Here is a 57,671-nt window from a genome sequence, read left to right on the forward strand (position 1 = left end):
GCTGTCGGAGCTGTCGGAGCTGTCGGAGCTGTCGGAGCTGTCGGAGCTGTCGGAGCTGTCGGAGCTGTCGGAGCTGTCGGAGCTGTCGGAGCTAAATTTAGCGGGTTCCAACGGAACTGACCATCATTCATTTCACTTATTTTACCAATACCCGGAAATGGTAAATGTGCAAATGCAACAAAGGTTTGCTCTTGAGCAAAACGTTTAAAAATTGCTAAACGAGTTTCACTGGCTTTGACCGGATCGACATCAAAATCGACAGATAATTTGGGTTGTTCAAACTGTAAATGATAGGAATGAACCACATCGCCGAGGATAGCAAAACTTTTAGCTTGCGATTTTAAGATAAAAGAATAATGTCCCGGTGTATGTCCAACACTCGGTAGTACTTCTAATCCATTAATCACAGAACCAACGCTAAAAGTCTTAAAACTCCGCATGGTTTGATAAGGCGCAATCGCAGCTTTAATTTTCGCAACGGTCGCTAAATAACCGTCACGCTTTTCAGCAGCTAAAGTATCGACGGTGCTTTCACTTAACCAATACTGACTTTCTTGTTCATTGACGTAGATCGTTGCATTCGGAAATACGGCCTTACCTTGTTTTGCAATACCACATGCATGATCTGGATGTAAATGGGTTAAGAAAACACTGCGTACACGATTAAGCTTATAGCCAGCCGCTTCAATATTTTGTGCAATAGAACCTAAGTTTGGTCCAAAACAACTGGCTGCACCACTATCAACAAGACTGATGCCGCCTTGTCCATCATCAATCAGATAGGCATTGACACTGGTTTGTATGCCTTTGCTCTGATCAACTGCAAGCTTCTGGAATAAAGCACTAACTTCTTCTGGAGTTAAATTTTGTTTAAACAAATCAGGACTTAATTCGAGTGTCCCATCTTTTAAAGCAATGACTTTATATGCACCCACTTGGAAAGGATAAAATCCCATGGGCTGTGTCACATTCGTTTTGATTTCCGTTTGAATAACTGCCGGCTCTGCACTGACAAACTGGCTGGTTAAAAGTGTTGCTGCAAGCACAGCAAAACTAAAGTTTTTCATTGTTGACCTATATCACTTTTATTATTTCATGCAATGAAGCAAAGGCTTCAAAATTAAAAATTTTAAACGCCTGTATTGTGCCTGAAATTCAGGCAAATTTTAAGTCTAATACTGGATAAACATAGCACTAACTTGATACAGGCTTATGTAAATCATCCTAAATTTTAATGCTCAATAAAATAAAAACTGAATGCAAGAAAACTTTAAGCTTGGCATGCTATATTTTCGCCAGTTTTTAAATCTATACGTCTGTACAGTGCTATGAGTGAAATTTCCCCGTTTAAAGGTAAATCTGGACTTAAACGAATATTAAATGCAACGCAATATTCCCTCGACGGATTCAAAGCTGCGTATCAAAATGAAGCTGCATTTCGACAAATTGTCTGGATGAATATGGTGCTTATTCCCACCAGTTGTTTTCTCGATGTCAGTCGTGCTGAACATGCCCTTATGGTGGTGGTGTGTTTATTTGCCTTGATTGTTGAATTATTCAACTCTGCCATTGAAGCCGTTGTCGACCGCGTATCTTTAGACAAGCATCCACTTTCTAAAATTGCTAAAGATATGGGAAGTGCCGCTCAATTCGTTGCATTAGCAATTATCTTTTTTACTTGGTTAATTATCCTGTTGCCTTAAATAAAGGCTGTCCCACTCTATTTGCAGGGTTATGCCCTGCTTTTTTATATCGATACATGTCAGTAAATGGATTTAACAAAATTTTAAAGCCATAAAAAAACCCAGCTTTCGCTGGGCTTTTTTTTGAATCAGTTCAGTGCTTAGTGAGCAGCGAATTGGTTCATTGTGTTTTTAGCATCATCGTGCGCTTTAAGAGCGTTGTCACCAGAGAAGATTTCTTTGTGATCATCACCGATGTCAGAACCAGCCATTGCTTGGTGTTTAACACAAGAGATCGTACCGCGGATTTCTTTACGTTGAACGCCAGCTACATAAGCAAGCATACCTTGGTCGCCGAAGTAACCTTGAGCAAGCTCATGAGTAGAAAGAGCAGCTGTATGGTAAGTCGGAAGTGTGATCAAGTGATGGAACACACCAGCTTCACGAGAAGCATCTGCTTGGAATGTACGTACTTTTTCGTCAGCATCAGCAGCTAATTCAGTAGCATCGTACTCAGCGCTCATTAGTTTAGCGCGGTCGTAAGCAGAAACGTCTTTACCTTCAGCAACCCAACGGTCGTAAGCTTGTTGACGGAAGTTTAAAGTCCAGTTGAATGAAGGCGAGTTGTTGTAAACAAGCTTAGCATTTGGAACTGTTTCTTTAACACGGTTAACCATGTGAGCGATTTCTTCAACGTTTGGAGTCGCAGTTTCGATCCAAAGAAGGTCAGCGCCGTTTTGAAGGCTAGATACACAGTCAAGTACAACGCGGTCGATTTGCGTGTCTGGACGGAATTGGTACAAACCAGAAGCAAGACGTTTTGGACGGTGAAGTTTACCGTTACGCTTGATTAGGATTTCGTCTTCTTGAGCTTCTGAAATGTCAATTTCAGTTGTGTCTAAGTAGCTGATGTATTGAGAAGCGATGTCGCCTGGCTCTTTAACCACTGGGATTTTTTGAGTCAAGTCAGCGCCTTCAGAGTCAGTACGAGCAACGATGATACCGTCGTCAAGACCCATTTCTAAGAATGCATAGCGAAGAGCGTGGATTTTCGCGATGAAGTCTTCGTGTGGAACTGTAACTTTACCAGCTTGGTGACCGCATTGTTTAGCGTCAGATACTTGGTTTTCGATTTGAAGTGCACAAGCACCCGCTTCGATCATTTTCTTAGCTAGTAAGTAAGTCGCTTCTTCGTTACCGAAACCAGCGTCGATGTCCGCAATAATTGGCACAACGTGAGTTTGGAAACCGTCGATTTGAGCAGTGATTTCAGCAGCTTTAGCAGTATCACCAGCTTCGTTTGCTTTTTTAAGCGCACGGAACAAGTCGTTTAATTCTTTCGCGTCAGCTTGACGTAGGAAAGTGTAGATTTCTTCGATCAATGCAGGTACTGAAGTTTTTTCGTGCATAGATTGGTCAGGAAGTGGACCGAATTCTGAACGAAGAGCTGCAACCATCCAACCTGAAAGGTAGATATAGCGACGTTCAGTTGTACCGAAGTATTTTTTGTTCGCAATCATTTTTTGTTGTGCGATGAAACCGTGCCAGCAACCTAATGATTGAGTGTATTTGCTAGAATCAGCATCATAAGCAGCCATATCACGACGCATAATAGCAGCTGTATATTTCGCAATGTCTAAACCAGTTTTGAAACGGTTTTGCATTTGCATACGTGCAGCATCTTCTGGGCTAATATCGCGCCAAGTGCTTCCGAATTTTGCTTTTAATTCACGGATTGCATCAATCGCTGTTAAGTATGTAGACATGATATGTTCCTGTAATAATATTAGGATTTTTCTGCAACGTAAGGCTAAAATCATACCCTCGAATGATTGTTCAGATTTAGAACACTTCGTTGCGATAGACACAGAGTAGATTGACTAAAAAAATTAATCCAATATTCTGCATTAATTTTCAGTATTTATTTAAAAAATATGTAGATTAAAGTCGTATTATAATAATTAACCAATATTTATAAGTATTTGTATTTAAATACTTTTATTAATATATTTTGCTAATTTTTTTGTCTATTTTTCAAACATTTTGATGAATTATTCTTCATTAGACTTAAGTCGACTGAGCATTCACTTTTAAAAAAAACAGCATTTTTTACGCCATTTTTGCCCAAATTTACCAAGCTAAATACTTGGTTATTCTGTCTTCAAATGATCATGCAAATGAGATATTTCATCTAATTTTTTTGTTTTATGAACATCGCATCACATAAACAAAATTGCTCCGTATTTTTATTTCATTCACTTTAAAAATATCGGTCTAAACAGGTAATAAGTATTTAAGAAGTATGTGCTACAACTTCAGCAAATTTGTCTTAAAACTGCTGAATTTTAGTACAAAAGTACACGTCATTTTTTCATCCATTTTTTACACAAGCCTTAGTAGTTATGGCATAATCAGATAAATTTCATGATTTTATTGTCGGTATTTATTTTATGAATCTGGAGCGGGTCGATCTCAATCTATTAATTTATCTTGATGTACTTCTTCGTGAAAAAAATGTGACTCGTGCTGCCGAGCAACTGGGTGTAACTCAGCCTGCGATGAGTAATATTTTACGTCGTCTACGCAACTTATTTAATGATCCACTTCTTATTCGTTCTTCAGAAGGTATGACACCTACAGAACGTGCGCTTGAATTACAGCCACGTATCCGTGATGCACTTTCTGACCTTTCGATGATTTTAGAACCCCGTACCGAGTTCCGACCTTACACTTCAAATCGTGTCTTCCGCATCATGACTTCAGATTATGCTGAAGCAACACTGGTGCCGCGCCTAGTAAAAGCTTTGCGCTCAGAAGCACCCAATGTGGTTCTCGATTTTTTAACGCCTAGTGATGTGTCTTATCGAGATATGGAACAAGGTAAAGTCGACTTGGCGATTAACCGCTTTAATGAAATTCCGCAAAGTTTCCACCAAGTTTTGGTCTGGCGTGACAGTTTTTCATGCCTTTTAAATGCCAAACACCCTGCTGCAAATAATTTAAACCTGAAAAGCTATCTAGATGCACAACACATTTGGGTATCTAAAACAGGTATGGGTGTGGGTTTTGGTGTCAATCCAGAAAAACAAGCGGGTTTAGGGTGGATTGATCAAGCCTTAGAACGTATTGGCCAAAAACGTAAAATTTCAGTTTTCACCCGTCATTATCAAATGCCAGGCTTATTGGCATCGAATGTTGACTTGGTTGCGACTCTGCCAAGCCGTATTGCTCGCCTTCAAGCCAAAAGTCAAAACCTATTACTTCGTGATCCACCATTCTATATTCCTGAATTTGAATTAAAAATGGCATGGTGTCCTTTACTTCATCATCACCCTGCTCATCGCTGGTTACGTCAACTTATTTTGTATGTTGCACGTCAAATGATTGAAGAAGAAAACCGCGAATACTTAATGAATAACTCTCAGTTTTCACAGTATCAGTAATTAATTCTTTAATTCCTTATTAATTCAAACGTATACTGTCACTATATAGGTAGTAGTTAAGACTACTACCTTGCCCATTTTTGTGTTAGAAATACAGAAAAATAGAATGAATCACAAACAGGTGTATTCGTGAGCCTTTTCCAAAATATAGTCATTATTATTCTCCTGATCGTCGGTGCGGGTTTTCTATCCTTAACAGAAATTGCCCTCGCGGGTGCACGAAAAGTAAAGCTTAAAATTTTGGCTGAATCTGGAGATTCACGTGCACAACGTGTGCTTGACTTACAAGCCAACTCAGCAGACTTTTTCGCCGCATCACAAATTGGCTTAAATGCCGTGGCAATTCTCGGCGGTATTTTGGGTGAAGGTGCATTTCGTCCTTATTTCATAACCTTAGTGACCCGTTTTTATCAGGGCCCGTGGACTGAAACCATTGGTTTCACCCTGTCGTTTACTTTAGTCACCTCCTTATTCATTCTATTTGCTGATTTGATGCCAAAACGTTTGGCGATGATCGCACCTGAAAAAATTGCCGTTGCTGTTGTTGACCCGATTCAAATCTTTATTAAAGTGTGTAAGCCAATGGCGTGGGTGATTAATGCCATTGCCAATTTGTTGTTTCGTTTATTCAAAGTGAATACAACACGTGATGACAATATTACCTTTGACGACATTTCAGCTGTGATGGATGCCGGTGCTCAAGCTGGTGTACTTCAAAAACAAGAACACCATTTTATTGAAAACGTATTTGAACTGGAAGAACGTAATGTCCCTTCAAGTATGACCACACGTGAAAATGTGGTGTACTTTACCCTCAAAGAATCAGAAGCCAGTATTCGTCAAAAACTCGCTGAATTTCCATATTCGAAGTTTTTGGTCTGTAGTGAAAATATTGATGACGTGATTGGCTATGTCGATGCCAAAGATATTTTGGTTCGTATCTTGAACAATCAGTCACTTTTACAACTCAACGAAAATACCATTCGTAATGTCCTCACGATTCCAGATACTTTAACACTGTCCGAATTACTCGATCGTTTCCGTTCAACCAAAGAAAAATTTGCCGTTGTAATTAACGAATATGCGTTGGTTGTCGGCGTTATTACCCTCTCCGACATTATGATTACCGTGATGGGCGACTGGGTAACACCGATTGAAGCAGAACAACAAATTATTAAACGTGATGCGGATTCTTGGCTCATCGATGGCAGTACACCAATCGAAGATCTAAAACATGCACTCGCTCTAGATGAAATGCCGGATGAAGAAAACTATGAAACCCTTGCGGGCTTTATGATGTTTAAACTACGTAAAATTCCACGTCCAGCGGACTTTGTTACCTATCATGGCTACAAATTTGAAGTTGTGGATGTAGACCACTTTAAAATTGACCAATTATTAGTGACCCGCTTACAACAGGCTGAAACTGAACTTGATACACCAGAAGAATCGGATTAATTCGATTCTTCTTTTTTCTAAAACAATAAAATATAAATACGATGGAATACGAAGATGTCTTTTTCACTTAAAGCGATTTTGACTTGCTTTAGTTTTTATACTGGGGCTTATCTGATCTATTATTTTTTCAAAGCTCATCCACAACCTTTATTTCTATTGCTCGGTGTTGCACTGATCGTCACTGCTTGGTTTTTAACGCCTTATCCCTATGAACGTGGCAGACAACAATATGACGAAACTATGCGTTTTGGTCTGTTTTTTTATAATCCGTTAATTTTTTGGTTTCGATTTTTTAGTTGGCCGATTCGGACGCTACTGTCTATTTTTGCTTAAGCGCATTTGTTGTGATCAAACTGGATCTGCACAGCACTTACAGTTCTCTACAGATGTTGAATAAATGTAAACAGACCACTTTTTTTGAATAAAAATTAAAATAAATCAAAAAATCCCTCTTCCCTAATACCTTCATTATTAATGACTATTTTTCATTAAAATAGTGATGTATTTCACATTTTCTCACCTTTGTTTTGACTGATGAAATTTCTCTTTATGCTCTGCCCTTGGATTTAAAAACAGCTTTATATTTCAAAGGAATGAACCATGTTAACCGTACTCGGTTTGGGCATGATCTTGTGCTTTATGTATTTGATCATGACGAAACGCTTAAGCCCACTTGTCGCACTGACTTTAATTCCCCTTCTTTTTGCCTTGATTGCGTGGTTACTTGGTTTTTATTTTGACAGCTTGTCATACATACAGATAAATGAAATTGGCGACATGATGATTGAAGGTGTAAAAAAACTTGCACCGACCGGCATCATGCTGCTTTTTGCAATTCTGTATTTTGCCATCATGATTGATACCGGATTGTTCGACCCTTCGGTGAAATTTATTTTAAAAATGGTCAAAGGTGATCCCTTAAAAGTCGTCCTTGGAACCATTACCCTGACGTTAATTGTCTCTTTAGATGGAGATGGTTCTACAACCTATATGATCTGTGTTGCTGCCATGCTGCCACTCTATAAGCGCTTAGGTATGAGCCCATTGATTATGGCATGTTTGATTATGCTCTCTAGCGGCATTATGAACCTTACGCCATGGGGTGGGCCTACAGCCCGCGCCGCCAGTGCACTTCATGTCGACCCAAGTGATGTTTTTGTTCCGATGGTTTTACCGATGCTATTTGCCATCGGCTGGTTGTACTTTTTGGGAACCATGTATGGTCGAATGGAAAGAAAGCGTCTGGGAATTGTCCAATTGGATATCAGCCATGGTGAAAACATTCAAATCTCAGACAATCCAGAAGCCAACCGCGCAGATCTACGTTGGTTCAATGCACTGTTAACCGTCATTTTGATGATTTGTCTGGTTTTCAGTATTTTACCTATGCCTATTTTATTCATGGTGGCTTTGTGTATTGCGCTAGTCGTCAACTACAAAAATGTCGACTTGCAGAAAAAGTTAATCGCACATCATGCAGGTAGTGCTTTAAATGTGGTCGGTATCATTTTTGCTGCAGGTATTTTTACCGGAATTTTAGCCGGAACAGGCATGGTAGAAGCCATGTCTAAAGAACTAGTGGCAATTATCCCTGAAAGTATGGGTCCCTATTTAGCACCGATTACTGCTGTCATTAGTATGCCAATGACTTTCTTTATGTCGAATGATGCTTTCTATTTTGGGGTATTGCCGATTCTTTCCGATGCTGCCGCTCATTATGGAATTGCACCTGTAGAAATGGCACGTGCCTCGATCGTAGGGCAACCTGTACACCTACTCTCACCGCTTGTCCCTTCGACCTATTTACTCTGTGGACTTGCGGGGATCGAGTTTGGACAACATCAAAAATTTACCATTATCTGGGCTGTAATCACGTGTTTTGTCATGTTAGCAGCAGGTCTGATCTTTGGAATGTTTCCGTTTTATTCGATCTTAACTTAAAAAGTTAAAGATAAAAAAAGCACCATCAGGTGCTTTTTTATGCTTAACAATACAGAACTAGCCAGTGCTTTACACTCACAGGTTCATTTGTAGTGATTAATGCTTTGAAATTAATGCTTCTAGAACTGCTTCATAATGAATGCGAATGTCATCTTCTAAAATTTTATAAACATTGTCGAATTGCACCATTGGCCAGCCTTCTTTCCAAAATGGGAAAATATTATGCAGGTCATGAGTCACCGTTGCGTCTTCACGTACAATTGCTTGTGCAACTTGTGACAATACTTGTGCAGTTTCAGCACCATCAATTGCTAAATAATCGATACCACGAACTTTCAAAATACGGATACGATCTTTTTTGTAGCGGATTTTTTTACTTTGGCCTTCATTTAAGCCTAAAGCTAAAGTCACAGCTTCAACAAATTTATCTTCAAATGCTTGATTTAATTTTACCAAAGCTTGTTTGTGTGCTTCTTGACGACCAGCTTTTCCCCCACTACGAATCACTTCATTTGCTTCAGTATTTAAAACATCTGATTTCATCGACTGAAGAATGTCTAGAATTTCGATATCGCTTAATGTTTCAGGAGAGTGATCAGTCATAAACTGCCTATAAAAACTTAATATTCAATAAGTATGTATTTTCGCATAAAAGCAGCATGAAAACTGCGACCTTCGCTATAGAAATTGCGTTTTCTCTTATAATGTTCAGATATACAACATAATTTAGAAAAAAATTATGTCAAAAATATCGAAATCAACTATATTACTTTCACGCTTTAATACTAACGTCACAATATGGCTCAAAAGAAACAGGCTGCTCTTTACCTTCAACAACTGAAACAGCAATATCCAGCAGCCTTTAAACATAATTATTTATTTTATAGCCAACTGAAAACTCAAGGCATTTTAGACGAACTCAAAGAGCTTATTCCTTGGGTTTTGGCGGCGATGATTTTTATTTCTTTGAGCATGAGTATTGGACATGCAGTGCAACTGTATTTTCCAGAAATGAGTGAGTTTCGAGCTCATGGTATTGCTGTACTAAGTATTATGTTGTTTTTCATGCTGGTTGTGCCCTTAGTCATCAAGCAAATTAAGCACAGTTCAATGTCCCTGTATCAAAGTTTGAAGAATACGCCGTTCAGACTTGCGATCGTGATTTTATTACAGTTACTCAATATCGCCTTTTTACAAAGCACCTTCGTTCAATCTGTATTGTTCTTTTTCGCCATGAGTTTCGGCTTCGTGCGTTTTTATAAAGAAAATCTATTCAAAGGTGGAAGTAACACGCAAGAATACTATTTTCTGCAAGAGACACGTCGTATTGCTTATTGGTCGTATAAACAAATGCTTAAAGCAAAATTACGTTTGACACTCAGTAATCCAAATCAAGCACATCATAAACAGTTATCTGAGCGCTTTACACAGTTCCAAAATTTGCACATACAAATGCTACATCAGGAAAATCAGCTGTGTAAAAAGCTAAAACACCAAAATGTTGAACATTATCTTGATGAGTTAATGAAATAAGTCAGCGTTAATGAAGTGCAATAAACTTTCAATTACAGCTTAAAAAGTCCTTCAATACATCAATATTTTTGAATATTTTCAACTTATATGCATGAATTGATTGATTTTAAAACAAACACCATCAAATACACTTGCCAAGCTCCATTTCGTCCTCTATTATTGCGCACATGCCCGAGTGGTGAAATCGGTAGACACAGGGGATTTAAAATCCCCCGCCCACAAAGCGTGCCAGTTCGAGTCTGGCCTCGGGCACCATTCTTATACTTCTAAGATTGGTGCAATAAAAGATCCAGCAATTTGCTGGTTTTTTTATGCCTAAAATTTATAAATCTATTATTATTCAATGCCAATACCTTCAGATTTTGATCTCCCTGCACTACAACTCAAGCATCCCGATGCTTTTTATCAACGGTTGCTGTTTGCGCATTTTAAAATTATCAATCTCACACCCACTGCACCTGTTTTAATCTTTAGCTTTTGCCTGATACTTTTTATCTCACTTGGCAGCGCTGTACTTGGGCATATGCTTTCAACGGCATTTTCAATACACGACCCCAAAATGGCGTTCAATCTTGGTGTATTGATTATTCTTCCTTTGATCTATTGCTATGTCTGGTATGCACATTATCAAACACGTTTTAGCAGTAAGTCCGCAGTTCAACGTCTGCAAATACAACTGTATCTCCTTGGGGGATTCACACTTATCCTCGCTATAAACTTTAAGTATCTACAAACAGATGTATTAAACCTCATCAGTCTCTGCGGACTTTTTTTCAGTCTGTTTTTATGTGTATTTACTGAATTATTTTATAAACCTGAAAGCAGCGCCATTGAACGAGTAAAACTACAAAAGCTTCGCCAACTGGCATTTTGGTCTTATCAACAATCTTTAAAACAAACAGAGCATCAAACGTATTACTGCACCCTTCACCTACAAGCCATGCAAGAAGAACAGAAACTTTCAGTATCGATCAAATCATCGTTTAAAGATTTTATAGACAATTCTGAATAATTTTATAAATCCCTAGACACAAAAAAGCCCTGTCACTACAGGGCTTTTTTTTAAAGTTCAATTACCATTCTCGGTTAGCAACCAACTCTTCCATTTCAATATCCATATGGCCTTCATCTTGCAGCACCATCATCATGGCTTCTGCAATATAATCTGCAGCTGTATCATCCAAAGACGAATCTAAATCTTCAAATTGAGGTTTCATCTTATTGAGCTGTGCAACCGTTTCATTGGCAAAATGGTAGATATCAGTTGAACTTAAATCTGCTTTTGCAATTTTCTTCGCAAATTGAACAACCAATAACTTCACCTCTGCAACCAACACATCTGGGTAATATTCATCATCAAACATGGGTAGCAGTAAATCTGCAAACATACGAAACTCTATCACAAAACATTCAGGGCGCTTATATAACACAAATACTACAATTCACCAAATTTATTGGGATTTAGTATTTTTCAAATTACACCGCATTCTGCATGGCTTGCCAAACACGTATCGCATCTACCGTCGCTTTGACGTCATGTGCGCGAACCATACATGCACCTTGTTGAATGCTGAGTAAATGCGCTACAACCGATCCTACAGCGCGATTTTGTGCATCTGCACCGCCAAGTGCCTCACCGATAAAACGCTTACGAGATAATGCAGACAGGATCGGATAGCCCATGTCACTCAATTGATAGAATTGCTGTAAAAGCTTTAAGTTTTGCTGCGCATTTTTAGCAAAGCCGAAACCCGGATCAATCATAATGTTTTCTGCACGGACACCTGCGTCTAATGCATCTTGCACACGTTGCTTTAATTCATCGATGACATCAGCCACGACATCTTGATACTGATCTAGATTATTCATCGTGGTGGGTTCGCCACGCATATGCATAATGATCACTGGAATATTCAGTTTTGCAGCGGTTTCTAAGGCATTCGGCCGAGTTAATGCACGTACATCATTCCAGATATGCGCACCTGCCTGAACCGCTGCCTCAATCACCTCAGGTTGCGAGGTATCGATAGAAATCACCACATTGTGTTTGGATAAGGCCTCAACGACGGGTACCACCCGTCGAATTTCTTCTTCAACCTCAACAATAGATGCGCCTGGACGTGTTGACTCACCACCGACATCGATCACTGTCGCGCCATCCGCAATCATTTGTAAGGCATGTGCTATAGCTTGGTCTTTACCATTATGTTTGCCACCATCACTGAAAGAGTCCGGTGTGACATTTAAAATCCCCATCACATGTGGCTGAGACAAATCTAATTGCAAATTACCACAATTTAAAATTTTATTAGGCAAAGACACCAACTTCATATTACACATCCCAGATTTTGCAGTGCTTATTTTAACGCTAAGTTTGCTCTGCATTTCGCTCACATGCATTTATTTTCATATAAAAAAACCACCCGAAGGTGGTTTTAAAATTTTATGCTTTTGGCAATGACGGCAATGGTGGTGGAACATCTGGACCATCCGTTGGTGTTACATCAATCACTGGATTTTCAGCAATGTACACTTTTGGTGGTTGAGGTTCGCGACCTTCCATAATGTCACGGATTTGATCACGATCAATGGTTTCCCATTCAAGCAATGCTTTCACCATGGCATGAGCGATATCTTTGTTATTTTCAAGAATATCACGAGCAACTTTATATTGCTCATCTAAAATACGGCGAACTTCACGGTCAACTTCAAGCTGAGTTGCTTCAGAAATCACACGACTTCCTAAACCACCCATGAATGACTGCTGTGAATCATCTTCGTAAACCATGACGCCCATTTTATCGGACATACCGTATTTAGTAACCATTGCACGTGCCATTTTCGTTGCACGTTCAAAGTCATTTGAAGCACCAGTCGACATTTGGTTAATGAAGACTTCTTCTGCAATACGACCACCAAACAAAATTGAAAGTTCATTCAACATTTTGTCTTTGTAATGGCTAGTTTGGTCATGTTCAGGCAACTGCCAAGTCACACCCAGTGCCCAACCACGCGGCATAATTGTCACTTTATGCACAGGGTCTGTACCCGGCAAGATTTCAGCAACAATCGCATGACCTGCTTCATGATAAGCCGTCGCACGACGTTCTTCTTCACGAATCACCATCGATTTACGTTCAGGACCCATGTAAAGCTTGTCTTTTGCATCTTCAAAGTCATGCATATCGACCGTGTTCTTGTTACGACGTGCAGCAAACAGTGCCGCTTCGTTTACAAGGTTAGCCAACTGAGCACCCGAGAAGCCCGGTGTACCACGTGCCAAGACTTTAACATCCACACCAGTCACAGAAGGTAATTTTTTCAAATGTACATTCAGGATTTGCTCACGACCTTTAATATCCGGTAGAGATACCATCACTTGACGGTCAAAACGACCCGGACGAAGTAAAGCTTTATCCAATACGTCAGCACGGTTTGTTGCAGCAATGACGATAATACCTTCGTTGCCTTCAAAGCCATCCATTTCAACCAACATTTGGTTTAATGTTTGCTCACGCTCATCATTACCACCGCCTGTACCTGAACCACGGTGACGACCAACGGCATCGATCTCATCGATGAAAATGATACATGGCGCATGACGCTTTGCTTGTTCAAACATGTCACGGACACGAGACGCACCCACACCCACGAACATTTCAACAAAGTCAGAACCCGAAATACTAAAGAAAGGTACTTTCGCTTCACCCGCAATCGCTTTAGCAAGTAAAGTTTTACCCGTACCCGGAGGACCAACCATAAGCACGCCTTTCGGAATGCTTGCACCAAGTCGTTTGAACTTAGATGGATCTTTTAGGAAGTCAACGATTTCAACAACTTCTTGTTTAGCTTCATCACAGCCCGCAACATCAGTAAATGTCACTTTGATTTGGTCTTCAGACAGCATTTTTGCTTTTGACTTACCAAAACTCATTGGGCCATTCTTACCACCAGCTCCACCACCCATGTTGCGCATAAAGAACATGAATAACAGAATGATTAAAAGAACAGGGAAACTTGCAATCAGAAGTTGCATCAAAATACTTTGACGCTGTGGCGCTGTACCTTCAACAACAACATTGTTCTTGATCAGGTTCGGCATAAGTTCAGGATCTTGAACCGCAGGACGGATACTTTCAAACTCTGAACCGTTTGATTTTTCGCCACGAATTCTTTCGCCATCAATGGTGACTTGTTTAATCTGACCCGCATTTACGGCTGCCACGAACTCAGAATAGTTCATCGCGGTCGGTTGATTGCGGTCACTGACGTTGCTGAAGATTAAAACCAGCACGCCTAGGATAACCAGCCACAACACGGCATTCTTAAAAAGATCGCTCAAAGCTTTATTCCCATTTCTATCTAATTCGTTCAATCCCACTTACATGGGTGACTCTAATACTTACGCTGCAGAGTAGCTTCGCAATAATTTAAAAACGTACAAAATGCACAATTTTTAACGAGTTGGCAAGTAAACTTTACTTGAAAGCTTTCTTACGTCCCTGCCCGATTAAAAACACTTCTTTAGATCGAGCACGTGAAGCCGCCGGTTTTGCTGTTTTCAGCACATCAAATGTGTCTACAACTTGCTTACGGTATTCATCAAATCCAATACCTTGGAACACTTTAACAACAAACTGTCCATTTGGTCCAAGAACCTTTTGAGCAAAGTCGATTGCTAATTCACAAAGATAGATCTGACGCGGTTGATCTACAGCCTTATTACCTGATGTATTGGGGGCCATATCTGAAATTACAACGTCTACAGTACGTCCATCTAAAATTTTTAACAATTCATCGAACACTTCTTGTTCACGAAAGTCACCTTGCAAGAAGGTCACATCGGGTAAAGCATCCATTGGTAGAATATCAGAAGCAATAACCAAACCTTTGTCGCCAACAAGTTTACCGGCAATTTGCGACCAACTACCTGGTGCAGCACCTAAGTCGACAACAGTCATGCCTGGCTTGATCAATTTGTATTTTTCTTGAATTTCAAGCAATTTATAAGCGGCACGCGCACGATATCCTTCCTTTTGTGCTTTTTTCACAAAGGGGTCATCAAGATGCTCACGCATCCAGTCACGACTACTTTTGGATAATTTCTGGTTAGTAATGCGGGTAGCCATAACTCTCTAAATAAAAAAAACTTCTCAGTCTTGATTGTACGTGAAATTCAGCACTTTTGCAGTAGACATGTGTATCTAAAAAGCATCTTAAATCATGTTTTTTTCAATAATCTTCATCGAGAAAATGCCGATTAAATACAGCGCTTCAACTTTGATTTTGCTATACTAGGTCGTTTTTAAAATTAGGTTATATTTATGGCGGCTTTATCTATTCAAGAACGTAAACGCTTACGTCAAATTGGTCACACCCTAAACCCAGTTGTAATGGTTGCGGACAAAGGCTTATCAGAAAGCGTTGTTGAAGAATTAAACCGTGCGTTAAACGACCATGAGTTAATTAAAGTGAAAGTTGTGGCAGAAGACCGTGAAGCTCGTGCTGCAATGATTACTGAAATTGCGACTGTTTCAGGTTCTGAAGTTGTTCAAACGATTGGTAAGATTGCTTTGATTTACCGCAAAGCGGCAAAACAAAATGCAAAACTGTCTAACCTTGTTCGCTACGCACACCTGTCTAACTAAACATTTATGGCAAGTTTCGAACTCAGCGCTTTTGATCGTCGCTTTCAGGCTGTATCAGTCGTTGGTGCTATCGAACAACAAAGCCCATATACTTTAAATGTGGGTTATTGGATTCGAGACCCAAATCAACTGATTCAATGGCCAGAATTGGTATCAGCTCATCCACGAATCGATTTTTTGTGGGAACAGACCTGCTTAGAAGTTTTTATTGGTGTACGCAACGAAGACTTTTATCGTGAAATCAACCTCTCCCCTTCACAAGCTTGGCAGGCTTACCAGTTTGAAGAATATCGCTATCCAGAAGATATGCCGCCACAAGCTGCTTACGATATTGAACTGAATCAGTTGAAACGGACGCACTATGGCTTAAATGTCAGTCTTGATCTGACAGAATTTATGCTGAAGTACAAACTTAAATGGGAAGATCTCTATATCGGTCTAACTGCAGTACTGAAAACCCCTCAAGGTGAACAGTACTATGCCATGCAGCATAGTAGTCCAAATGCTGACTTTCACAACAAGCGTGATTGGCTACATCAGTTCTAAACTATTTGATGTTTTGATCTTCGATAAAAAGCAAAAGTACGATCTTTTGCTTTTTTATTGCCTGTTTATTTTAAATAAGTATTTTGGACTTAAATGTACTATTCACAATAAGGGAGCCATTAATGACTCCCTTATGCATATATAGCGTTAACTTGAAGTTTAATTCGCTCTCACCCAATCCAACTCCCTGGAATGACTAGACTTAGCTTAAGCGTTTTAAAATTCATGTCATTCACAATTAACTTTTAAGATCTGTGGTTTGATCCGTAACTTCAGCTTTCACTGGTGAAACTTTTTTCCACGCTTCTAAAGTATGTTCCTTAGAACGCTTAAATGTTTCTGTTAAATGATCTTTGTGTTTTCCTGAAATTTGGGTCACATCTTCTTTCAGCTCTTTTCCAAGTTTTGAAAGATCATCAATAACCGTATTAAACTCAGTTTTCACAAACTCTTTGAGTTCAGTGAAATCTTTTTGCGATGAACCAAACTGAACTTTTAACTGATCAAGTTTATTCAATACATCTTGCTTCAACTGACGCAATTGATCTTGCACACTGGCATTCAACTGCTTTGCCTCTGCTCCGATCTTTTCTTTGCTTTCAGTGACCGCTTCTGTGGCTTGAACACTCGCCTCTTTTGCAACTTGTTCAAGCTTTTCAGCACCTTCGATAACGACTTCTTTCAGGGAGGATTTAGTCGCTGTTTGTTTTTGTTGTGTTGCCATGACTTTGTACCTATAGTTTTTGCTGACCAACCCACATTAGCGCTTTTTGATAAATTTTAATTTATGATTTGTCTGACAATAATTAATTGCTTACATTTTTCTACGATTTTGCAAAAACAAACTTTATTCTAAAATGCAAGCGCTTTATCTGCTTTATTCCTGATATTTGCGATGGACTTTCAGTGGCTTTCTGCGTATAATGCCGTGTTAAGTTCAAGCGAGCAGATGTAAGGAGGGTAGGTTTTTAAGCAGCCTTCCTTTTTTTTCGTCTTCTCGCTTTTTTACAGCCTAAATTTCAGGAGCTTTGGTTTGAGCACCCCAGCAATTTTAGCCCTTGCCGATGGTACTATTTTTAAAGGTACTTCAATTGGCGCATCGGGTAGTACGACTGGTGAAGTCGTTTTCAACACTGCCATGACTGGCTATCAAGAAATTTTGACTGACCCAAGTTATGCACAACAACTTGTGACCCTAACTTACCCACATATCGGTAACACAGGTTGTAATGATGAAGACGCTGAGTCAGGTCGAATTCATAAAGTATGGGCCAACGGATTGATCATTCGTGACCTACCTTTATTGCATAGCAACTTCCGTGCTGAGCAATCACTAAGTGATTACCTTAAACAACACAATGTTGTTGCTATCGCAGATATTGATACTCGTAAATTAACGCGTATTCTGCGATCAAAAGGTGCGCAAAACGGTTGTATCCTTGCTGGTGAAAACGCGACTGCAGAAGAAGCGTTAGCTAAAGCACGTGCTTTTGGTGGTCTTAATGGTTTAGACCTTGCAAAAGAATGCTGTGATCCTGCCGGTTTCGAATGGACTGAAGGCTCTTGGGCGCTTGGTAAAGGTTTCGCTCAACCAGAACTTAAATTCCATGTTGTAGCATACGACTACGGTGTCAAAACCAACATCTTACGTATGCTCGCAGACCGCGGTTGTAAATTGACTGTTGTGCCTGCGCAAACTCCTGCTGCTGATGTACTTGCTCTTAATCCAGATGGCGTGTTCTTGTCGAACGGCCCCGGCGATCCAGCAGCATGTGATTATGCAATTGAAGCTGTAAAAACAATTGTAGAAGACGCACGCAATGTACCTGTATTCGGTATTTGCTTAGGTCACCAAATTCTTGCACTTGCAAGCGGTGCTAAGACTGTGAAAATGCCTCACGGTCACCACGGTGCCAACCATCCTGTACAGAACATTGAAACTGGTACAGTGATGATTACTTCGCAAAACCACGGCTTCGCAGTGGATGCAGAAACTCTTCCTGCAAACCTTAAAGCTACGCACAAATCACTGTTCGACCAAACTCTTCAAGGGATTCATCGTACAGACAAACCTGCGTTCAGTTTCCAAGGTCACCCTGAAGCAAGCCCTGGTCCACATGACTGCGCACCATTGTTCGATCATTTCATCGAACTTATCGAAGCATCTAAGAAGTAATTAAGGAAGCATCATGGCTAAACGTACAGACATTAAAAGCATCTTAATTATTGGTGCTGGTCCGATTGTCATCGGTCAGGCATGTGAGTTTGACTACTCAGGTGCTCAAGCGTGTAAAGCGCTTCGTGAAGAAGGTTACCGAGTTATTCTTGTAAACTCTAACCCAGCGACCATTATGACTGACCCTGCGATGGCAGACGCAACTTACATCGAGCCGATTACTTGGCAAACTGTAGCTGCAATCATTGAGAAAGAACGCCCAGACGCAGTTCTTCCTACAATGGGTGGTCAAACAGCATTGAACTGTGCCCTTGCACTCGATGCCAACGGTATTTTAGAAAAATACAATGTTGAATTGATTGGCGCGACAAAAGAAGCAATCGAAAAAGCGGAAGACCGTAAACTTTTCGATATCGCAATGCGTAAAATCGGTTTGGAATGCCCTCGCGCTGACGTTGCAGAAAGCATGGAACACGCACTTGAAATTCAAGCACGTTTCGGCTTCCCTGTGATTATCCGTCCATCATTCACTATGGGTGGTTCAGGCGGCGGTATCGCATACAACCGTGAAGAATTCATTGAAATCTGTGAACGCGGTTTCGATCTTTCTCCAACGAAACAATTATTGATCGATGAATCTTTAATTGGTTGGAAAGAGTACGAAATGGAAGTTGTTCGTGACAAAAACGACAACTGTATCATTGTATGTACCATTGAAAACTTTGATCCAATGGGCGTGCACACAGGTGACTCAATCACTGTTGCTCCTGCGCAAACATTGACAGACAAAGAATTCCAACTTTTACGTAATGCATCTTTAGCTGTACTTCGTGAAATTGGTGTAGAAACTGGCGGTTCGAACGTTCAGTTCGGTATCAACCCGAAAGACGGCCGTATGGTTGTAATCGAGATGAACCCGCGTGTTTCTCGTTCATCTGCTCTTGCGTCTAAAGCAACTGGTTTCCCAATTGCAAAAATTGCTGCGAAACTGGCTGTTGGTTATACCCTTGATGAATTGAAAAATGACATCACTGGCGGTACAACCCCTGCATCTTTCGAACCTGCGATCGACTATGTTGTAACGAAAATTCCTCGTTTCAACTTCGAGAAATTCCCGCAAGCTGACGCAACTTTGACGACTCAGATGAAATCTGTAGGTGAAGTGATGGCGATTGGCCGTAACTTCCAAGAGTCTGTGTCTAAAGCGCTTCGCGGTCTTGAAGTGGGCGCATGCGGTTTTGACGAAAAAATCGCTGTGAGCACTGAAGGCGCACGCGAGAAAATTCTTGTTGAATTGAAAGTTCCTGGTCCAGAGCGTATTTGGTACGTAGGCGATGCATTCCGTCACGGTTTCACTCTTGATGAAGTATTTGAAGCAACCAAAATTGACCGTTGGTTCTTGATTCAAATCGAAGACATCATCAAAACTGAAAACCAAATCAAAACTTTAGGTTTTGGTGATTTGAATGCAGATAACATCCGTTCATTCAAACGCAAAGGTTTATCAGATCTTCGCATTGCGGACTTGATGGGCATTTCACAAAAACAATTCCGTAAACACCGTTGGAACTTGGGTGTAACTCCGGTGTACAAACGTGTGGATACATGTGCTGCAGAATTCGAATCTGACACAGCTTACATGTACTCAACTTACGATGAAGAATGTGAAGCGAACCCATCGAACCGTGACAAAATCATGGTTATCGGTGGTGGTCCTAACCGTATTGGTCAAGGTATCGAGTTCGATTACTGCTGTGTACACGCTGCCCTTGCAATGCGTGAAGACGGTTACGAAACCATTATGGTGAACTGTAACCCTGAAACGGTTTCTACAGATTACGACACATCAGATCGTTTGTACTTCGAACCAATCACTTTGGAAGATGTACTTGAAATCGTGCGTATCGAGAAGCCTAAAGGCATTATCGTTCAGTACGGCGGTCAAACTCCGCTTAAATTGGCTCGTGCTTTGGAAGAAGCTGGTGCACCAATCATCGGTACATCACCAGACGCAATTGACCGTGCAGAAGACCGTGAACGTTTCCAACAAATGATTCAACGTCTGCAACTTCGCCAACCAAACAACAGCATTGTAAAATCTGCTGAAGAAGGTATGGCAGAAGCTGCTAAAGTTGGCTACCCACTTGTAGTACGTCCTTCGTATGTACTTGGTGGTCGTGCGATGGAAATCGTATACAACGATGACGAATTGAAACGCTACCTACGTGATGCAGTTCAAGCATCGAATGAAGCGCCAGTTCTGCTTGACCACTTCCTAGACGATGCAATCGAAGTTGACGTGGACTGCGTATCTGACGGTAAAGACGTTGTGATCGGCGGTATCATGCAGCACATCGAACAAGCGGGTATTCACTCAGGTGACTCAGCATGTTCTATTCCACCTTACTCTTTATCTAAAGAAGTACAGGACGAAATGCGCCGTCAAACGATTGCAATGGCGAAAGAGCTTGGCGTAATCGGTTTGATGAACGTACAGTTTGCGGTTAAAGGTACTGACGTATACATCTTAGAAGTGAACCCACGTGCATCACGTACGGTTCCATTCGTATCTAAATGTATCGGCGAATCTTTAGCGAAAGTGGCTGCGCGTTGTATGGCAGGTCAATCTCTAGAATCTCAAGGATTCACGACTGAGATTATTCCTGAACACTTCTCTGTAAAAGAAGCGGTGTTCCCATTCAACAAATTCCCTGGTGTTGATCCAATTCTTGGCCCTGAGATGAAATCTACAGGCGAAGTGATGGGTGTAGGTAAAACATTTGGTGAAGCGTTCTATAAAGCTGTGTTAGGCTCTAATGATCGTTTACCAGGCCTACCAACGGAAGGCGAAGTAAAACATGCATTCTTATCTGTTCGTCATTCTGACAAGCCTCGTGCTGTTGGTATTGCGAAACAGTTGACAGATCTTGGCTTCAAAGTCATCGCTACTGGCGGTACTTATGATGTGATTAAAGATGCTGGTATTGAATGTGAACGTGTGAACAAAGTAACTGAAGGCCGTCCTAATATCGTAGACCGCTTGAAAAATGGCGAAGTTCACCTCATTATCAATACAACTGAAGGCAAACAGGCTCAAGAAGATTCATTCTCGATCCGCCGCTCTGCATTACAAGGTAAAGTGTATTACACAACTACCCTTAACGGTGCTGATGCAGTATGCCAAGCTTTAGCAATCAAATTGCCAATGGATGTATACCGCTTACAAGACCTTACTAAAGGTTAATTAAGTTACCGAGAAGTCCCGCCACCTCTCGGTGGCGGGCTTTTTTTCATTTCTAGGTCAGTAAAAATTTTACTGATTTTTTCTTTTTACAAACATGAGGGACAACAATGCAACGTTATCCTATGACTCCCGAAGGCAAAATTGCCCTAGAGAAAGAATTACAGCAACTTAAAAGTGTTGATCGTCCACGTATTACTGCAGCAATTGCTGAAGCGCGTGAACATGGGGATTTGAAAGAAAACGCAGAATACCACGCTGCTCGCGAGCAACAAGGTTTCTGTGAAGGCCGTATCCAAGATATCGAAGGTAAATTGGGTGCTTGCCAAGTGATTGATGTTAAATCACTTGAGCAAAATGGCCGTGTGGTTTTCGGTGTGACTGTGACCATTGAAAACTTAGATACTGAAGAACAAAAGACTTATAAAATCGTTGGTGATGACGAAGCAGATTTTAAAATCAACAAAATCTCTGTGAACTCTCCAATTGCTCGTGGTCTTTTGGGTAAAAACGAAGGCGACGATGTAAAAATCAACACACCACAAGGTGAAGTTGAGTACGAAGTTTCTAAAGTTGAATATCTTTAATTCATTAAGATAAGCAATTTTAAGCCCCTCTTTTGAGGGGTTTTTTATTATTCTATGTTTTTCGCTTAAGCCAATGCATCCTATCGAGTGACCAAAATGTACGTTCAGCAACAATAGTCGACTGAATACGTCATTGTTCAAATGGCTTATTTCATTAAAGTGTTATCTAAAACAAAAGAGTCATAACACACGATGAAATTTGGACATGCAAGCCGAACAGCACAAGCTGCCGCTGCCATTCGCGCAAATCATTATTTATATGCGAACGAACCTGTTTTTTCCGACCCTTATGCCTTTCATTTCACCAGTCCAATTTGGCGTCGACTGCTTTCAAATCGTGCATGTATAAAAGTGTTAAATAGTAAAATTCCTAACCAAACATTTGGATTACTCACCGCACAGGTGGTAGCACGTTCACGCTACGCCGAAGATCAATTAGAAATGGCAGTAAAACAAGGGATTAAACAATATGTGCTGATTGGTGCAGGCCTAGATTCTTTTGTCCTCCGATTAGCTCAGAAATACTCAGATATTAAAATCTATGAAGTTGATCACCCGGATACTCAGATATTGAAAATACAAAGTCTACAGAAACTCGGGCATGTTCCAGACCATGTTGAGTTTGTTTCGATTGATTTTGAGAAAGAAAATTTAGCGCAGGCCTTAAAACGCAGTTCTTATGATACAAAGCATCCTGCTTTCTTTTCTTGGCTTGGTACAACGCATTATTTAAAACCAGAAACTACTATGAGCACCTTGCAAACCATTGCCGAATTTGCAGCCGCGGGCAGCGAATTAGTTTTAGACTATTCCATTCCCTATCAAGATTTAACTGGTATAGATCGTGTCGGAACATTTGCTGTTTCCAAATTTACCTATTTTTTAAGTGAACCCATTATTGGGACATTTCACAGTGATGAGTTACACCGTGCCGTGACAAAGCTGGGTTATGTGGTATTAGAGGATTTATCTGCACATGAGATTACTCAGCGTTATTTTGCAAATCGTAAAGATGGAATACGACATACTCAAGCCACGCATTTGCTGCATTTAAAACGGGCTTAAGCATTTATCTATAGTCGACATTTATAATGAGTCAGCTAAAATAGTCGCGCGAATCATTATTGCTATTAAACCTTATGTCTGAAAAATTGATTAATTCACCTGTCAATCATTGGTGTGAATTTGAGTTCATCTCTAAAACAGTGAAGAACCCTAATATTCACATCAAAGGTAATTATTCATATTATTCTGCATATTGGGATCAGGGTTTTGAGCGCTGTGTGGTGCGTTATCTACATGATAAACCTGCAACACTAGAGAAGCCGATAGACCAGCTACATATCGGTAATTTTGTCTGTTTTGGCGCAGAATGCGTGATTATGATGGGTGGTAACCAACTCCACCGCACCGACTGGATTTCGGCATTTCCGTTTGATACACGGAGTTTTGTCCCTGCGGGTGACACAATCATTGGTGATGGCTGCTGGATCGGCTCACGTGCCATGATTATGCAAGGTGTTACACTCGGTGAAGGTGCTGTGGTGGCTACTGGTGCTGTGGTAACTAAAGATGTGCCACCTTATGCTGTTGTCGGCGGCGTGCCTGCTAAAATTATTAAATATCGCTTTCCTGAAGAAGATATCAAAAAACTGCTTTCACTAAAGCTCTATGATTTAGATGAAAAGCAGTTTTTAAAGATGCGGGAGCAGTTTCAGACGGATGATGTTGAACAAATAACAATCACATTAAATAACTAAATTAAGTATCCCTAACCTAGTATTTAAATATATCTGCTGTGTATCACAATCCAATACACTCTCAACTTCACAGGTAATTTGATTTCTGTAACGCTTGCCATATACATTTTGATACGTAACCTCAAATAAGATAGTCAAAGAACTTTCTTGTTCAGTTAGCTCCACGGCACATTGACTATCTATATTAAACTCAATATTTAAATTTTCAGTATGTTTGAAATTTGGTTTATTTTTTCTGAGATATGGATAGGTAGTCGATTTGATCTGTAAGTTTCTAGCTATCTCACCTAAATTTTCAACAACCAATTTCAATTCAATAATTTTTTCTTCATACGTATCAATGATTTTTTCCTCATCGTCAGTAATATAGTCTTCTCTAAAACCTACCCGAACCAATTGAAAACTATAGTCAAGATTTGGCTGTGCCTGAAAATGTTTTTGCTGAAGTTCATCTTCATACACCTTTACTAAACGTGATTGTTGTTCTACAGAAGCCCTCATTTCTTGGACTTGTAATTCCAAAGCTTTAGTCGTTTTCTCTAGCTCTGTAGCTTGCATTTTTAAAGCTTCAGAATTTTGCTCAAGCCCTTTACTTTGTTGATAAAACCCTCTCACTAACCAAAAAAATGCTAATGGAGCAAATGCACCAGCAATAAAATCACCAAACTCATTTAAATCATTCGGTAGAACCCCATTATGAATTTTAAAATAAATAAAAATTAACCACGCAATTGTTATAGCCCATGATACGCAACTACTAGCATTCCCCATAAAGCAGGTTAAATATTTTTTCATTTCGATTCTAATCAAGTTTAATCTTTAATCAGTATACTGATTTTTATAAATTTCTCATTCCTATGAATCAACTACTGTATAAAGCCATAGCCTTTTACCCAAATACAGACTATAAAGAACACATAAAATAAAAAGACCCCACTTTTCAGGATGAATGATGACGAGAACCACTCAATTCTCAGGCATATTTATACTTGCCCTGCTGGCAGCAGTCATCGCAACTTTTTGCGATGCAATTCATGTCTATACTCAGGCGCTTAGTTATCCCAACCCATTATTTTTTCATCAGGCTTGGTGGGTATTCCCAGGCTTTTTTATTGCCTTTGCTTTCATGGCATTTAGCTATATTCAACTTACACAACGACTTAAACACTATGTGATGACTCAGCTCAGTTGCCATCATGACGGCACTGCGCCCCTCGTCGAGAGCCTAATACTATTTGCCATAGTCTATATACTCAGCGGATTTGGTAATTTTCATCCCGAAGTACTTTGTTGGATTTTTTACCTGAGTTTTTTTATTCGCTGGTTATTTAGCTATGAGCGTACATGGCTACTGATATTAGCCATCATGCTTGCCATTGGCGGTATGTTCTTTGAAGGACTATTGGCTGAGTTTGCATTAGTCAAATATCGCCATGAAGATATTTACAATGTGCCGTATTGGCTCGGTGGCATATATATGCATGGCGCATTTGCCTTACGTGCAGGTATGCGTCGTTTTGTCTATCGATGATATTTAAGAAAAAAACTTTAGACTTTAAAATGTAGAGATAAAAAAAAGACCACTCAATCGGAGTGGTCTTTTTTTGAATATGGTGGCTATGACGAGACTTGAACTTGTGACCCCCGCATTATGAGTGCGGTGCTCTAACCAACTGAGCTACATAGCCTTAAACTGTGCGCGCATTATGGAGGGATATTTAAATATCGTCAAGCCCATAATGCGCGTATTTGATCAAAATTTGTTGAAGTGAACCGATAAGCCGGGTTCTGTCGAGGACGATCATTCCTCTAGGCGTACAATCACTCATACGCTCAAGCGACCTACCCGGATCCAGCATGGGCCATGCCTAAAGGATCCCTATTTGGTCTTGCTTCCGGTGGGGTTTACCATGCCGTGAACTGTTACCAGACACGCGGTGCGCTCTTACCGCACCCTTTCACCCTTACCTCCGATTTCGATTGCTCGAAACCATAATGAAGGCGGTCTACTCTCTGCTGCACTTTCCGTCGGCTCACACCGCCCAGGCGTTACCTGGCACCTTGCCCTATGAAGCCCGGACTTTCCTCCCCTGCTTTAGTCACGGAGACCTATACACAGCAGCGATCGTCTGGTTCACTTCGGGGCGCATTCTAACAAATCTGACAACTAATTGCTTGATGTTTTTTGAGCAGTTAGTTTTTCGTACTTTTGTTGAAGCTGTTCCTGAGTTTCAGGATGTGCCGGATCCAATGGAATACAATCCACCGGACAGAACAACTGACATTGCGGTTTATCGTGATGCCCAACGCATTCCGTACACAAATCAGGGTTAATCTCATAAATGAGTTCCCCCATGAAAATCGCCTCATTGGGGCATACAGGTTCACAGACATCGCAGTTGATGCATTCATCAGTGATATATAAAGACACTCTACCAACCTTGCTGTTGTTTACGCTTAAAGGCTTCCACGACAGCTTGTGGTACAAACTGAGTGACATCACCATTTAAACGTGCAATTTCACGCACGAGCGTAGATGAAATAAACGAATATTGCTCTGATGGGGTTAAGAACACCGCTTCAAATTTACTGTCCAATCGGCGATTCATATTTGCCAATTGAAATTCATATTCAAAATCTGAAACTGCACGTAAACCACGTAATACGGCTGTTGCTTTTTGCTCGTTAAAGAAATTGACCAACAGCCCATCAAAACCTACAAACTCAACATTTGACAAATGACTTAAAGACTCTTGCGCTAGTGCAACACGTTCTTCCAGACTAAACACAGGGTTTTTGTGATGTCCAATTGCAATTGCCACGACAACTTCGTCAAACATGCGTGATGCACGTGTCACTAAGTCGATATGACCATTAGTAATTGGATCGAATGTGCCCGGATAAATTACACGAGTTTTAGACATCCAGTTGTACTCTGTTATTTTGTAGATGGGTATTTTAACAAAATCTTGATTTATAGGTGAAGTCAGCTTGTAAATTTAAAAACTTCATCTTATTCAAAGTTCGGGTACAATAGTGCTAAGTTTGGAAGTTTTTGATTATGACGAAAGCAGTAGTTAAAAAAAATAGTAGCAGTACGATTGCCCTTAATAAACGTGCGCGTCACGATTATTTCATTGAAGAAAAATTTGAAGCGGGTCTTTCATTACAAGGCTGGGAAGTCAAATCAATGCGCGCGGGTCGTATGACCATCGTAGAAAGCTATATTACGTTTAAAAATGGCGAAGCATTTTTATTCGGCGCTCAAGTGCAACCTTTACTGAGTGCTTCGACGCATGTGGTGCCTGAAGCGACTCGTACTCGTAAATTATTGCTGAACCGCCGTGAAATTGAAAAACTACAAGGTGCGATTAACCAAAAAGGTTATTCATGTGTGCCTTTGGCATGTTACTGGAAAGGTCCTCATGCCAAACTTGAAATCGCCCTAGTAAAAGGTAAGCAGCTTCACGACAAGCGTGCAACGGAAAAAGATCGTGATTGGCAGCGCGATAAAGCCCGTATTTTTCATAAGTAAGTTGTATAAAAAAACCTCCATTTTGGAGGTTTTTTTGTTTGATTCATTGCAAAGTTAGCAGAATTTCAACCCACCAAAACAGTTGGTCCGAACTTCCTGATTCCCCAAGACCTGATTTTTTAAAGTTAAATTGGCCGCACCGGCATTACTGAGGTTAATTGAACCGACATTTTTATAAATCGGTAAACCAAATGCTGCACCGACAGCAGAACCTAAGGGAATATAAATCGGTTCATTGGTTAAAATTTGCGATACTTTTTGTGCAACTTGTGGCAAGACGCCTGAAATATCCACTTCAGATGTTGGATTTAATTTGCCAATATTGATCGGGTCTTTAAATGACATCCACCAACCTGTACGTGCAATATCATCTGCATTGGCATCTGGCCAACTAATATCTTGAGATTGAAGCGATAAATAACCGGCTGTGCCATTTAATGGAATGTTATGAATCATATTTAAGGCTTGCTCAAAGGTAATGTTCATTTTCAAACCATCAATTGATGAACCCGAATCCATAAAGAACTGCGCCCCTTCTACCCATAACAAATTACGGTCAAGTTTGACCTGCAAACTACCACTATCACGGTTGAGTTGAATCGACGGTACAGTCGCACTGATATTTTTGGCAACGGCTTGAGTTTGTCGTTTTCCGTTAATGGTAATTTCAGGGACGGTGAATGGCACATTCATTGAAGGAATTTTTAAACCCTTACTATTTTCAGGTTGGCTGACAAAGCTACGATCATTGTTCCAAATCGTATTAATCACCAAGTTCCCCGATAAAGTCTCACTGCTGCTATCCCCAAAGATCGCTGCTTGGGTCTTTGCTGTCCCTGTAGTCGGTGCAATTTTCATATAACCGCTCAGTGACTTAATCCCGTCTGTCGGCGCACCCGTGTTTTGAATACCTGTGGTCAATAAACCTGTAATTGATTCAGCACTGACACGGAAGCCTTTAACTTCACGTAAAGCGGCTTGTTTTGGGTTTTTAATGGCAAATTCAATAAACGGATTTTTCAGTTCGGCACTTGTCGACGCTCGATCACCATTAAAGACGGGATTACCATTGGCATCGGTCGATGTTGCATTACCACTTAGCGCAAGATGACGAATATCAATATCACAGCCATTTGACCCATTTACTCCACCACAGCCGAGTTGCAAACTTTTGACATTGACGTTCAGATCCATGACGGCATCTAAACTGAGTTTGTAGAAACCAATATTTTCATCGACCATTTGTTGGTTGACTAAAACAGGATCGGTATAGGACATATTCATCAATGCAGCACCATTGATGGCAGACAATTCTTCATCCGCTAATCCCACCAAGCCTTCTGCTGCAAAAACAACGTCAGAAACACATAAGGTCAATGCCATTGCGACTATTGTTTTTTTCACGATTATTTAATCCTTTTTAATATTCGTCACTCATCCCGAGTGAAATTTATGAGAAGATTAAATCAATAGCATTGGCGTAAATGAATGGCAATTTGTGACACACATCACAACTAGATTATACAAAATGCCAATTTTCACGAATTTTAGGCCAATAAAAACCCCAGCAACATTTCCATCACTAGGGTTTTCAAAGATTTATAAATGATAGTTCAAACGATTTATTTACAAATTAATTAAATTTATTTAACAACAGCCCCAGATATTCTCCGAACCAAATGGCGGTTTCTAAATCGCCCGCAGGTGGCGTGACTTCAACAGGTGCATTATCCGATTGTGTCATTAAACCTAAAAAGCTCGACATCCGATTTAAATCTGTTGTGCTGCGTCCAGTTGGCATCAATGGAAGACCGCTCCACAACATACCGTGCTGCATGGCGAATAAATTGATTTGCTGTAATACCGCCAATTTATCTCCACTTAAGCCGCCACCATTAGTAAAACCTGCGGCTAACTTGCCTTGCCATGTCCGTGCTAACCAGCGTTTAGATGATTGCTCCATAAACAATTTCATTGCCGCACTCATACTGCCCATATAGGTTGGGCATCCAAAAACGATGGCATCAGCGCTGTCCAAAACATCCCAATCCACATGTTCTACATTCATGAGATGGACTTTTACACCGGCTTTTTCTGCACCTTGTACAATGAAATTCGCCACTTTGGCAGTGTGTCCATAGGGACTGTGGTAAACAACAGCAAGAGATTTAGCAGTCAAAGACATAACATTTAAAAGTCGATAGATTCAGTCAAGTTTAGCATTTTCAAAGCATAAAGACGAATGTTGCCATACGTCCTGTTTTCGCTTCGCGGCGATAAGAAAAATATTCTTCAGCTTGCAAAAAGGTACATTGGTCGCCACCTGTTACAGCTTTAACCCCATGTAATGCAAGAATATAACGCGCTATCGCATAAAGATCAGCATAATATTTGCCTTCCTTTACACCAGCTTTAAATGCACTTTCAAGTTCTGGGTATTTGGAACAAAAGGCAGCTTTGACTTCTGCGCCAATTTCAAAACTCTCTTGGCAAATAGCTGCCCCCAACCAAGCCCATGTTGGCTGAGTGTGCATAGCTGCAATGGTGTTTTCCACAATACCATTAGCCAGACCCTTCCAACCTGCATGCAGATTGGCAACCTCAGTCCCGTCAGCATTACCCAAAACCACGGGTAAGCAGTCTGCGGTCATCATCATCAGGGCATGGTGTTTAGACTGCGTGACCATGCCATCGCCTTCAGGTGCAACAAAGTTGATCTGTTCATCAATGCGATGGCATAGCGTACTGTGCGTTTGGTTCATCCAACTGATTTTATTCACGCCATATTCAGCAAAGTCGTTCAGCAACTGCATTCGGTGCTTTTGCACACGTGCTGCATCATCGCCTACATGCAATGCTAGATTAAATCCCGCCAGCTCAGGTTGTTCAGCGGGTTGCGTCTGATCATGATGAACTCGAGTTTGTCCTACAAAAACACCCTGTGGAAGTCCCTGAACAAATTGCATGTTGCCGTCCTTTTCTATCTATGGCGTGTAAATCAGTTTAAAACTTAATAGGCTTTGTTTTCGCTACGTAAAACTTCAACCAATTGATTAAAGTCTTCAGGCCATGGTGCTTCAAACATCATGTCTTCACCTGTACGTGGATGAACAAGACCCAATTTAACCGCATGTAAAGCCTGACGTTTAAAGCCACGTAAAGTGTCATCTAATAACATCGACGCGCCTGCAGGCATACGTACACGTGGTACATACACTTGATCGCCCACAAGACCATGACCGATATAAGTGAAATGCACACGAATTTGATGGGTACGACCCGTTTCTAGACGTGCTTGAACGCGGGTAAAGTTTTGGAAACGTTCTTTCACATTATAGTGAGTCACCGCATCTTTACCGCCCGGCAAGACTGCCATTTTAATGCGATCAACAGGATGACGTTTAATTGGTTCATCGACTGTACCGCCGGCAATAATGTTGCCATATACAATCAAATCGTAAATACGGTAAACCGATTTCTTCGCCAATTGCTTACTTAAAGAAAATTGGGATTCGAGGTTTTTCGCAACGACCAACAGACCTGAGGTGTCTTTATCAATACGATGCACCAAACCTGCACGGGTCAACTCTGAAGATTTTGGATAGTGATGCAAAATTGCATTCACCAATGTGCCTGTACTGTTACCAGCGCCCGGATGAACAACCATACCGACAGGTTTATTAATCACCATAATATCGTCATCTTCATAGACAATATTGAGTGGAATATCTTCAGGTAAGCTACGTGTTTGTGCTTCTAACTCGACGTCTAAAGTCAGTAACTCTGTGCCTTCGCATTTGTACTTTGGTTTCACAGTGTTACCATTGACCAACAAATGGCCCTCTTTGAGCCACTGTTTTAGCTTTTCACGAGAAAAATCAGTCCAAACCAGTGCTGAAACCTGATCAATACGTTGTCCTAAATAGCTTTCATCCAATTGAAATTGCAACGATAAACGTGTTGCAGTTGAGTCTGAAGTATGGTTATCTGCATCCTCAGAATCTTCAAGTAAATTGAAATCAGTTTCAGGGAAATTAGAATTGGAAGATTGTGCTTGACTCATTTGCTCATTCAGACAAAAGTGGTTTAATAGTTCAATTGTAGCTCATTGCCCGTATTAACAGAGGAATTTTTATGTCGCTACCAAAATATAAAATGACAATGCTTGCTCTAACAATAGGCATTGCATCGGCAATGGTAGGCTGTAGCAGTAATCCAAAGAAAGAAGTGGTCGACACAGGTCCACAATCAAGCGAACAGATTTATATCGAAAAAGCACAAAAAGCGCTTGAACGTAACCAATATACAGATGCAGCAAAACACCTTGAAGCTCTAGAGACCTATTACCCTACAGGTAACTATGCGCAGCAAGCACAACTTGAATTATTGTATGTAAAGTTTCAGCAAAAAGACTATGAAGGTGCAATTGCACTTGCAGACCGTTTTATTCGTATGAACCCGCAGCATCCGCAAGTTGATTATGCGTACTATGTGCGTGGTGTTTCAAATATGGAGCAAAATTACAATGGTTTGCTTCGCTATACCTCTTTAAAGCAATCGCATCGTGATGTGAGCTATCTCAAAGTGGCTTATCAAAACTTTGTCGACTTTATTCGTCGCTATCCATCGAGTGAATATGCAGTCGATGCCGCACAACGTATGAAGTTCATCAGTCAAGAATTGGCTGAAAGCGAAATGAATGCGGCGCGTTTTAATGTGAAACGTAAAGCATGGCTAGCTGCTGTTGAACGTTCACTTTGGGTGATCGAACATTATCCTCAAGCACCACAAGTTCCAGAAGCCTTAGCGACTGTAGCCTATGGTTATGACAAACTTGGTGATAAAACCACGTCTCAGCAATACATTGACGTGCTTAAACTGAACTATCCAAAACTTGTGAAGTCAGACGGTACGGTCAATATGCGTGCTGCACGTAGTGAAGGCAGCTTCCTTAACCGTGCAACGTTGGGTATTTTCGGTAAAGAAGCACAAACGATGTCTGAGCAAACCTCTACAGACGCAGTTGAAACTGATGAAGAAAAACGCAGCTTAACCAATCGTTTAAGCTTTGGCTTATTGGATCGCCCTCATAGCGAAAAAACTGAGTCGTCAGAATCAGCTGAATAATATAGTCGCAACGAAGGTCGATTTTTCACAAAGGGCAAGTTAGAATACTTGCCCTTTTATCTTTTCAGGATCTACAGATTCGGTTAGATTAAAAGGTATACAATAGTTCGATGGACAATGCTGTACTGCATCTCCCCTGAACTTACAGCATTGCTGATTTCAACATATTTCACGAACTGCCCAAATTCAATAGATAGACAGATAAAACAGCATGGCCATTCCTCAACATACAATTGATCAAATTTTAGATCGCACCGATATTGTCGATGTGATTGGTCAATTTGTGAAATTGAAAAAGACTGGACGCACCTACTCAGGATGCTGCCCATTCCATCAGGAAAAATCGCCATCTTTCCATGTCTATCGTGATAAACAATATTTTCACTGCTTTGGTTGTCAGGCCAATGGTAATGCCATCCGTTTTTTAATGGATATTGGTAGCCGTAACTTCATTGAAGTAATGAAGGATTTATCAAGCCAAACAGGTATTGAACTACCGAAAGACAATAACGATTCCAATAAACTCAAATATAAGCGCGAATCTAAACCCAAACCTGTACAAAAACCTGCAATCGAAGCAAAAGCTCTGCCGCCCAAAACAGGCGAAACACACACCGCTCCTGCTGCAGTAAATTTCGAACACGACCCATTTGCTGAGTTTCAAAATAACGAAGACGCCTTTTATGGGAACGATCCGTTTGCTCACTTTGACCAAGTTGCAAATGCTTTTGAAGATGTGCCGCAAGATGGAAATTTATATGACTTGCTGGAAAATGTCGCACAGTTTTATGAGCAACAACTTCCGCTCAGTCCAATTGGGCAAGCTTATTTTAAACAACGGGGTCTCAGTGCAGACACCATCGCCTATTGGCGCTTAGGCTATGCCCCTGAAGATTGGCAACATCTAGAAAAAGCCTTTCCACAAGATATCGAAGGACTCAAACTCCTCGGTTTGATTCGAACCAGTGACAGTGGTCGTGACTTTGACCTTCTGCGCGAGCGGGTGATTTTCCCTATTCGAGATGCGAAAGGTCGTGTGGTCGGTTTTGGTGGTCGTGCCTTAAATGATGAAATCAAACCGAAATACATCAACTCCCCTGACTCCGAAGTTTTCCATAAAAACCAGTTACTTTATGGTTTATATGAAGGCCGTAAACAAAAAGCCAATGACTGGATGATGGTGGAAGGTTACATGGATGTGATTGCCCTACAGCAGTATGGCGTAACTGGTGCAGTTGCAACCTTAGGAACCGCGAGTAATTCAGAACATTTAAATATTTTATATAATCAAAATGACAAGAAAAACAACCGAATTACTTTAGCTTTTGATGGTGATGCCGCAGGTCAAAAAGCAGCTCGTCGTACGCTTGAAATTGCCCTTCCATTACTGAATGATGGACGTGAACTTAAATTCTTTGTTTTGCCGAATGACCACGACCCAGATTCATTGATCCGTCGTGAAGGTATCGAAAATTTTCGACGGTTACTGGACACATCACCGCTACTTTCTGAGTTTGTTTTTGCACATTTAACGCAAAATCATAATGTTGCTTCGCCTGAAGGTAAAAGTCAGGTGATGGGTGAACTGAGACAACTGACTGAACTGTTACCGAAAGGTGGTTCATATCGTTATTTGCTACAACAATATTTCCGTGAAAAATTAGGGTTTAGCCGAAAGTGGCAGCCTCAAGTCAATAATGATGCGTCTCTGAGCTTTAGTACAAAAATTGATGCTGAAGAATATGTGATTGCGATTTTAATCAATCATCCTTATCTCTACATTCACTTTGAACCTTTACGCGCCTTAGTTTCGCAAGATCTCTTGCTTTATCACGTTTTAAATATTTTCAATGTGATTTTTGATGAATTGCCTGATGACCCAGAGTTATCGACCTATTATGTACTCGGTGCTTGCGCAGCACATCATCATGAATTACAACATATTTTAGAGCATGCCAATATCAGTGACTATACGTCATCACCTGAACAAGCAGATAAACTCGCAGCAGATTTATCGACAAAATTGCAATATCAATTCTTACAACTCAAGATCAAGTCGAATAAGTTTTCTAGCCTTGCAGAAATGCGTAATTTAAAACAACGTATTTATGATATTGATAAAAAAAGATCGCTCACACTCCTTGAAGATTAAGTTTTAACTTCAAGTTCAAGCTGTGAACGACATACTATTCAATGAATCAGCTTATTTATTTCTTTGGTTTACGGCGATTTTCAGCCACGTTAACTAAATCTTGTTCTATCATTTCAAAATAAGCAGGGTCTTCCGCCATCGCTGCATTGCGCAGCACGATAGAGGTTGGATGCAACAGCTTTTGGGTTAAACGATGTGACATTTCTTGCATAATCTTCGCAGCATCTTCGCCCTTTTGTAGACGATTCAGGGCTAAAGCCAGTTCTTCTTGACGCAATGACTCACCATGTTCACGGTATGCATGAATCGTCGAGCCAGCCAAATTCACTTTTTGCTGTGTGATTAAATCTGTCGCAAGCTGATTGACCATCACTTCAGCTTCAACTGCCGCCTGACGACGCTGAGCCAAATTTTCTTCAATGACAGTTTGCAGGTCATCTACACCATATAAGTAAACGCCATCTAGACTTTCAACTTTGGCTTCAATATCTCGTGGTACAGCCAAATCAACCAATAGCATTTGTTTATAACGACGTTTTTTCAGTGCTGCTTTGACATCCGCAAAATAAATCACTTGATGCAAGCTTCCAGTACAACTTGAAATTACATCTGCACGATGTAAATTGTCAGCCAAATCTGCAAAATCAATAATTTCAACTTCTACACGATGAGCAATCTCTTGCGATAAAGCTTCGGCACGGGCACGTGTACGGTTACAGATAATAATTCTGCCCACACCCATTTCAGCCAAATGCTTCGCAACCAAGCTATTCATTTCACCTGCAGCAACAATCATCACCGTTAATTTTTCAGGCTGACTAAAAACCTGTAAAGCGAGCTGAGCAACGGCATAGCCCATCGACACCGCATGACTTCCGACTGCTGTTTCAGAACGCACTCGTTTTGCCGCATAAAAGGCATATTCAAAAATACGGTTTAAATTTGGGGAAACGGTTTCAGCATCTTTGGCTAAGGACAAAGCCGTTTTGACCTGACCTAAAATTTGAGGCTCACCAAGCATGAGCGAATCTAAGCCGCTGGCCACACGCATGAGGTGTGTCACCGCCTGTGCATTTTCATAACGATACACATGATTTGACAATTGCTTTACATCGATACCATTTGATTGGGCGAGCCAATTCAATACCATGTCTGCATTTTCAGACATCGCATAGACTTCGGTACGATTACATGTAGACACCACCACCATGTCATTGAGTTCAGGCGTATGGCTTTGCTGTTCAAGCAGTGCAGTTAACTTTTCAGGGTTAAATGCAATCTGTTCACGCAGCTCTACAGAGGCGGTTTGATGGTTGACACCCAATGCAAAGAAAGACATATCAGATCATCATTTCGCTAAATTTATGCTATTGTGCAACATCGGTGTCATAAAAAGCATTACTTGGATCAAGAAAAATTGCGTCTAACAAATAGCCGACTGAACGGCCAGACAATAAAGCAGTATTCTACCACATTCTTACTTGTCGGTAGCATGGCTTCTACTGCCCCAATTCGGGCCGTGGGAGAAGTTTACCATGCAAATTCAGGATATGATGCAATTAAACAAAGTATGATTGCGGAATTTGCCTTAGCTTATAACGACATTCCAACCGCGCTTCATAACTACACCGTGCTTGCTATCAAAAGTAAATCCACCATGGTCAAACAACGTGCTTTAAACGTTGCTATTGAGCAAAATGATCTACAAGCAGCCTTAGACATTGCCACACATTGGGTCGTCCAAGAACCTGAAGATGTCCCGGCATTATTTTATTTATCACATATTGCCCTGAAAGCCCATGAATATGAGCTTGCTGCAGAAACACTTGATAAAATTTTAACCATTGACCCGAATGCAGATTTAGAACAAATTTTGGCGGGTATTTCCCCTGAATCAGAGGAAGATCGTGCTTATCTGATTCAAGCATTGACCGCCAGCAAAGAAAAAACCAATCCCTCTATTTTGGTTTTAGTCGCAGGTTTACAAGCTCAAAATGGCGCCTTTGCCGATGCCTTAGACACCATTAATTTAGCACTGAAAAAACGCCCCAAAGTGACTGGCTATATTTTAATGAAAGCCAATTTACTCATGTCGTTGGGTGATGAAGACGAAACCTTAAAATGGTTCGAAAAATCGAGCCGCAAACATCGTAACAATATGGAAGTTCGCTTAGCCGAAGCGAAATATTTAATTAAAATCAATCAGTCAGAATTAGGTCTAAAAAAACTCGAAGATATACTAAAGAAGTGGCCATCTGCTGAAGAACCGCTATTTATGGCAGGTTTGACCAGTATTGACTTAGAACTTTATGAAAAAGCCGAAAAGTATTTGGTGGAGTTGCGCTATTCAAGCAAATACCAAAATGAGGCGTATTACTATCTCGCAGTAAATGCTGAACGTAAACAGCATTATGAAACAGCGAAGGCCTATTATCGCCTTGTAGATGGCAGTCTTTATACGGTTTCACGGCGCAATATGATCAGCATTTTTAGCCAGCAAAATAAGCTGCATGATGCGCTGCGTTTTTTAACCCAAGAGCGGGTTAATTATCCTCAACATGCCAGTTTTTTATATCTTGCTCAGGCAGATATTTTAAAACGCATGAACAATAAAAAAGCAGCAGTTCGTTTGCTTGATGAAGCGGTAAAGAACTTACCTGAAGATCCAGAGCTCATTTATGCCGAAGTTCTATTGCTCGACGCCCATCAAGATAAAGATAGACTCGATCAATTATTGAAACAATTACTTGAAATTGAGCCCAATAGCCCGACTTATTTAAACGCATATGCCTATACCTTGGCGGTACAAAATAGACGCTTAGATGAGGCTCGAAAGTACGTCGAACATGCCTTGGAATATGCTCCTGAGCAAGCCTCAATTTTAGATACGTTCGGTTATATTTGTTATTTGCAAAATGATTTTAGCACGTCTGCATCGGTTTTGGCCAAAGCATATGAACTGAGTAATAGTTTAAAAATTGGCATTCGCTATGCACGATCAGTCTTCATGCAAGGTGATATGAATAAATTTGACGCGTTGTTACAACAACTCCAACAAAAACATCCGAATGATCCGCAATTAGAGCAACTACATTCGTTATTGTTACCCCAACCCCTGAAAAAGAGTTAATACGAATTTATGCAAGTATCTTCAAAATTTGGGGTATCTGCCCTGACCTGCTGCGCTTTATTTTTTACCGGTTGTCAGCAATACGTTAAAACGCCCGCTCAACCGAGCCCTGAAGAAGTCGCTGCAAATCAATTCAACTTACAAGGTAAGATTGGTGTGCGCACGCCACAACAGTCAGGAAGTGCTTTTTTTACTTGGGTTCAAGACCGCAATGAATATGACATCGAACTGAGTGGTATTTTAGGTGTTGGAAAAACTCAAATCAGCGGTAAACCCGGTCAAGTTCAGCTCAATAGTGCAAAAACCGGTTTAATTGAAGCAGAAACACCTGAAGAATTACTGGAACGTGCTACTGGTTGGCAAGCTCCCATTACCCACCTCGTCGACTGGGTACAGGCGCGCCCTGCAACCACACAAGCAAAAATTCAACGCGATACTGCACAGCGCCCACAACAGATTATTGAAGATGGTTGGACGGTTGACCTAAGCTATAACGAGACTGCGACGGTACCGAACAAGTTAATTTTAAAACAAGCACTTGAATCCGGTCAGGAAAACCGTATTACAATGGTGATTCAAAATCGTTAATTTGCCTAAAAGCTGAGCTATGACTTCTGTGATTCGTGTACCTTCTCCTGCAAAACTTAATTTGTTTTTGCACATTACTGGCCAACGTCCTAATGGATATCACGAATTACAGACGATTTTTCAGCTCATCGATTTATCTGATTGGATGGAATTTCACCCACTTGCAAATTCTGCTGATGAAGATTTTATTCAAATTGAGGGCTTAAACAGCGTCAATCTAGAGCAAAATTTAATTTATCGTGCTGCTCAAATACTCAAACCATTTGCTAAAGCACTGACTGCACAAAAAATCCACATTGAAAAAAATATTCCGATGGGTGCAGGGCTCGGTGGTGGTTCATCCAATGCAGCCACCACCCTAATCGTGCTCAATCAACTATGGAAATGTGGCCTAAATACCGAACAACTTGCAGAACTCGGTTTACAACTTGGGGCAGATGTTCCCGTGTTTGTACATGGTCTAAATGCGTGGGCTGAAGGCATCGGTGAACACTTAACATTCATAGATTTAGCTCAAAAACAGTACATTGTGCTGAAACCTGACTGTTTTATCAGCACTCAACTGCTTTTTTCACAAAAAACGTTGACAAGAGACTCAAAGCCCACTAAATTTTGCGGCTATCAGGAAACGCCATCTGATTTTGGAAATAACTTTGAGCCTGTGGCACGAAGCTTATATCCCGAAGTCGATGAAGCAATGCAGTACTTAGATCAGTTCGGTGCAGCAAAGCTTACAGGTACAGGTGCTTGTGTATTTGCTGAAGTAACTGAAAATATGAATATTGATGACATATTGAAAAATGCGCCATGTAAATCTTACTTGGTTCGCAGTTTACAAGAATCACCATTACGTCATTTTGAAGTTTGATATAGGGGCGTCGCCAAGTGGTAAGGCACCGGGTTTTGATCTCGGCATCCGTTGGTTCGAATCCAGCCGCCCCTGCCATCATTTTTCACCTGTAGATGTAATTGCTGTAAAGTATTAGGGGCGTCGCCAAGTGGTAAGGCACCGGGTTTTGATCTCGGCATCCGTTGGTTCGAATCCAGCCGCCCCTGCCATTTACTTTATTCGCTATTTCATCAATTTAGGGGCGTCGCCAAGTGGTAAGGCACCGGGTTTTGATCTCGGCATCCGTTGGTTCGAATCCAGCCGCCCCTGCCATTTACTTCAAAAAAGACAGAGCATAATTTGCAGTATCTTTGTTGTTTCAACTTGACAAAATACCGCAAAAATATTAAAGTTCTGCCGCATTAGGGGCGTCGCCAAGTGGTAAGGCACCGGGTTTTGATCTCGGCATCCGTTGGTTCGAATCCAGCCGCCCCTGCCATCTAATTCCCTAATTTGCCAACCGCCAAGGGTGCTTCATGCCCAATCTTGTCGTTTTTAGTGGATCTGCACATCCACAATTCGCCCAAAAAGTCGTTAGCCACCTTCACATCCCTCTAGGTGCTGCATCTGTAGGTCAATTTTCTGACGGTGAAATCGCTGTCGAAATTACTGAAAATGTTCGTGGTAAAGACGTATTCATCGTACAACCAACTTGTGCCCCAACTAACGATAACCTTATGGAAATCTTAGTTATGGCTGATGCTTTGCGTCGTGCAAGTGCTGGTCGTATCACTGCTGTCATTCCTTACTTTGGTTATGCTCGTCAAGACCGTCGTCCACGTTCAAGCCGTGTGCCAATTACAGCAAAAGTTGTTGCAGATATGCTCACAACTGTTGGTATTGACCGCGTTGTCATGATCGACCTTCATGCTGACCAAATCCAAGGTTTCTTCGATATTCCTGTAGACAACATCTACGGTACTCCTGCGCTTTTAGCAGATCTTCGTCAACAGTCACACGACAACTTAATGGTTGTTTCTCCTGACGTTGGTGGTGTAGTACGTGCGCGTGCTGTTGCTAAGCAAATGGGTGATATCGATCTTGCGATCATCGACAAACGCCGTCAAAAAGCGAATGAATCTCAAGTAATGCACTTGATCGGTGACGTTAAAGGCCGTGACTGTGTCATCGTTGATGATATGGTGGATACAGCAGGTACATTGTGTAAAGCTGCTGACGCACTAAAAACTTTTGGTGCTCGCAAAGTTGTTGCTTACGCAACTCACCCAGTACTTTCTGGTAAAGCTTTAGAAAACTTGAAAAACTCTGTGATTGACGAATTGGTTGTAACAGACACCATTCCGCTTTCAGAAGAAGCTCAAGCTCTTGGTAAGATTCGCCAAGTTTCAGTTGCAAGTATGGTTGCTGAAACTATTCGTCGTATTAACAACGAAGAATCTATTAGCGCAATGTTCGATTCTTATCTATAATATAGCGCTAAATTTAAAAGCCCTGCCTTTTGGTGGGGCTTTCTATCACTAGACTGGTCGAAGGTCTAGTCAATTAAACTTAAATAGGAATGTCTATCATGGCAAACTTCGTATTAAATGCAGTAGCACGTGAAGAAGCAGTACAAGGGAAAGGTTCGAGCCGCCGCCTTCGTCTTCAAAATAAAGTACCAGCAATCATCTACGGTGGTGCAGCTGAACCTGTAGCAGTTACTTTAGAACTTCGAGAACTTGTTAAAGCTTTAGAAAACAATGCTTTCTTTGAAGAAGTTATTGAAATCAACATCGACGGTAAAGCTGAAAGCGTTAAAATCCAAGCTTTACAACGTCACCCAGCTAAAAACACTCCTATGCACGCTGACTTCAAACGCGCATAAGTGTTAAATGGTGTAAATGAGTGAGTAAACTTTCACTGATTGTTGGTTTGGGTAACCCAGGTTCTGAGTATGCCCAAACCCGCCATAATGCAGGCTTCTGGTTTGTAGAACGCCTTGCAGAACAATATGGCATCCAACTCAAAGCTGATCCTAAATATAAAGGTATCAGTGGTCGTGGTAATATCGAAGGTCAAGACGTTCGTCTGCTGTTACCCACAACCTTTATGAACCTCTCTGGTCAAAGTGTTGTTCCCTTCGCCAAATTCTATCAAATTGCTCCTGAAGCAATGCTTATCGCACATGATGAACTTGATATGAACCCTGGTGTCATTCGCCTGAAAACTGGCGGTGGTCATGGTGGTCATAATGGTTTACGCGATATCGTCCCGCATATTGGTCCAAATTTCCATCGTTTACGTATTGGTATTGGTCATCCTGGTTCTAAAGAACGTGTCTCAGGCCATGTTTTAGGTAAAGCACCAAGTAGTGAACAAGGCTTAATGGATGATGCTATTGCATATGCCTTATCACGTACTAAATTGTTGGTAAGTGGTGAGATTCAGCAAGCCATGAACCAGATCAACGCTTACAAATAGAACTGACAATTCCACAAATTGTTGAACAATACTTATTGCCATCTGAATGATTTCAGAGCAAAATGCGCTTGCATTTGACTGCTCACCCAGCATTCAAGAGATTGTTCCACCATAAGATACGATCTTAGGTCTACCAAGGAGACGCTAGCCATGCTATCTCGTTTATTAAAAGCTAAAATCCACCGTTGCGTCGTTACACAAGCAGAATTACATTATGAAGGTTCTTGTGCAATTGACGGTATTCTTCTAGATTTAGCCGGTATCCGTGAATATGAAGAAATTCATATGTGGAACGTGACTAATGGTAAGCGTTTTACCACTTATGCCATTCGTGGTGAAGAAGGTTCTGGCATTATCTCTGTAAACGGCGGTGCTGCTCACCAAGCAGATATTGGCGACTTGTTGATTATCGCAACTTTTGGTGATTTCACAGAAGCTGAAGCAAATGCACATAAGCCACGCTTAGTCTATGCGAACCCAAACAACACTGTGAACCACACAGCGAACTGTATTCCAGTTCAAGTTGCTTAATTCAAGTATTTAAAAATTCTAAAAAGCCCGCAAAATTTGCGGGCTTTTTTATGGCTGAAATATGCATTATTGATTACGAAAATTCAGTATTAGACGCATATCACTACATACAACTCAACAGCTCAATTTATCTACCCTGCTCTAGGGCCCTTCCACCATGCTTGGTTTTGTTTACAATCAAAGGGCTGTAAATGCTCTCCGACCAACCCCACCAACAAAGGCTGACCATTTTCTTGTACCTTTAGCTCTGCATATTGCGCATCGCGATAGCACGCTTCCAAGCCTTCTGCAAATAAAAAGCTGCTCGCAGCGGGATATAAACCCTCAAATCTATTGTCAGGATTTTTGAGCACCAGTTTTGTAGATGAGCTTGGATACTGCGCTAATAACTTTGGATTGAAACTGGTCCGAATCACTCTACGCTGTGCATCAAGCTGCACATAACTCACAATACTTTTTTGATCGACAAAATCGTCACGGTGTACATTTTCTTCTTTGTTCGCTTTGCCAGCCTGCCCATTGGCAGATTGCTCTTCAGAAGGCTGACCACCAAAGTAGAGCTGATAATTCAAGGCCATATAATCCCCTTGAATCAACGAGCGAGGATCGACAGGTTGCAGCTTTACATAAATACTCTGACTGTTTGCCAAATGCCATTCATGACGTGCAATCATCAGCACAAATAAAAGAATACTGAGTACAGCCAAACCAATAGGAAGCATTTTTTTATTGAGTATGTTCATCATGCTCCTCCCCCTTGTTTAAGCTGTATCGCAGTTAACATTCTGGTGATGCCAAGCAGCAAAAGGCCAGAGATCAAAATCGTTAAACTTTTCAATAAAAAACTCAGACCCAAATTGTAGTACAGCATCCATAAGCTAAAAATGATCAACACGATGCAAAGGGCTTTAACCAAAGATTGCTGATAGACCTGCGCCCATGCCAATAAAACCAAAAACAAGAAAATTCCAAAATAGCCCATCGCAATCAGCACAAGGCCCAATAGCAGTAACGGCCATTTTTCGCTCCCCACCTGTTTTTGCTGATTTGCGATGTAAAGGCCAAGCCAAACCGCAGGCAGTAAATAACCGATAAACAGGTCAAGAACGCCATGTTGGGTCTGTTCAAACTGTAGAACGTTATTTGACAGCGTCTGCAACACCACAACCGCCAATACGATGCATAACATCCACAACACAATGCTTTTTCGATACATCGTGTGCAACCAAGCTGTTGCACTCCCGAGCAAGAAAATGAGTAGAATATAATTCAATCCAATCACAGCTAAGATGACATGTTCATCGCTTATAAAAAGATCGGCATCAAATAGTGTGGCCACCGCAAGGCCATATCCTGCAATGAGTTGAATAAAAACAATAAACCAATGCATTCGACTAAACAAACAGAGCAAGATAACGCCAATTTGTAATACTAAAATAAACCCAATGCTATCGGTCAAGCTCTCTGTATGAATGAAGACCGCAGATTGGCCACATACCCATAAGCAGTAAGCAAATTGGCGACTAAAGATACTTTTAGCTCGTCGAATCAACCACCAAGCCATAGCCACAAAAACTAAGCCTATGACGATCGAAAACGCCTTCCAATAGGTCAGCAATAAGCTCGATAAAATAATGCCTGCGAACCATGCCCCAATCGCTAAAGGAATAACCGCAAATTTAGTCTGTGGCAGAAATTTCATCAGTGCCCAACTGATCACCGCAAACCAAGCAAATATCAGCAAGGCAAAAACCAACAATCCTGCACTCGAGTCAGATAAAATATGTTCTGCCCATTGGAAAATCAAAATACTGAAACTCGCGGCGAGACCTGCAGCTTGTATACTTGTTTCTAATGCACGATGTTGTCGATAAAAATAGATAATCAGATAAATTGGAAGCAACAAGGCAAAAATTAAATATTGCCATTGATACTGCTCTGCCCCATTTCCACAGTATAAAAACATGCAATACATCGACATTAGTGTAATGAATGCAATAAATACAAAGCGCAGTGCAGCATAATATTTCAAACACAAAGTCACACATATTGCCGTCAATACATTCATACAGAGTAAATACCACCATGAATGATCAACGATTAAATAGCTTTGTTTAAAATATAAAAATAATGCCAATTGACTGATCAAACACAGTAACGCAAATACTCCGATATTCGGTCGATATAACCAAGGTAAAAGCAGCAAAGCCCAGACCAAAAATAACAGATAACTGTCTGCACCTGTTTGATAGACCTGACCAATCACAGCCATACTCAATCCGAGCAACAAAGCACTTAAAGCATCTAAACTTTGCTGAATCCAAGCATGCCTGGCAAAATATACACTCGTCACAGCACTCAGTACCAACAGCAACATTGGAATTGCTAATTGAATGAATTTTGGCAACATCAACCAGTTTGCCGCGATCAAATACACGAAACTGGCTGCTATCAGTGCAACACCGATCACTTGCAGATACCGAATGACCTGTACATCTTGGAACAGATTTGTTGAAAACTCTTGATCTAACTGTGAACGATGCAGCTTTATATTCTGCTGCTGAGAATGCTGAGGAAGCGTCATTTTTTATCATTATGCAATCATGGTTAATTTATCGGCACGATAGCATGCTTTGGCACACTTTATAAAAATGCTTACAAATCCAATCTTATAACTTTACTTATCTAAAATTTTGCAAATGATTCTAGGCAATAATCCCCCATCACCACACAAACAGGTCTATACTCAAGACACATCGCTTCAGGGCGGGGTGAAATTCCCCACCGGTGGTAAATTTGCTGGGTTGAACGCCCTGCAAAAAGCCCACGAGCCAATCGTTTAAACGCGATTCGCAGATCAGGTGCAATACCTGAGCCGACGGTATAGTCCGGATGAAAGAAGACGACGTCACATCTCTATATCATTGATCATTTTCAATATATATCGTAACGCCACTATTTCACATGTCCTGAAATGTTCAACCGTATCTAAAATTTACGCGAGCGTTTCAATGTCTAGTTTAATTCAACCCGAAATTTTCTTTTCTGCCCTTCCACCAGCAGAACAGCGCATGCTGCAAGCCTTAGAAGACATTCGTCAAGGTAAACCAGTTTTAGTCATGGACGATTTTGACCGTGAAAATGAAGCCGACCTGATTGTTGCAGCAGAAACACTCACTGTAGAAACCATGGCACGTATGATTCGTGACGGTTCAGGGATTGTCTGCCTGTGTTTAACCGATGCGCAGGCCAATCATTTGGAACTTCCACCCATGGTGTCTGATAACTCTAGCCATTTTAAAACCGCCTTTACCGTCACCATTGAAGCTGCGGAAGGTGTTACGACTGGAGTTTCAGCAAAAGACCGAACAACTACAGTCAAAGCCGCAATTAAAGATGGTGCTGTTGCTAGTGACTTAAACCGTCCGGGTCATGTTTTTCCTTTACGTGCGCGTGAAGGCGGCGTATTGACCCGTCGTGGACATACTGAAGGGACTATTGATTTGGCACGTCTGGCCGGTTTAAAACCTGCAGGTGTTTTGTGTGAATTAACCAACCCAGACGGTACGATGGCGAATGGCGTACAAGTTTTAGCGTATGCACAAACCCATCATTTGACTGTACTCACCATTGAAGAAATTGTGCAATATCGTTTACAGCACAATCTCTAGTGCGAATTAATTAAAGCTCTACACGTTCATAAAAAAGGCTGATTCAATCAGCCTTTTTTATTTTTTACTGCACATTTCAAGTTAAGAATTAAGCCGTGAATGTGCTATAGATCCCGTAAATTGCTACCACCACTAAAATCAACCCACACAGTGCCAACAATTTTTTATACCAGCGAGATTTCGACAATCGATGAAAAGACAAATACACCAAAGACAAAGTTGCGAAATCTAAAACGATCCAACTCAGGGTCAACACAATTAAACTCAGATTAAGATGAGGAGTAATTCCTACAAACTGCGGAAAAAATGACGCGAAGAAAATAATATCCTTAGGATTTGAAATCCCCACGATCAGTCCTTGCTTAAAGCCCCCTTGTGCTGCTTTTAACTGCAGAGATTGCTCAGTGGGCTGTGTCATGACTTCTTTTAAAATATCAAACCCAATATAAGCAATATATAAACAACCCAGTATTTTGATGCCATCGAGCCAGTGCGCATTCACATTTAAAATACCTTTTAAAATACACACCGACAGTACAATCAAAATCAGTGAAGCAAAATTCGTCCCCACAATGGTTTGAAATGCCTTTTTATAGCCGCCTTGTAAACCTGCACTTGCGACCAACAGCATCACAGGTCCAGGCGTTGCAATCATCACAATGACTGCCACACAATATAAAAAGTACTCCGAATAATTCACACTGAGATTCCTTCACTTATTTTTAGATCACTAATTTTCATACATAAAAAAAGAGGACTTAGTCCTCTTCATCCATGTTTTGCAATAAATGCAAGCGAATGGCATCCGCTCTTAAGAATGCCAAATCGTAGCTGGCTGTGGCGAGTGCCAAAACACGACGCTCAAATTCATCCCACAACGGTCGTACCTGTTTGTAATGTATCCCGAGTCCACTGTCATCTGTGAAATGACGGTTTTTTTCGCAGAGCTTGAGTGCGTGATACAGTTTTCGGCCTTTGCTTGCATCAGGACGTAAGCGAACTCGCTTAGACAAGACAAAGCCTTCGACATGGACGATATCCGCTTGCGGCAACATCGGTATTAAAATTTGATCTAACTGCGCATCTAAACGACACCAAATGGCCGTGTGTTGCTCTGCTGTATAGGTATTCCATTTTATGACTTCATGGTTAAAGCGGCGGCAACCACGACAGACTGAATCACCAAATACCGTAGAACAACGCCCTGCACATGGGGTCAACGAGGCAATTCGACGATCAGTACTCAAAACCGGCTCCATTCAATCAATATTTATGGGATAAAAACAACTCGGCATGACTATACACGCTAAAACTGCTGAAATGAAGCCATGATCAAATGTGTGGCTAAAAGCCACCACATTACTCGCTTATTCATCCAAATCACGGTAGAATGTGCGCCTTAATTTTTATCCTGTTTTATTCATTTGGAGTACTCCATGAACGCTACTGTAGAACAGCTTGCACCTGTAGAACAGCAAGCGACCTCTGGTTGGGTTGTTGCCGCACTTTATCAATTCAAAGAAGTTCAAGATCCTGCTGATCTTCAACAACGTCTTTTAGACTTGGTAAAAACCATCAACCTTTGCGGTACTCTAATTGTGGCAGGTGAAGGTATTAACGGTACTGTTGCCGGTGACCGTAAATCTGTAGATATCATCCATCAGTTCCTTCTCAATGAAGGCTTCAATGCGATGGAATACAAAGAATCGCATAGTGCGGATAAACCATTCCGTAAAATGAAGATTAAACTGAAAAAAGAAATCGTGACTTTAGGTGTGGAAGTGAAACCACGTGATTTAGTCGGTCACTATCTTGATCCTAAAGAATGGAATGAACTAATTGCACGTGATGACGTAATCCTAATTGATACACGTAACGACTATGAGTACAAAGCAGGTACATTTAAGGGTGCGATTGACCCGAAAACTGAGACTTTCCGTGAATTCCCTGAATACGTGAAAAAAGAGCTTGAGCAGCATAAAGATAAGAAAATTGCCATGTTCTGTACAGGCGGTATTCGCTGTGAAAAATCAACCTCACTTTTACTTCAAGAAGGCTTTAATGAGGTTTATCACCTTAAAGGCGGTATCTTGAAATATTTAGAAGAAACCCCTGTTGAAGAAAGCATGTGGGAAGGTGAATGTTTCGTCTTTGACGGTCGTACTGCTGTCACTCACGGTATGGAAGAAGGCGAGAACATCAAATGTCACGCATGCGGTTGGCCATTGGTTCCTGCTGAAGTTGAACTTCCAAGCTACGAACACGGCGTGTCATGCAAATACTGTATCGACAAAACCACTGAACAACAAAAAGCTGGCTTCCGTATGCGCCAATCACAAATTGTGGCAGCAAAACGTAAGCGCCTCTAAGCAAAATTTGTTGTAACGATATATAAATAAAAGCCCTATTCTTAGGGCTTTTTTTACGCATTCTAAACAGTGACTTAATTTTTTTGACAAAATAACTATATCTGGTTATTTACGAGAATCAGTTCGCGCATTTATGCTTATTCTGATCAATTGATCCGAGAAAATCCTTATAGATAATTGAAAAGGAAAGCATTATGCCAAAATTAATCAACTCTCCTATTGCAAGCTCTAGGCGCCTTGCTTTACCCGCTCCACGTGTAAAAGAAAGTGTTGCAGAATTAAAACACCTACTGAACCAACAGTCACATATTTTGATAGTCAGTATTGCTACATGCATCGGTGCAATTTTTGCCTTATTTATTGCTTATACCTTGCACTTACAACCCACTCTGCTCAACATTCTTGGACTTTGTGCGATTCCATTTGCTTTATCACTGAGCTTACGCCAAGTCTATATTCACACGCTGTTAAATATGGAACATGATGATTAATTTACGCACCTTGCAACGCTACTTATGGCAACTTTGTCCTACGCTGTTCAGTACATAAAACGATTTTTTAAGGCTGCTAAAGCTCCAAAATCAAAAATAAAATCCAAACTGTACAGCGTAAACTCAGTGCCATAAAAACCGTACTCTATGCCTTTCAATTATCAGTCTTACTATTATTCAGCATTGCTCAATACCATCATCATTTATACATTTTCCTTCTCATTAAGCCTACGTGCTACTTAATATAAGATGAACTCAACATTTGTTGTTTTTGCTCAGGTGGTTTCAGGAATATTTAAAACGTAACTTTACCCACTGCACTTTTCAACATAGGATAAATACACCTTTTCTCTGCCTTGGCTGCCATGAATTTAACTGAATGGATTATTTCAATCATGGAACAATTGGGTTATCTCGGTATTGCCCTGCTCATGTTCCTTGACAATGTCTTCCCCCCAATCCCCTCAGAAATCATCATGCCCTCGGCTGGCTATTCTGCCTCCCAAGGTCAACTGCTACTCATTGGTGTCATTATTTCAGGTTGTATCGGCTCTTTACTGGCAGCAGCCGTGCTGTATTGGATTGGCTATAAATTTAAGCATGAATCCATCTTCCGCTTCGTCGATCGCTATGGAAAATACTTATTCATCAAGTCGGCAGATGTCAAAAAATCTCTAGCATGGTTTGAGCAATACGGTCACCGCATTGTATTTTTTGGCCGGATGATTCCGGCTGTGCGTTCTCTCATTAGTATTCCTGCGGGAATGAGCCGCATGCCATTTTGGAAGTTCATGTTTTATAGTGGTTTAGGTACAATTATTTGGACCACTTTTTTAGCCTGTGTAGGCTTTTATTTAGGTGAAAATCAGCAGTTAATGCAGCAAATATTTAGTAAAGTTGGACATGTGATTATTCTGATCACAGTCATCATTATTGCTTGGATTTTGTATCGCCGACATCAACGTCGACATCGTTAATTTTTTGTTTTTGGGGCTTTCATGAAACACTATCTCCTGCACTTTGCTGCTGTTTATAGCATTGCCTTGGTGCTTTTGATTACCGTATTAATCTTTGGATTAAATCTTGGTGGAATCACATTAATTCCTACATTGGTGGCATGTGCATTAATCAGTGTTGGGCATTTTGTAAAGAAAGAACAACGTGTACCGAGCAACCATGAAAAGATTCAACTGGTTTGGGGCTCCAGTGCTGTTGCGATCATCATTGGTAGTTTTTTTGTGCTGTTCTTGGTGCTGATGAATCCCAATGCCGAAAGCATTATGAAGTCTGTAGATAATGCAGGCATTGGGCTAACTGCTGTGGTTATGCTTTGTTTGGTCGCTATTCATGGCACGATATTTCATATTGCCTACGGTTGGTATGCTGACTATTGTGCTAAAAAATTATAAATTTTTTTTCAAGGTATTGAGTTAAAATTTGAATCAATACCCCTTCACTGAAACTTAAAATTCAGTGAAGAAACTTCGGGCAAGCCATACTCGCCCTTTATATAACGACAACATGAACATTGAATAATGAAAAAATACATCATCACATTTAGCATTGCTTATGCCCTCGCCATGGTCGCTGTCGCAGCCATCGAATCTTTCTTTGATTTACCCGGTGGTTCATCCATTACCTGTCTCATCGTGGGCGGTTTTGCTGCGGCATCCAGCTTTGTCAAAGACCATCAGCGAGTGCCAGATAAGGCTGAAAAGAAAACCCTGATTTGGAGCTGTATTTTGGCTTCGGTACTGATTAGTGTCGTCGCGACCGTCATTTGTCTCTTGATCTTCCCTGAAACCCAAGCCTTTATTCAAATGGCGCTAACGCAATTACCCGCTTGGATCTGGCTGCTTGCTATCAGCTTTACGCTACTGATCCATTATCTCGTGTTGGCTTTATCTTTTGGATGGATGGCGAAAAGCTTTTTAAAAGCCAAACGTAGTTAAGCCTTGAGATTGACTTTGAATTGAAAAGGTACAGCGCTAAAAAAAGCACCCCAAGGTGCTTTTTTTAAATTTCGTCGAAATTAATTTGGTGTGTGATACATCAAATATAATTCGTTCAAATTGGTTGGGATTTCTTCTGCAAGTTCATCCATCAACTGACCATTGCGACGGAATGATTCCATTTGTGGATCTTCTTCATCAATGCCGCTGAACACCATGATTGGCAAAGTTAAATCAACCAATTGTTCTTCAAACTCGTCGGTGAACCATGCATCTTCGTTTAGGAACATGGCATCAACGAAGCCAACACTCCAGTCACCAAGACTTGATTCAACATCGGCTTCTTCAATTTCAAATGGAAATTCAATACCATCTTCATTGGCAAGATTCTGACGAATCGATTCGAGCCATGCTTTTACTTGCGCAATAATTTCAGCAGGTACTTTTTTCTGATTGTTATCAAAAAGTTCGTCTAGCCATTTATCAAAAGCTGGGCCTACTGCAATTGCACACAAAAAACCATGAGTCGCTGCAAAATCTAGACCATGCTCGTTGTCATCGCCGTCTAGATAGTCACTCAAAAGGTCTAAATCTAAAGCACTCATTTCAAATCCAGAGTTAGAAACTTAATGCGTAAGCATAGCATTTTCAAGCGCTATGCTAAATCGCTATTTAGTCTTCTTCGTCATCAAAATCATCGTCATCGTCGATGTCGTAATCAAAATCTTTAAGCTCACGTTCAAGACGGCGCTGAGCCAGAAGGTCATCAATAAGTCGGCGCTTTTCTAACGATTCTTTCGCGCTAGTTTTTGCACTGGCCTCATCGAAATTCACATCATCATCACCGTAGTTATCATCTAGTTCAAAATCTGTAGAAGACACCAAAACTACCTCATAATGAAAAAAATTGAAGGGGTCTAGCCGCTATTTATATGGGATATAAAATATTGTCAAGTTTTATTTGTTTTTTTAACAACTAAACTTTAAAAATAGGGCTTTTTTTCTTACCAAAACCTGTGGCATGATATAATCCACCCTGCGTCCTTCATTTTTATGACAGTCAAAGATGACCCATAAAATAATCGATGCATGGGATGAACTTGAAAACAACAATTTCAGCCCCACCTAAATTACTGAATTTAAATTTTTAATATCTCATTGGACAGCTTGATGCTGTACCGTCCTAATGGGATAAGCCAGCTATTCACAAGATTTAATGAGACGATCGTGCTAAAATGCACGGTTTTTTACTGCCACAGATTCAACGAAGAGTAAGCAAAGATGAGCGATATGACTTCCCCTACTTCTCAAGTAGCGGCTCTGATTAGCCGAGGCAAAGAGCAAGGTTACCTAACTTTCGCCGAGGTTAACGATCATCTCCCGGACTCAATCACCGAAAGTGAACAGATTGAAGACATCATTCAGATGTTGAATGACGTGGGTATTCCGGTACATGATCGTGCACCAGAATCTGACGATACAATGTTTGAAGGTGGCAGCGAAGCGACTGACGAAGTTGCTGAAGAAGAAGCCGCTGCTGTACTTGCATCTGTTGAAAATGAACCCGGTCGTACCACTGACCCTGTGCGTATGTATATGCGCGAAATGGGTACAGTTGAACTTTTGACACGTGAAGGCGAAATTAGCATTGCAAAACGTATCGAAGAAGGTATTCGTGACGTTTTACACTCTATTGCTTATTGGCCAAATGCGGTCGAAGTGGTACTGCAAGAATATAAAGATTATGAAGCGGGTGAACGCCGTTTAGCTGATATTCTTTCTGGTTATTTAGATCCAGAATCTGACGAAGCCATCCCTGAAGTGATCGACGAAGAAGATTCTGAGATCGATGAAGACGAAGCGTCAACCAACAAGCCGACTAAAGATGTCAAACTTGATGATGACGATGAAGACGAAGAGTCTGAAGGTGATGATGATTCTGAAGGCGAATCTGGTCCAGATCCTGAAATTGCTAAAGCACGTTTCACTGAGCTTGAACAAGCATGGTTAGTGACTAAAGCTGCTATTGAAAAAAATGGCCGTAACAGTAAAGAAGCTGCTGCTGCACTTGAAGCACTTGCAACTGTGTTCATGATGTTCAAATTCACACCACGTTTATTCGACATCATCTCTGATTTGATCCGTAATACCCATGACCAAATCCGTACTTCTGAACGTGAAGTCATGCGTTATGCAGTACGCCGTGGTCGTATGGACCGTACTCAATTCCGTACGTCTTTCCCAGGTCAAGAATCTAACTTTGCTTGGTTAGATGAACAAATTGCTAAAGCACCTGCAGAAATGAAAGGCTATCTTGAAAAAGTCCGCCCTGACGTTCTGGCATTCCAACAAAAAATCGCTGACATCGAAAAAGAACTTGGTCTAGATGTTAAAGGCATCAAAGATATTTCTAAACGTATGTCGATTGGTGAAGCAAAAGCTCGCCGTGCGAAAAAGGAAATGGTTGAAGCCAACTTACGTTTGGTAATTTCGATTGCGAAAAAATACACCAACCGTGGTTTGCAATTCCTCGACTTGATCCAAGAAGGTAACATCGGCTTGATGAAAGCGGTGGATAAATTCGAATATCGTCGTGGTTATAAGTTCTCTACTTATGCAACTTGGTGGATTCGTCAGGCGATTACACGTTCGATTGCCGACCAAGCACGTACGATTCGTATTCCAGTACACATGATCGAAACAATTAACAAGATCAACCGTGTATCTCGCCAACTTCTTCAAGAAATGGGTCGTGAACCGACACCTGAAGAATTAGGTGAACGTCTAGAAATGGACGAAGTGAAAGTTCGTAAAGTGCTTAAAATCGCGAAAGAACCAATTTCAATGGAAACACCAATTGGTGATGATGAAGATTCGCATCTTGGTGACTTCATTGAAGACGGCAACATCACCTCTCCGATTGATGCTGCAACGTCTGAAGGCTTAAAAGAAGCAACTCGTGAAGTTCTTGAAAACTTGACTGAACGTGAAGCAAAAGTCTTGAAGATGCGTTTTGGTATCGATATGCCAACAGACCATACTCTAGAAGAAGTTGGTAAGCAGTTTGACGTAACACGTGAACGTATTCGTCAGATTGAAGCGAAAGCTTTACGTAAACTTCGCCATCCATCACGTTCAGAGCATTTGCGTTCATTCCTTGAGAATGACTAACCTATAACTAGGACAATGCAGGCTTGAATATGGGGTTTTCTGCCCCATATTATGAGCATGTAGCAAATGATTCCAAATACCTGCTCATCGCAGGTATTTTTAAATAATGAGGTGTCCCATGACTGATATGACTAATCGCGCTCCTTCACGTGAATTGCAAGAGCATCTTTGGGTCTTCCCTATGGACTACCCAATTAAATTGATTGGTAATGCTGGTGAAGAACTTCGCCTTGCAGTGAATGAAATTTTTGTTAAACATTTTCCTGATTTTGATGGCAGCAAAATGACGGTAACGCCATCTCGCACAGGTAAATATCATTCAATTACTGCTCAATTACGTTTCGAAGAGTTAGAACAAGTACATGCGGTCTATGCGGATTTAGCAGCTTGTAAACACATTCGTACTGCGCTGTAATTCTGTTGATGCAATTAAAAAAACACGCTTTAGAGCGTGTTTTTTTATGTCTAAATGCAATAGTGACCCCTTCAAGTATTCAGTATTTAACCCCCTTTTGTACGTTTAATTCATTATAATCCATACATAACTTTGATAGAAAAGGACACGAAATACGTGACTGAAACTGTTCAAAAACCCGAATTAATTATTCGTCAATATAACCACCTGACCCCTTATGCAGACCGCTTTTTAGAGATGAAAACACTCACTGAACAGCGCGATGAAAACACCCCTGATGAACTGTGGATATTACAGCATCCCGACGTATTAACTCAGGGGCAAGCTGGTAAACCTGAACATATTTTGGTGCAAAGTAACATCCCTGTGGTACAAACAGACCGTGGTGGACAAGTCACTTGGCATGGGCCTGGTCAATTGGTGGCTTATTTCATGTTTGACCTAAACCGTTTGGGATGGAATGTTCGTACACTGGTTTCGTATGCCGAAACCCTCATGATCGATTTGCTGAACAAATATGGTATTCAAGCTTATGCCAAGCCTGATGCGCCGGGTGTTTATGTCAATGAACGAAAGATTGGTTCATTGGGCTTTAAAATTCGTAAAGGCCGTTCATATCACGGTTTAGCACTAAATATTGATTGCGATTTATTTGGTTTTCATACGATCAATCCATGTGGCTATGCAGGATTGGAAATGGTGCGCATACAAGATTTAGTACAGAACTACCCTAAATTTGAAAACTTATGCGTCGATATCATTGATACTTTGAAAAACAGTGGTTACTTTAAAGACGTAACAGTCAAACAACTATAAAAGACTTTGCTTTCTCAAATAAAATAATTTAGAGTAAAAGCTCTAAATTTAATAATTATAGATAAGGGATGTACACGTGATTGCAACTAAATCCGTTAAACCCGCGCTCCAGCAGGCCTATGTCAAACTCATGATGGATGTGATTGGCAGAGGTCTGGTCATGGCGAGCCAGGTCGATGAAGAAATTAAACAAGAAGTTGCTAAATTTCCAGTTAATTTTATTTTATCTATGAACGTTTTTCCTAATGGTGCTGCATTTGTCGCGCAAGTCTCGGAAGACCACCAACTCAAACTCCTCACACCCGGCACTCAAAAGCCGGACTTAACCATTACGTTTAAGCATTTGAGTCATGCATTTTTGGTCTTCTCATTTCAAGAAAGTACCGCACAAGCCTTTGCCAATGACCGCATGATCGCCGATGGTGATTTGTCTTATGCGATCCGACTGGTGCGTTGTCTCAACAAAATGGAAGCATTAATTTTACCTAAATTGGTGGCTGAATTGGCTGTCAAAGAATATCCAACACATTTAAGCCTAAAAGAAAAACTGAGCGGTGCTGCAAATATTTATTTAAAAGTAGCCCAGTCTTATTTAAAACGGAGCGCATAACACATGGCTAAACCATATTACGAATTTTTCTGTCCTGTAAAAGTGATTGCTGGCCATGCTGCTTTAGAACACATCCCATTCGAACTGTCTACTTTGGGTGCTAAACGCCCCATGATCATTACCGACAAAGGCGTTCGCAGTAATCAATTACTTGCGCCGATTGAAGCGGCATTTGAAAGTACCGAGACGGTAATTGGCTATATTTTTGATGATGTTCCGCCAGACTCAAGTCTAGAAACCGTACGTAAAGCGGCTCAGCTTTACCGTGACAACCAATGTGATGCCATTATTGCAGTCGGTGGTGGTTCAGTGATTGATACCTCTAAGGCAACCAATATCTTGGTGTCTGAAGGTGGCGATGACCTACTGAAATACTCAGGTGCGCACAACTTACCAAAACCTTTAAAACCATTTTTTGTGATTCCAACAACCTCGGGGACAGGTTCAGAAGTGACTATGGTCGCTGTAGTTTCTGACCCCGAAAAGAATGTCAAAATGGCCTTTGCATCGAATTATTTGATGCCACATGCGGCAATTCTTGACCCACGTATGACGCAAACTTTGCCACCCCATCTCACTGCGATGACAGCAATGGATGCGATGACGCATGCCATTGAAGCCTATACGTGCATGGCGGCGAACCCTATTTCAGATGCCTATGCAACTGCCGCAATCAAGAAAATCAGCAATAGCTTATTTGGTGTATTAGATAATACCAGCGATGCACATGGACGCTTAGAACTTGCACAAGCCTCTACGATGGCAGGAATTGCATTTTCAAACTCAATGGTTGGATTGGTGCATTCATTAGGCCATGCGCTAGGTGCAGTCGCTCACCTGCCCCACGGCTTATGCATGAACTTATTCTTGCCGTATGTCTTGGAATACAACAAAGAAGTGAATGGCGATAAGATTGCTGAATTGCTATTACCACTGGCTGGCCCTGATATTTATGCACAAACGCCGGCCAACCTCCGCGCTGAAAAAGCCATTTCAACGCTTTTAGCCATGCGTGACCGCTTGTATAGTTTGACCAAATTACCTCGTACTTTGAGTGAAACTGGCAAAGTGACAGAAGCTCAATTAGATGAAGTGGCAGAGAAAGCACTGAATGATGGATCGATTATTTATAATCCTAAAGAAGCCAGCTTAGAAGACCTCAAAACTATTCTAAAAAAAGCTTGGTAATTGCTGAAAAATAAGCGAATATAGCGAAAAATTAAGCCTGATGTTTTTTTAAACATCGGGCTTTTCACTTGCAGAACGCAATATCAGTTATTTTTTAATCAAACTGGCATAATTTCTGCTAAAAATAATTTCAAAGTTACTGACAAAATGTACCAATTTGGAGTAGATTGGCGCACTTTTGTTTTAAAACGTAGGGGGGATCGTTCGTCTCAAACGATCCTTAGAATATGACTGATCCTTGATCAACGATAAGAGGATAACGCCGTTGACAAATATCTCTGGGACTCAATCGGCAGCTAAACTGCAAAAAACGCTTGGACTCTGGCACATTATTATTATTGGTTTGGCTTACATTCAGCCGATGACCTTGTTCGATACCTTCGGTCTAGTTTCTGAAGAAAGTCATCGACACGTGCCGACATCTTACATTATTGCCCTGATTGCAATTTTGTTTACCTCTATCAGTTATGGACATATGATCCGTCGCTATCCATCATCGGGTTCGGCGTATACCTATGCTCAAAAATCCATTCACCCGAACGTTGGTTTCATGGTGGGTTGGTCGTCATGGCTAGATTACCTGCTGTCTCCAATGGTGAA

The 57,671-nt window shown here is 40.9% G+C and carries 58 protein-coding genes, 6 tRNA genes, 1 other RNA gene, 2 pseudogenes and 1 riboswitch (1 of these 68 running past the window's edge); of the genes and pseudogenes, 42 read left to right on the plus strand and 25 right to left on the minus strand.

The window, feature by feature from the left end:
* Positions 1–92: pseudogene (locus B1202_RS16640) on the minus strand (hypothetical protein); the annotation flags it as partial.
* 132 nt (positions 93–224) lie between these two features.
* Positions 225–1,067, minus strand: a pseudogene (locus B1202_RS14545) (MBL fold metallo-hydrolase); the annotation flags it as partial.
* 261 nt (positions 1,068–1,328) lie between these two features.
* Here B1202_RS14545 and B1202_RS14550 point away from each other — a divergent pair.
* Entirely contained in the window at positions 1,329–1,703 is a 375-nt protein-coding gene (locus B1202_RS14550; protein WP_078191329.1) for a diacylglycerol kinase, read from the plus strand.
* Positions 1,704–1,843: 140 nt separating this feature from the next.
* On the opposite strand, the gene B1202_RS14555 is transcribed toward B1202_RS14550, so the two are convergent.
* On the minus strand, positions 1,844–3,448 hold the full coding sequence (locus B1202_RS14555) for an isocitrate lyase (protein ID WP_078191330.1): 1,605 nt from the start codon (positions 3,446–3,448) through the stop codon (positions 1,844–1,846).
* A 684-nt stretch (positions 3,449–4,132) separates the two neighbouring features.
* On the opposite strand from B1202_RS14555, the gene B1202_RS14560 reads away from it, so the two are divergent.
* The 4 genes from B1202_RS14560 to B1202_RS14575 all read left to right on the plus strand — a co-directional run bounded on the left by B1202_RS14560 (position 4,133) and on the right by B1202_RS14575 (position 8,524).
* Entirely contained in the window at positions 4,133–5,125 is a 993-nt protein-coding gene (locus B1202_RS14560; RefSeq protein WP_078191331.1) for a LysR family transcriptional regulator, read from the plus strand.
* A 129-nt stretch (positions 5,126–5,254) separates the two neighbouring features.
* Positions 5,255–6,583: a hemolysin family protein gene (locus B1202_RS14565; protein ID WP_078191332.1), complete on the plus strand. Its 1,329-nt coding sequence runs from the start codon at positions 5,255–5,257 to the stop codon at positions 6,581–6,583.
* A gap of 54 nt (positions 6,584–6,637) precedes the next feature.
* Complete coding sequence (locus tag B1202_RS14570; protein ID WP_078191333.1) at positions 6,638–6,916, plus strand: hypothetical protein; 279 nt, start codon at positions 6,638–6,640, stop codon at positions 6,914–6,916.
* 267 nt (positions 6,917–7,183) lie between these two features.
* Positions 7,184–8,524: a CitMHS family transporter gene (locus B1202_RS14575; RefSeq protein WP_078191334.1), complete on the plus strand. Its 1,341-nt coding sequence runs from the start codon at positions 7,184–7,186 to the stop codon at positions 8,522–8,524.
* Positions 8,525–8,620: 96 nt separating this feature from the next.
* Here the strand turns inward: B1202_RS14575 and B1202_RS14580 are convergent, their stop codons facing one another.
* A complete protein-coding gene (locus B1202_RS14580; RefSeq protein ID WP_078191335.1) occupies positions 8,621–9,127 on the minus strand; it encodes a hypothetical protein in 507 nt (168 codons plus the stop codon).
* A gap of 195 nt (positions 9,128–9,322) precedes the next feature.
* On the opposite strand from B1202_RS14580, the gene B1202_RS14585 reads away from it, so the two are divergent.
* From B1202_RS14585 to B1202_RS14595, 3 genes are all read left to right on the plus strand, one after another.
* Positions 9,323–10,057 carry a hypothetical protein gene (locus B1202_RS14585; RefSeq protein ID WP_078191336.1) on the plus strand — a complete coding sequence of 245 codons (735 nt, stop codon included), beginning with the start codon at positions 9,323–9,325 and terminating at the stop codon, positions 10,055–10,057.
* Between the two features lie 169 nt (positions 10,058–10,226).
* Positions 10,227–10,312: transfer RNA gene (locus B1202_RS14590), tRNA-Leu, on the plus strand.
* An 88-nt stretch (positions 10,313–10,400) separates the two neighbouring features.
* Positions 10,401–11,069, plus strand: coding sequence for a hypothetical protein (locus tag B1202_RS14595; protein WP_078191337.1), 669 nt, complete (start codon positions 10,401–10,403; stop codon positions 11,067–11,069).
* A gap of 61 nt (positions 11,070–11,130) precedes the next feature.
* Here B1202_RS14595 and B1202_RS14600 read toward each other — a convergent pair whose 3' ends face one another.
* The 4 genes from B1202_RS14600 to rlmE form a co-directional block, all read right to left on the minus strand.
* Positions 11,131–11,445, minus strand: coding sequence for a DUF5713 family protein (locus tag B1202_RS14600; protein WP_078191338.1), 315 nt, complete (start codon positions 11,443–11,445; stop codon positions 11,131–11,133).
* Positions 11,446–11,533: 88 nt separating this feature from the next.
* A complete protein-coding gene (folP, locus tag B1202_RS14605) occupies positions 11,534–12,388 on the minus strand; it encodes a dihydropteroate synthase (RefSeq protein ID WP_078191442.1) in 855 nt (284 codons plus the stop codon).
* A 112-nt stretch (positions 12,389–12,500) separates the two neighbouring features.
* Positions 12,501–14,399 carry an ATP-dependent zinc metalloprotease FtsH gene (ftsH, locus tag B1202_RS14610; protein ID WP_078191443.1) on the minus strand — a complete coding sequence of 633 codons (1,899 nt, stop codon included), beginning with the start codon at positions 14,397–14,399 and terminating at the stop codon, positions 12,501–12,503.
* Positions 14,400–14,535: 136 nt separating this feature from the next.
* Complete coding sequence (gene rlmE, locus B1202_RS14615) at positions 14,536–15,186, minus strand: 23S rRNA (uridine(2552)-2'-O)-methyltransferase RlmE (RefSeq protein WP_078191339.1); 651 nt, start codon at positions 15,184–15,186, stop codon at positions 14,536–14,538.
* Between the two features lie 195 nt (positions 15,187–15,381).
* On the opposite strand from rlmE, the gene B1202_RS14620 reads away from it, so the two are divergent.
* The gene (locus B1202_RS14620) at positions 15,382–15,705 is read left to right on the plus strand and encodes a YhbY family RNA-binding protein (RefSeq protein ID WP_078191340.1); all 324 of its coding nucleotides are present in this window, start codon (positions 15,382–15,384) and stop codon (positions 15,703–15,705) included.
* 6 nt (positions 15,706–15,711) lie between these two features.
* Positions 15,712–16,251 (plus strand): DOMON-like domain-containing protein, encoded by a 540-nt coding sequence (locus B1202_RS14625; protein WP_078191341.1) that lies wholly within the window; start codon positions 15,712–15,714, stop codon positions 16,249–16,251.
* A 238-nt stretch (positions 16,252–16,489) separates the two neighbouring features.
* Here the strand turns inward: B1202_RS14625 and B1202_RS14630 are convergent, their stop codons facing one another.
* Positions 16,490–16,975, minus strand: a complete 486-nt coding sequence (locus tag B1202_RS14630; RefSeq protein WP_078191342.1) for a hypothetical protein — start codon at positions 16,973–16,975, stop codon at positions 16,490–16,492.
* 309 nt (positions 16,976–17,284) lie between these two features.
* Here B1202_RS14630 and carA point away from each other — a divergent pair, with 309 nt between their 5' ends.
* From carA to B1202_RS14655, 5 genes are all read left to right on the plus strand, one after another.
* A complete protein-coding gene (gene carA, locus B1202_RS14635; protein ID WP_078191343.1) occupies positions 17,285–18,427 on the plus strand; it encodes a glutamine-hydrolyzing carbamoyl-phosphate synthase small subunit in 1,143 nt (380 codons plus the stop codon).
* 13 nt (positions 18,428–18,440) lie between these two features.
* Complete coding sequence (carB, locus tag B1202_RS14640) at positions 18,441–21,671, plus strand: carbamoyl-phosphate synthase large subunit (protein ID WP_078191344.1); 3,231 nt, start codon at positions 18,441–18,443, stop codon at positions 21,669–21,671.
* Positions 21,672–21,778: 107 nt separating this feature from the next.
* A complete protein-coding gene (gene greA / locus B1202_RS14645; RefSeq protein WP_078191345.1) occupies positions 21,779–22,255 on the plus strand; it encodes a transcription elongation factor GreA in 477 nt (158 codons plus the stop codon).
* Positions 22,256–22,447: 192 nt separating this feature from the next.
* Entirely contained in the window at positions 22,448–23,320 is an 873-nt protein-coding gene (locus tag B1202_RS14650) for a class I SAM-dependent methyltransferase (protein WP_078191346.1), read from the plus strand.
* Positions 23,321–23,394: 74 nt separating this feature from the next.
* Complete coding sequence (locus B1202_RS14655; RefSeq protein WP_078191347.1) at positions 23,395–24,015, plus strand: CatB-related O-acetyltransferase; 621 nt, start codon at positions 23,395–23,397, stop codon at positions 24,013–24,015.
* On the opposite strand, the gene B1202_RS16645 is transcribed toward B1202_RS14655, so the two are convergent.
* Positions 24,004–24,810, minus strand: a complete 807-nt coding sequence (locus B1202_RS16645) for a hypothetical protein (RefSeq protein ID WP_228145175.1) — start codon at positions 24,808–24,810, stop codon at positions 24,004–24,006. The genes B1202_RS14655 and B1202_RS16645 overlap by 12 nt on opposite strands.
* A gap of 157 nt (positions 24,811–24,967) precedes the next feature.
* Here B1202_RS16645 and B1202_RS14665 point away from each other — a divergent pair, with 157 nt between their 5' ends.
* Complete coding sequence (locus B1202_RS14665; protein WP_078191348.1) at positions 24,968–25,546, plus strand: hypothetical protein; 579 nt, start codon at positions 24,968–24,970, stop codon at positions 25,544–25,546.
* A gap of 80 nt (positions 25,547–25,626) precedes the next feature.
* Here B1202_RS14665 and B1202_RS14670 read toward each other — a convergent pair.
* The 4 genes from B1202_RS14670 to coaD all read right to left on the minus strand — a co-directional run bounded on the left by B1202_RS14670 (position 25,627) and on the right by coaD (position 26,939).
* A tRNA-Met gene (locus B1202_RS14670) sits at positions 25,627–25,703 on the minus strand.
* A 73-nt stretch (positions 25,704–25,776) separates the two neighbouring features.
* An RNA gene (gene rnpB / locus B1202_RS14675) (RNase P RNA component class A) lies at positions 25,777–26,156 on the minus strand.
* Between the two features lie 26 nt (positions 26,157–26,182).
* Positions 26,183–26,446, minus strand: a complete 264-nt coding sequence (locus tag B1202_RS14680) for a YfhL family 4Fe-4S dicluster ferredoxin (protein ID WP_078191349.1) — start codon at positions 26,444–26,446, stop codon at positions 26,183–26,185.
* A 1-nt stretch (position 26,447) separates the two neighbouring features.
* A complete protein-coding gene (gene coaD / locus B1202_RS14685; RefSeq protein WP_078191350.1) occupies positions 26,448–26,939 on the minus strand; it encodes a pantetheine-phosphate adenylyltransferase in 492 nt (163 codons plus the stop codon).
* A gap of 137 nt (positions 26,940–27,076) precedes the next feature.
* Between coaD and smpB the strand changes: the two genes are divergently transcribed.
* Positions 27,077–27,550, plus strand: a complete 474-nt coding sequence (gene smpB / locus B1202_RS14690) for an SsrA-binding protein SmpB (RefSeq protein ID WP_078191351.1) — start codon at positions 27,077–27,079, stop codon at positions 27,548–27,550.
* Between the two features lie 54 nt (positions 27,551–27,604).
* Here the strand turns inward: smpB and B1202_RS14695 are convergent, their stop codons facing one another.
* From B1202_RS14695 to rluD, 4 genes are all read right to left on the minus strand, one after another.
* Positions 27,605–28,954 carry a hypothetical protein gene (locus B1202_RS14695; RefSeq protein WP_078191352.1) on the minus strand — a complete coding sequence of 450 codons (1,350 nt, stop codon included), beginning with the start codon at positions 28,952–28,954 and terminating at the stop codon, positions 27,605–27,607.
* 229 nt (positions 28,955–29,183) lie between these two features.
* On the minus strand, positions 29,184–29,735 hold the full coding sequence (locus B1202_RS14700; RefSeq protein WP_078191353.1) for a flavodoxin family protein: 552 nt from the start codon (positions 29,733–29,735) through the stop codon (positions 29,184–29,186).
* A 40-nt stretch (positions 29,736–29,775) separates the two neighbouring features.
* A complete protein-coding gene (gene pgeF / locus B1202_RS14705) occupies positions 29,776–30,516 on the minus strand; it encodes a peptidoglycan editing factor PgeF (RefSeq protein ID WP_078191354.1) in 741 nt (246 codons plus the stop codon).
* 44 nt (positions 30,517–30,560) lie between these two features.
* Positions 30,561–31,613 carry a 23S rRNA pseudouridine(1911/1915/1917) synthase RluD gene (rluD, locus tag B1202_RS14710; RefSeq protein ID WP_078191355.1) on the minus strand — a complete coding sequence of 351 codons (1,053 nt, stop codon included), beginning with the start codon at positions 31,611–31,613 and terminating at the stop codon, positions 30,561–30,563.
* 71 nt (positions 31,614–31,684) lie between these two features.
* Between rluD and B1202_RS14715 the strand changes: the two genes are divergently transcribed.
* Both B1202_RS14715 and B1202_RS14720 read left to right on the plus strand, forming a co-directional pair.
* Positions 31,685–32,677 carry an outer membrane protein assembly factor BamD gene (locus B1202_RS14715; RefSeq protein WP_078191356.1) on the plus strand — a complete coding sequence of 331 codons (993 nt, stop codon included), beginning with the start codon at positions 31,685–31,687 and terminating at the stop codon, positions 32,675–32,677.
* A 211-nt stretch (positions 32,678–32,888) separates the two neighbouring features.
* On the plus strand, positions 32,889–34,829 hold the full coding sequence (locus B1202_RS14720) for a DNA primase (RefSeq protein ID WP_078191357.1): 1,941 nt from the start codon (positions 32,889–32,891) through the stop codon (positions 34,827–34,829).
* 55 nt (positions 34,830–34,884) lie between these two features.
* Here B1202_RS14720 and hemA read toward each other — a convergent pair whose 3' ends face one another.
* Positions 34,885–36,168, minus strand: coding sequence for a glutamyl-tRNA reductase (gene hemA, locus B1202_RS14725; RefSeq protein WP_078191358.1), 1,284 nt, complete (start codon positions 36,166–36,168; stop codon positions 34,885–34,887).
* Between the two features lie 78 nt (positions 36,169–36,246).
* On the opposite strand from hemA, the gene B1202_RS14730 reads away from it, so the two are divergent.
* The 11 genes from B1202_RS14730 to panD all read left to right on the plus strand — a co-directional run bounded on the left by B1202_RS14730 (position 36,247) and on the right by panD (position 42,388).
* Positions 36,247–37,959, plus strand: coding sequence for a hypothetical protein (locus B1202_RS14730; RefSeq protein ID WP_078191444.1), 1,713 nt, complete (start codon positions 36,247–36,249; stop codon positions 37,957–37,959).
* Positions 37,960–37,968: 9 nt separating this feature from the next.
* Positions 37,969–38,547 carry a lipoprotein insertase outer membrane protein LolB gene (lolB, locus tag B1202_RS14735; protein ID WP_078191359.1) on the plus strand — a complete coding sequence of 193 codons (579 nt, stop codon included), beginning with the start codon at positions 37,969–37,971 and terminating at the stop codon, positions 38,545–38,547.
* Positions 38,548–38,575: 28 nt separating this feature from the next.
* Complete coding sequence (ispE, locus tag B1202_RS14740; protein WP_078191445.1) at positions 38,576–39,415, plus strand: 4-(cytidine 5'-diphospho)-2-C-methyl-D-erythritol kinase; 840 nt, start codon at positions 38,576–38,578, stop codon at positions 39,413–39,415.
* Between the two features lie 3 nt (positions 39,416–39,418).
* Positions 39,419–39,493: transfer RNA gene (locus B1202_RS14745), tRNA-Gln, on the plus strand.
* A gap of 38 nt (positions 39,494–39,531) precedes the next feature.
* Positions 39,532–39,606: transfer RNA gene (locus tag B1202_RS14750), tRNA-Gln, on the plus strand.
* Between the two features lie 28 nt (positions 39,607–39,634).
* A tRNA-Gln gene (locus tag B1202_RS14755) sits at positions 39,635–39,709 on the plus strand.
* A 91-nt stretch (positions 39,710–39,800) separates the two neighbouring features.
* A tRNA-Gln gene (locus tag B1202_RS14760) sits at positions 39,801–39,875 on the plus strand.
* Between the two features lie 37 nt (positions 39,876–39,912).
* On the plus strand, positions 39,913–40,866 hold the full coding sequence (locus B1202_RS14765; RefSeq protein WP_078191360.1) for a ribose-phosphate pyrophosphokinase: 954 nt from the start codon (positions 39,913–39,915) through the stop codon (positions 40,864–40,866).
* 98 nt (positions 40,867–40,964) lie between these two features.
* Positions 40,965–41,261 carry a 50S ribosomal protein L25 gene (gene rplY, locus B1202_RS14770; RefSeq protein WP_078191361.1) on the plus strand — a complete coding sequence of 99 codons (297 nt, stop codon included), beginning with the start codon at positions 40,965–40,967 and terminating at the stop codon, positions 41,259–41,261.
* A gap of 20 nt (positions 41,262–41,281) precedes the next feature.
* Positions 41,282–41,857, plus strand: coding sequence for an aminoacyl-tRNA hydrolase (gene pth / locus B1202_RS14775; protein ID WP_078191362.1), 576 nt, complete (start codon positions 41,282–41,284; stop codon positions 41,855–41,857).
* A 150-nt stretch (positions 41,858–42,007) separates the two neighbouring features.
* Positions 42,008–42,388 (plus strand): aspartate 1-decarboxylase, encoded by a 381-nt coding sequence (gene panD / locus B1202_RS14780; RefSeq protein WP_078191363.1) that lies wholly within the window; start codon positions 42,008–42,010, stop codon positions 42,386–42,388.
* Positions 42,389–42,519: 131 nt separating this feature from the next.
* Here panD and B1202_RS14785 read toward each other — a convergent pair whose 3' ends face one another.
* Together B1202_RS14785 and B1202_RS14790 are read right to left on the minus strand one after the other, a co-directional pair.
* Positions 42,520–43,134 carry a GDYXXLXY domain-containing protein gene (locus B1202_RS14785; protein ID WP_228145176.1) on the minus strand — a complete coding sequence of 205 codons (615 nt, stop codon included), beginning with the start codon at positions 43,132–43,134 and terminating at the stop codon, positions 42,520–42,522.
* Positions 43,131–44,972 carry a DUF2157 domain-containing protein gene (locus tag B1202_RS14790; RefSeq protein ID WP_078191364.1) on the minus strand — a complete coding sequence of 614 codons (1,842 nt, stop codon included), beginning with the start codon at positions 44,970–44,972 and terminating at the stop codon, positions 43,131–43,133. Before B1202_RS14790 ends, B1202_RS14785 begins: the two co-directional genes overlap by 4 nt.
* A gap of 170 nt (positions 44,973–45,142) precedes the next feature.
* A riboswitch (FMN riboswitch) is annotated at positions 45,143–45,296 on the plus strand.
* A 103-nt stretch (positions 45,297–45,399) separates the two neighbouring features.
* Between B1202_RS14790 and ribB the strand changes: the two genes are divergently transcribed.
* The gene (ribB, locus tag B1202_RS14795) at positions 45,400–46,059 is read left to right on the plus strand and encodes a 3,4-dihydroxy-2-butanone-4-phosphate synthase (protein ID WP_078191365.1); all 660 of its coding nucleotides are present in this window, start codon (positions 45,400–45,402) and stop codon (positions 46,057–46,059) included.
* 88 nt (positions 46,060–46,147) lie between these two features.
* Here ribB and B1202_RS14800 read toward each other — a convergent pair whose 3' ends face one another.
* The gene (locus tag B1202_RS14800; RefSeq protein WP_078191366.1) at positions 46,148–46,759 is read right to left on the minus strand and encodes a LysE family translocator; all 612 of its coding nucleotides are present in this window, start codon (positions 46,757–46,759) and stop codon (positions 46,148–46,150) included.
* A 58-nt stretch (positions 46,760–46,817) separates the two neighbouring features.
* Positions 46,818–47,306: a DUF1289 domain-containing protein gene (locus tag B1202_RS14805; protein WP_078191447.1), complete on the minus strand. Its 489-nt coding sequence runs from the start codon at positions 47,304–47,306 to the stop codon at positions 46,818–46,820.
* A 189-nt stretch (positions 47,307–47,495) separates the two neighbouring features.
* On the opposite strand from B1202_RS14805, the gene B1202_RS14810 reads away from it, so the two are divergent.
* The 5 genes from B1202_RS14810 to B1202_RS14830 all read left to right on the plus strand — a co-directional run bounded on the left by B1202_RS14810 (position 47,496) and on the right by B1202_RS14830 (position 50,871).
* The gene (locus B1202_RS14810) at positions 47,496–48,428 is read left to right on the plus strand and encodes a rhodanese-related sulfurtransferase (RefSeq protein WP_078191367.1); all 933 of its coding nucleotides are present in this window, start codon (positions 47,496–47,498) and stop codon (positions 48,426–48,428) included.
* A 194-nt stretch (positions 48,429–48,622) separates the two neighbouring features.
* Positions 48,623–48,919 carry a hypothetical protein gene (locus tag B1202_RS14815; protein WP_078191368.1) on the plus strand — a complete coding sequence of 99 codons (297 nt, stop codon included), beginning with the start codon at positions 48,623–48,625 and terminating at the stop codon, positions 48,917–48,919.
* A 365-nt stretch (positions 48,920–49,284) separates the two neighbouring features.
* Complete coding sequence (locus tag B1202_RS14820; protein ID WP_078191369.1) at positions 49,285–49,896, plus strand: DedA family protein; 612 nt, start codon at positions 49,285–49,287, stop codon at positions 49,894–49,896.
* 21 nt (positions 49,897–49,917) lie between these two features.
* Complete coding sequence (locus B1202_RS14825; RefSeq protein WP_078191370.1) at positions 49,918–50,328, plus strand: ABZJ_00895 family protein; 411 nt, start codon at positions 49,918–49,920, stop codon at positions 50,326–50,328.
* 126 nt (positions 50,329–50,454) lie between these two features.
* A complete protein-coding gene (locus B1202_RS14830) occupies positions 50,455–50,871 on the plus strand; it encodes an ABZJ_00895 family protein (protein ID WP_078191371.1) in 417 nt (138 codons plus the stop codon).
* 80 nt (positions 50,872–50,951) lie between these two features.
* Here the strand turns inward: B1202_RS14830 and B1202_RS14835 are convergent, their stop codons facing one another.
* Together B1202_RS14835 and B1202_RS14840 are read right to left on the minus strand one after the other, a co-directional pair.
* Positions 50,952–51,476 (minus strand): YecA family protein, encoded by a 525-nt coding sequence (locus tag B1202_RS14835; protein WP_078191372.1) that lies wholly within the window; start codon positions 51,474–51,476, stop codon positions 50,952–50,954.
* Between the two features lie 67 nt (positions 51,477–51,543).
* Positions 51,544–51,753 carry a PA3496 family putative envelope integrity protein gene (locus B1202_RS14840; RefSeq protein WP_078191373.1) on the minus strand — a complete coding sequence of 70 codons (210 nt, stop codon included), beginning with the start codon at positions 51,751–51,753 and terminating at the stop codon, positions 51,544–51,546.
* 399 nt (positions 51,754–52,152) lie between these two features.
* Between B1202_RS14840 and rpoD the strand changes: the two genes are divergently transcribed.
* From rpoD to B1202_RS14875, 6 genes are all read left to right on the plus strand, one after another.
* Positions 52,153–54,042, plus strand: coding sequence for an RNA polymerase sigma factor RpoD (gene rpoD / locus B1202_RS14845; protein WP_078191374.1), 1,890 nt, complete (start codon positions 52,153–52,155; stop codon positions 54,040–54,042).
* A gap of 127 nt (positions 54,043–54,169) precedes the next feature.
* The gene (locus B1202_RS14850; RefSeq protein WP_078191448.1) at positions 54,170–54,457 is read left to right on the plus strand and encodes a YbeD family protein; all 288 of its coding nucleotides are present in this window, start codon (positions 54,170–54,172) and stop codon (positions 54,455–54,457) included.
* 156 nt (positions 54,458–54,613) lie between these two features.
* Positions 54,614–55,273: a lipoyl(octanoyl) transferase LipB gene (gene lipB, locus B1202_RS14855; protein WP_078191375.1), complete on the plus strand. Its 660-nt coding sequence runs from the start codon at positions 54,614–54,616 to the stop codon at positions 55,271–55,273.
* 76 nt (positions 55,274–55,349) lie between these two features.
* Positions 55,350–55,883: a hypothetical protein gene (locus tag B1202_RS14860; RefSeq protein WP_078191376.1), complete on the plus strand. Its 534-nt coding sequence runs from the start codon at positions 55,350–55,352 to the stop codon at positions 55,881–55,883.
* A gap of 3 nt (positions 55,884–55,886) precedes the next feature.
* Positions 55,887–57,071 (plus strand): iron-containing alcohol dehydrogenase, encoded by a 1,185-nt coding sequence (locus tag B1202_RS14865; protein WP_078191377.1) that lies wholly within the window; start codon positions 55,887–55,889, stop codon positions 57,069–57,071.
* Positions 57,072–57,336: 265 nt separating this feature from the next.
* Positions 57,337–57,671: the start of an APC family permease gene (locus B1202_RS14875; RefSeq protein WP_078191378.1), read on the plus strand. It continues 1,063 nt past the right edge of the window; 335 of the gene's 1,398 nt are visible here — the first part of the coding sequence; its start codon is at positions 57,337–57,339; its stop codon lies beyond the right edge, outside the window.

This window comes from Acinetobacter amyesii, from assembly GCF_002018365.1.
Taxonomy (GTDB): Bacteria; Pseudomonadota; Gammaproteobacteria; order Pseudomonadales; family Moraxellaceae; genus Acinetobacter; species Acinetobacter amyesii.

Coding starts and splice junctions, on each gene's coding strand:
- B1202_RS14550 (WP_078191329.1), top strand. CDS start 1,329: ATGAGTGAAATTTCCCCGTTTAAAGGTAAATCTGGACTTAAACGAATA.
- B1202_RS14555 (WP_078191330.1), bottom strand. CDS start 3,448: ATGTCTACATACTTAACAGCGATTGATGCAATCCGTGAATTAAAAGCA.
- B1202_RS14560 (WP_078191331.1), top strand. CDS start 4,133: ATGAATCTGGAGCGGGTCGATCTCAATCTATTAATTTATCTTGATGTA.
- B1202_RS14570 (WP_078191333.1), top strand. CDS start 6,638: ATGTCTTTTTCACTTAAAGCGATTTTGACTTGCTTTAGTTTTTATACT.
- B1202_RS14575 (WP_078191334.1), top strand. CDS start 7,184: ATGTTAACCGTACTCGGTTTGGGCATGATCTTGTGCTTTATGTATTTG.
- B1202_RS14580 (WP_078191335.1), bottom strand. CDS start 9,127: ATGACTGATCACTCTCCTGAAACATTAAGCGATATCGAAATTCTAGAC.
- B1202_RS14585 (WP_078191336.1), top strand. CDS start 9,323: ATGGCTCAAAAGAAACAGGCTGCTCTTTACCTTCAACAACTGAAACAG.
- B1202_RS14595 (WP_078191337.1), top strand. CDS start 10,401: ATGCCAATACCTTCAGATTTTGATCTCCCTGCACTACAACTCAAGCAT.
- B1202_RS14600 (WP_078191338.1), bottom strand. CDS start 11,445: ATGTTTGCAGATTTACTGCTACCCATGTTTGATGATGAATATTACCCA.
- folP (WP_078191442.1), bottom strand. CDS start 12,388: ATGAAGTTGGTGTCTTTGCCTAATAAAATTTTAAATTGTGGTAATTTG.
- rlmE (WP_078191339.1), bottom strand. CDS start 15,186: ATGGCTACCCGCATTACTAACCAGAAATTATCCAAAAGTAGTCGTGAC.
- B1202_RS14620 (WP_078191340.1), top strand. CDS start 15,382: ATGGCGGCTTTATCTATTCAAGAACGTAAACGCTTACGTCAAATTGGT.
- B1202_RS14625 (WP_078191341.1), top strand. CDS start 15,712: ATGGCAAGTTTCGAACTCAGCGCTTTTGATCGTCGCTTTCAGGCTGTA.
- B1202_RS14630 (WP_078191342.1), bottom strand. CDS start 16,975: ATGGCAACACAACAAAAACAAACAGCGACTAAATCCTCCCTGAAAGAA.
- carB (WP_078191344.1), top strand. CDS start 18,441: ATGGCTAAACGTACAGACATTAAAAGCATCTTAATTATTGGTGCTGGT.
- greA (WP_078191345.1), top strand. CDS start 21,779: ATGCAACGTTATCCTATGACTCCCGAAGGCAAAATTGCCCTAGAGAAA.
- B1202_RS14650 (WP_078191346.1), top strand. CDS start 22,448: ATGAAATTTGGACATGCAAGCCGAACAGCACAAGCTGCCGCTGCCATT.
- B1202_RS14655 (WP_078191347.1), top strand. CDS start 23,395: ATGTCTGAAAAATTGATTAATTCACCTGTCAATCATTGGTGTGAATTT.
- B1202_RS16645 (WP_228145175.1), bottom strand. CDS start 24,810: ATGAAAAAATATTTAACCTGCTTTATGGGGAATGCTAGTAGTTGCGTA.
- B1202_RS14665 (WP_078191348.1), top strand. CDS start 24,968: ATGACGAGAACCACTCAATTCTCAGGCATATTTATACTTGCCCTGCTG.
- coaD (WP_078191350.1), bottom strand. CDS start 26,939: ATGTCTAAAACTCGTGTAATTTATCCGGGCACATTCGATCCAATTACT.
- smpB (WP_078191351.1), top strand. CDS start 27,077: ATGACGAAAGCAGTAGTTAAAAAAAATAGTAGCAGTACGATTGCCCTT.
- B1202_RS14700 (WP_078191353.1), bottom strand. CDS start 29,735: ATGTCTTTGACTGCTAAATCTCTTGCTGTTGTTTACCACAGTCCCTAT.
- pgeF (WP_078191354.1), bottom strand. CDS start 30,516: ATGCAATTTGTTCAGGGACTTCCACAGGGTGTTTTTGTAGGACAAACT.
- rluD (WP_078191355.1), bottom strand. CDS start 31,613: ATGAGTCAAGCACAATCTTCCAATTCTAATTTCCCTGAAACTGATTTC.
- B1202_RS14715 (WP_078191356.1), top strand. CDS start 31,685: ATGTCGCTACCAAAATATAAAATGACAATGCTTGCTCTAACAATAGGC.
- B1202_RS14720 (WP_078191357.1), top strand. CDS start 32,889: ATGGCCATTCCTCAACATACAATTGATCAAATTTTAGATCGCACCGAT.
- hemA (WP_078191358.1), bottom strand. CDS start 36,168: ATGTCTTTCTTTGCATTGGGTGTCAACCATCAAACCGCCTCTGTAGAG.
- lolB (WP_078191359.1), top strand. CDS start 37,969: ATGCAAGTATCTTCAAAATTTGGGGTATCTGCCCTGACCTGCTGCGCT.
- B1202_RS14765 (WP_078191360.1), top strand. CDS start 39,913: ATGCCCAATCTTGTCGTTTTTAGTGGATCTGCACATCCACAATTCGCC.
- rplY (WP_078191361.1), top strand. CDS start 40,965: ATGGCAAACTTCGTATTAAATGCAGTAGCACGTGAAGAAGCAGTACAA.
- panD (WP_078191363.1), top strand. CDS start 42,008: ATGCTATCTCGTTTATTAAAAGCTAAAATCCACCGTTGCGTCGTTACA.
- B1202_RS14785 (WP_228145176.1), bottom strand. CDS start 43,134: ATGATGAACATACTCAATAAAAAAATGCTTCCTATTGGTTTGGCTGTA.
- B1202_RS14790 (WP_078191364.1), bottom strand. CDS start 44,972: ATGACGCTTCCTCAGCATTCTCAGCAGCAGAATATAAAGCTGCATCGT.
- ribB (WP_078191365.1), top strand. CDS start 45,400: ATGTCTAGTTTAATTCAACCCGAAATTTTCTTTTCTGCCCTTCCACCA.
- B1202_RS14810 (WP_078191367.1), top strand. CDS start 47,496: ATGAACGCTACTGTAGAACAGCTTGCACCTGTAGAACAGCAAGCGACC.
- B1202_RS14815 (WP_078191368.1), top strand. CDS start 48,623: ATGCCAAAATTAATCAACTCTCCTATTGCAAGCTCTAGGCGCCTTGCT.
- B1202_RS14820 (WP_078191369.1), top strand. CDS start 49,285: ATGAATTTAACTGAATGGATTATTTCAATCATGGAACAATTGGGTTAT.
- B1202_RS14825 (WP_078191370.1), top strand. CDS start 49,918: ATGAAACACTATCTCCTGCACTTTGCTGCTGTTTATAGCATTGCCTTG.
- B1202_RS14830 (WP_078191371.1), top strand. CDS start 50,455: ATGAAAAAATACATCATCACATTTAGCATTGCTTATGCCCTCGCCATG.
- B1202_RS14835 (WP_078191372.1), bottom strand. CDS start 51,476: ATGAGTGCTTTAGATTTAGACCTTTTGAGTGACTATCTAGACGGCGAT.
- rpoD (WP_078191374.1), top strand. CDS start 52,153: ATGAGCGATATGACTTCCCCTACTTCTCAAGTAGCGGCTCTGATTAGC.
- B1202_RS14850 (WP_078191448.1), top strand. CDS start 54,170: ATGACTAATCGCGCTCCTTCACGTGAATTGCAAGAGCATCTTTGGGTC.
- B1202_RS14865 (WP_078191377.1), top strand. CDS start 55,887: ATGGCTAAACCATATTACGAATTTTTCTGTCCTGTAAAAGTGATTGCT.